A 55,620-nucleotide genomic window follows, 5' to 3' on the forward strand; every position below is an offset into this window, starting at 1 on the left:
AACCAAGGTCAGAAGAAGCGTGGATCATGGCGGCGGACTGGATAGTGAATTCGACTTGCTCATTGCGCCGTTCGTCAGGGCGTGAGCGAATTGTCTGACTACATATGGCGGTTTGCAACATTTAGTTACACGTCGAAATCGTTTGCTACACCGAAACTGACTGGCGCAATCGTTGGCGAAGAAAGGAATTTCTTCCGCTTTCAACTTCGTTCGTAAAATTGGACTACTAGTAACACTCGCTCGAGCCTTGGCTTTATTGCTCATAGGCATGGCACTTGCACGCTCCTTCCTGCGATGCGTTATACGCGAACGGTCGGGACATTCGGTAACTTCTACCCGATAGGGAGTTACCCGACTGATGCAAGAAAACGACAGAGTTACCTCCGCCGGTCGAGTTAGACCCCGGGCCGCTGACTTAGACCCCGGACCGTTCGCTGCCCGCATCGTGTAGACTACTGTACAAACATACAGTACGGGGTTGAACATGGGAGCGTTGGCCCTCGAAGACATTCATTCATCGATTTGGCGCGGCTCGCAACTGGCTTCTGCTCGCGTGAACGTCGTGCCGTGTGGGTCTGAGACGCTTGCCGCGGAGCTGCCGGGCGGCGGTTGGCCCAAGGGTGCCCTGACCGAACTGTTGGTGCAGCAACCCGGTGTCGGCGAAATGCGATTGCTGTTGCCGGCGCTCAAGGCCGTCGCGCAACGACGCATCGCTTTGCTGCAGCCGCCTCACCGGTTCCAGCCCGAAGCGGCGGCGTACTGGGGGCTGCCTGAGACGTCGATCAACGTCGTGCGCGCTCATAAGACCGCCGATGCGCTGTGGGCAGGAGAACAGATCCTTCGCGCGGGGACGTTCGGCGCGCTGATCTTCTGGCAGACGCATGTGCGACCGGAAGCGCTACGCCGCCTGCACCTCGCCGCGCAAACCAGTGAATCGCTGTTCTTCATGGTTCGGCCGCTGGCTGCGGCGAGCGACACCTCGCCTGCCCCGCTGCGCCTCGCCGTTCGCCCTGCGCGCGACAGCGTCTCGCTGCAGTTTGTGAAGCGGCGCGGTCCGGCACGTGATGAGCCGCTTGTCGTTGAACTGACCCATTCGCCCATCCTATTGAATCGCCATGCAAGTGTGGATCGGCGTGTATCTGCCGCACCTCAGCCGAGAAGTCTTCCAGCCGAACTGGTCGTCCACGAGTGAGACCGGCTCGGGGTTGGTCGTGCTCGACCACGAACGTGTCGTCGCGCTGGATCAAGCGGCGCACGAGGCGGGAGTTCGCATCGGCATGCGCAAAGGCGGCGTAATCACGCTCGCGCCCGACGCGCGCATTCACGACAAGGACAAACTCAAAGAGCAGCAGGCGGTCGCGGATGTCGCCACGGCCCTCATGCAGTTCAGCCCTCAGGTCGCGATCGCCGAGGAGCAGACGGCGTTGGTCGACGTGTCGGCGAGCTTGCGCCTTTTCGGTGGCGTGCGTGCGTTGCGACGTGCGATTCGCGCCTCGCTCGCGGCCTTCGGCTTCACGATCCGGATGAGCGTCGCGCCCACCGGCCAAAGCGCGTGGCTAATGGCGCGGTATCGCGGCGGCCACCGTCTCTCCATCCGCTCGCTGACGCGTCAATTGCCGCGCTTGCCAGCCCTGTTGGTGCTCGAAGCCCGGCGATACGCCGACTGGTTCGACGGTCTGGGATGCACGAGCGTCGCGGACCTGCGGCGCTTGCCACGCGCCGGTCTGAAGAAGCGCTGCGGCACCGCACTGCTGGATACGCTTGATCGAGCCGTCGGCGAAGCACCCGAACTCTACGAATGGGTGCAGACGCCCCCGTCGTTCAACGCACGTATCGAATTGCCGGATCGCGTCGAACATGCTGAGGCCGTGCTCTTCGTAGCTCGACGGCTGATCGTGCAATTGACCGGTTGGCTCGCTAGCAAGCAATTGGCACTTACGCGCTTCTCGATCGAACTCGAACATGAACGCGGGCGCGCGGCGTTGCCGCCAACGACGATTGAGGTGGCGCTCGCCGAGCCGACGTGGCATGAGGAACACCTGACGCGCTTGCTCAAAGAACGGCTTGGACGCGTCGAGTTGGCGGCCGCGGTCATCGCTGTGCGACTTGAAGTGAATGACGTTGAAGCCGCCGAGCCGCCGTCCGACACGCTATTCCCCGAGCCGGGCGGCAGCGCGGCCGACCACAACCGGCTGATGGAGTTGCTCGTCGCGCGTCTTGGCCATGAGAACGTCTTGCGCGCTGCGCCCGTGGCCGATCATCGGACCGAGATCGTCGCGAACTGGGTGCCGGTGACGAGCGACGTCAAAGGCTGTCCGCTGCCCGGCGATCAGCCGCGCCCTTCATGGCTGCTCGAGACGCCCATCCAGTTGATGACGCGCCAGCACCGGCCGTTCTACGGCAGCCCGCTGCGTACCGTATCGCCCGGTGAGCGGGTCGAAGCGGGATGGTGGGGCGGCGAACTCGTCACGCGCGATTACTTTGTCGCGGAAGCCGACGACCACACCTGCTACTGGATCTACCGCGAGCGCGTCGGCAGCCGCGCGGAAGAAGACCCTCGATGGTTCCTGCACGGTCTGTTCGGGTGACGCGATGGACGTGTACACCTCCATGCTGCCCGGCTATGCCGAGTTGCAGTGCTTCTCCAACTTCACGTTCCTGCGTGGCGCCTCGCACTCGGAAGAACTGATTCTGCGCGCCGAGCAGCTTGGCTATCTCGCGATCGCGATCACTGACGAGTGCTCGCTTGCCGGCATCGTCCGCGCGCATGTTGCCGCCAAGGAAGCAAATATCCGGCTCATCGTCGGCGCGCACTTTCAGTTGGTGAACGCGGACGGCACGCCTGCCCTCGCCTTCACGGCGCTTGCCATGAACCGCAATGGCTACGGGAACCTGTCGGAACTCATCACGCTTGCGCGCACGCGCACGTCGAAGGGCACCTACCTGCTGACGCCGAACGATCTCGCGCGGCCCGAAGCGCCGTATGAGCACCTGAAAGGCCTGCCCGACTGCCTCGTCATCCTCTCGCCGGAATACCCGGCAAAGGAGGAGCGACTAGATGCGCAGATGGAGTGGCTTGCGCGCACATTTGAGGGCCGCTGCTGGGCGGCGTTGACCTTGCACGCTCGCGCGATGGACGACATTCACCGCGGCATCGTCGAGTACGTCGCCGACCAGCATGACGTACCGGTGGTCGCCACGGGCGGCGTTACCATGCACGTGCGCTCGCGCAAGCCGTTGCAGGACACGCTCACGGCCGTGCGCCTGAACCGGTCGATTGCCGAGTGCGGCTTTGAACTAGCGCAGAACGCTGAGCAGCATTTACGCGCGCGATTGCGGCTCGCGAACCTCTATCCCGAGCGGGCGTTGGCCGAGACGCTGACGATTGCCAATCGCTGCGCCTTTTCGTTGGATGAACTGCGCTACGAATACCCCGACGAACTGATCCCGGAAGGCACGACACCGACCGCTTATCTGCGGCAGGAAACGTACATTGGCGCGCATCGCCGCTTCCCCCGAGGCGTCCCGCACAAGGTGCAGACGCAGATTGAGCACGAACTGGCGCTCATCGCAGAGCTTCGATATGAGCCGTACTTCCTGACCGTGTACGACCTTGTGCGCTTCGCCCGCAACGAGGGAATCCTCTGCCAGGGACGCGGATCAGCGGCCAACTCTGCGGTCTGCTACTGCCTGGGCGTGACCGAAGTCGACCCCGCACGCAGCTCGATGCTGTTCGAGCGCTTCATCTCCAAGGAACGCGGCGAGCCGCCCGATATCGACGTGGACTTCGAGCACCAGCGGCGTGAAGAGGTGATCCAGTACATCTACCGCAAGTACACGCGCACGCGGGCGGCGCTTGCGGCCGCCGTCACGACCTACCGTCCCAAGTCTGCATTGCGGGATTCGGGCAAGGCGTTGGGCGTTGATCCGATCATCGTCGACAAGGTCGCCAAGTCGCATCACTGGTTCGATTCCAGCGCGGACCTGCTCAATCGCTTCGTCGAGTCCGGACTCGACGCCTCGACGCCGATCATTCAGCAGTGGGCGAGCCTCGCGTCGCAATTGCTCAACTTCCCGCGTCACCTATCGCAGCACACGGGCGGCTTCGCCATTGCGCGCGGCAAGCTCTCGCGGCTCGTTCCCATCGAAAACGCCGCGATGGTCGATCGCAGCGTGATTCAGTGGGATAAGGACGACCTCGAAGCGCTTGGGCTTCTCAAGATCGACGTGCTCGCGCTCGGCATGCTGTCGGCAATCCGGCGCACGCTCGACCTGATTTCAAAGCAACGCGGCGAGCCATTCGAATTGCAGGACATTCCAGCAGAAGACGCGAAGACGTACGAGATGATCTGCCGCGCCGATACCATCGGCGTCTTTCAGATTGAGTCGCGTGCGCAGATGAGCATGTTGCCGCGCCTGCAGCCCCGACAGTTCTATGACCTCGTGATCGAGGTGGCGATCGTGCGACCGGGCCCGGTTCAAGGGGGGATGGTGCATCCGTACCTGCGCCGGCGGCAAGGACTGGAGGCCGTGTCATTCCCCTCGCCTGAGATGGAGACAGCGCTCGCTCGCACGCTCGGCGTGCCGATCTTTCAGGAACAGGTGATGCAGGTTGCGATGCTTGCCGCAGGCTTCACTGCCGGCGAAGCCGATCAGCTACGTCGCGCAATGGCCGCATGGAAGCGAAAAGGTGGACTGCAGCACTATTACGACCGCATCGTGAACGGCATGCTCGATCGTGGCTACGACCGCGAGTTCGCTGAATCGATTTTCGCGCAGATCCAGGGCTTCGGCGAATATGGCTTTCCGGAGAGCCACGCAGCGAGCTTCGCCCTGCTCGTCTATGCAAGCTGCTGGCTGAAGTGCCATGAACCGGCCGCATTTCTCTGCGCCATGCTCAACAGCCAGCCGATGGGTTTTTACTCGCCCTCGCAGCTGGTGCAAGACGCGAAGCGTCACAAGGTGCGCGTGCTGCCGATCGACGTCACCATCAGCAACTGGGATTCGTTTCTAGAAGGCGACGGCTCAATGGCGCCGGTGCGTCTGGGCATGTCGCTCATTCGCGGCATGCGGGACGATTCCGCTGCTCGCATTGAGGCTGCGCGAGCCGTACGTCCTTTCGAGTCGCTCAACGATCTTGCAAACCGAGCGCGCCTCGACCGCCGCGACCTGCAGTTGCTTGCGGACGCGAACGCCCTCTCCGCGCTATCTGGCAATCGGCGCGAAGCGCTCTGGCAGGCGGTGGCAGCCGTTCCCGACAAGGACCTCTTACGCGCGACAACGCGCGAGGAAGAACTGCCGGTCCTCGCGGCGCCGAACGAGGCGCAAGAGATCGTCAGCGACTATCGCTCGACGGGCCTTACCCTGAACAGACATCCGCTGGCGCTGCTGCGCGAACGACTCAGCGAGAGGAAGATCTTCGCGGCCTCGAAACTCGCGACCTATCCCAATGGTCGTCTTGCGAAGGCGTGCGGCATCGTCACCGTGCGTCAGCGGCCGGGGACAGCGAACGGAGTCTTATTCATCACGCTAGAAGACGAGACCGGCCAGATCAACGTGATCGTCTGGCCGTCGTTGGTCGAGAAGTTCAGGAAGGAAGCACTGGGAGCCTCGCTACTCGGCGTCTACGGAGTCTGGCAAAAGGAAGGCGAGGTAAAGCACCTTGTCGCAAATCGACTCGTCGACATGACCGCGCTCCTTGGCAACCTGGCCACGTCGAGCCGCAACTTTCACTAAACGGGCGACGGTTCACAGCAGGGATCATTCAACTACTGTGCTCCCAGATTTACAGACGACACTATGGGCATGCGCTACAGATGCCCCGTTGCGGCACTCCGTGACGACACCGCGCACTGGAGTCGCCGACAGAATCCCCGACAGTCGATTTTCGCTCACAGTCCTGGATAGGCCGCGACGACGTCGCGCACCGCATTAATCCGTGCAATGGCCCTCTGGTCAGCTTCCTTCACGGTCCACAACGTTGACTGCGTAAAAGTGTTGAAACGCGTTTGGCTACCATTCACTATATCGGACAAGGTGGTAGTCGAGACGAGCACGCCGTCGCACTTGCCGTCTAAAACGAAGCGCTGCAGGACCCTCTGGTGACGCTCAATGAAACTCATATTAAGTCGATCCAGGAAGCCTTCCGCTGTCACCGCGCTCTCGCTTTGCAGCAAGACGTCTTCCGGAATCAAATCGTCAATGTTGAGAGCGACTAACCCGCCCCCTTGATAGGTCGCGAGCTGCTTTGCGCCTTTGCGCATCTGCGCTTCGACGCCTTTCTCCGAATATATTTTCTTGCAGGCGATCGGATAATCTCCGAAGCCAAAGTTCGCGACGATGTCGGGGGGGGTCCAATAGTCTTGCTTGCACGCCCAAACGTCGAAGGAACGCGAGCAGGTTCAGTTCCCACAACGCATCCTTGCCTTGCGACGGCGGCCGCTTTGAAAGATCCATGTCGTTACCCGCGATGCGCCTGAGCGCTTCGTGGATTTCCGCCTCATCTTGAAGCAATAAAATTGCCTCAACGATGCGATTTGCGTGCGCAGTGTTCACCAGCCTCCGAATATCACCTGAGCTGACGCCGGCAGCCCAATCGCGCGCCAGCGATTCCGCATCGACAAACAAAACATTGAGCGCGCTGTCCCTGTGCAGGGAAATTCTTCGCCCAGCCAAGTATGCCTTGCAGGCCTGAACTCTAGCGGCAACGTCCGCATAAGTTGACTTTCGGTACGAGGGATCAGGCGGGTTAAAAGATAAATTGTCCATCGGGGCTTCTGTTGGTCTCGAACTCGCCATTGCGGGGCCGAAGGTTAAACCGTTGAGCGGCGGGTGCTCGGTGACTTTTACTGTCCGGACGGTTAGCGCAGCGTAGGTTTGCGGAAGCAGCGCGGCGAACGCTTCACTCAACGAGTACGCGACCTCGGCCACATCGCGTTCACGAACGATTACCCTCAATCCAGCGGTAAGTTCGGCTTCAAGTTCACGATCGTTGATTCGGAGTTCGATAGTAGCCATCGTCTCATCTCCTAATGCGTGCGTCGTTTCCTCACTCGTGGTCCCGAAGATCCGACAAGGATTCTTCGAGCACGTCCGCCGCATCGAGATGGAGCTGCACAACGGCCTCGATTAGCGGCTCGCCGTTGGGCATCTTGCGTGACTCAGCAGAATCGCGCAAAACGTTGATCGCTGCCCGCAGAGCAAGCGCTGGAGTCAAATTGGACATGGTTCGTTTTCCGTGTTCAATCGCTCAGCCAGTTCTCAAGCTTGACGCCCGGGTAACTGGCAAAGTCTTTTGTGTTGTTCGTGACCAGGGCAACGTCGAGCGCAACTGCATGTGCGGCGATCAGCTTATCTAGGTGGTCCTTCTTGCGCTCCCGAGTAGCCTCACGAATCGGGCCGTAGGCCACCGCCGCCGCAGCATCGAACGGAGCCACCGGAATGTCCTCGATCAACGTGGCGAGGGTGCGCCGCTCTTTCGCCGGATTTGCACAAACGGCGACACCGTATTCCAACTCTGCATACGTGATAGCTGACATGACCACGTCACCGACAAAGCACTCCGCGAAGCGTTTCGCCACCTGCTCGGGCTGGTTCTTCATCAGGTAGATGCACATATTGGTGTCGAGCATGAAGCGCGGCATTACAGGCCCTCGCGTTCTGCTTGTTCCTGGTCGCCTCGTCCCTCGGCCATAAAGTCGGGGCTGAATTTGGCGAATTTCTTCAATACACCGGCAAGCGGTCGGCGCGCCGGTCGGATGCGGATTTCATCGCCCACGCGTTCGATCTCAAGCTCAAGGTCGCTGCGCTCATAGGCGAGGTCAGCAGGAATGCGGACGGCCTGGGAATTGCCGTTCCTGAAAACTCGCGTCGTTTGCATTTCGCTCCTCGTCGCGTGTGTACAATGGATGTACTATAAGCGATCGACACTCAAATGTAAATACGCGTGTGTACGCGACTAGCCGGGCCGGACCAATGAGGCGCAGGCGTTTGCGACTATTCGCTCGACGGGCCTCAGACTGGCATCCTCTTGCGTTGCTGCGTGAACGGCTCAACGAGAAGAAGATCTTCGCGGCGTCGAAGCTCGCCTCCTATCCGAACGGTCGGCTTGCCAAAGGCATGCTCCGCTTCGTCGAACCCGGATCCCGGCGGCCAAAGCATCGTCACGATGAACCGCGCTAGGGTTCCGCGTAGTTTCGTCTCCGCTCGCGCGGAATCCCTTTCCGCCTCCTGCGCCAGCTCAAGAACGACGAGGATGCCGTCGGTAAGGGCCGTGAGCGTGTGCAGGGGGTTCGCCGCCGTCGCCGGTCCGAAGGAACTTGGCGTGTCGGCGAGACCGGGGACAACGGGCTCGAGGTCGCTCGGAGAAAGGCAGTCGCCCTCTTTCAGCGCGAACAGCGACTCGGGGAGGATCATCGGGTCAGCCGCCTGCACGGTGAACAGGACCGGACTGTCCGCTATTTTCATGACGCGCCGCTTGTGGCGCGCGTAGGCTTCCACTGCGCCAAGTCGGAGATACGTCGACCGTCGATGCGAGAAAGCCATAGAGTCGGATGCGCGGACCTCGGCGCGAAAAGTAGACGCGTCCAATTTTACCCACGCGAAGCTATGTCGATGGTTTCCGAACTCGTCGCAGAACTTTTAAGCCAACTTGGCTTTCTTAACTGCGTCGAGGCCGTCGGTAGCGTCGAACAGGGATCCGGAAATCTCCGCGATCAGTCTCGCCTGGCACTGCGGCGTAAGGCGCTCGCGGCGGCCAAACTGTTCCACTGCCGCCCGCAGGCTTTCGGCCGCGGTCCCACCGTCTATGGGATCGATCTTTCCGGCGTGAAAAACGGTGGCGATGCCATGACTGCGCAGAATGCGCGCAAAGTCTCCCAACTGTGAAGGGAGGTGCGACGCTGACTGCCAGGTCGCAAGCTCTTTCTCAAGACGCTCGATCTTCTCGGCCATCGCTTTGATTGACGCGGATTCGGCTAGGGCGCTCATATTCGTGTTGTTTGTGGATCATCAGCGGCGTCTATCTGGCAGCGGATCAAGTTGTTATCTTCGTTCAGGCTTTCCGGCTCTAAGTGCTGCGGCGCTCACGTATCCGATGCGTCACTTGCCATGCCAGAAACACGGCGGGTGCGGAGAAGAGAAGGATTTGCCCGATCAGAGAGGGGCCACATCATCCGAGCTATGACAGCCCCGCAAATAAGCAGCGCGACGAATGCCGTCATAAAAACCTCCGTCTGCATTTTTCCTCCGGGTTTCCCGTTGTTCGATCTTTTTCGGTCAGTTCAAGGCCGAGCCTTGTCCCGGCGCTCTCATCAGTACACGAACCGCTCTTAACGATGAGGCCGACAGCAGCAACAAGGACAAACCAAACGCCAGCATCGACCATGAAAAGACGGACCGCGAGGTTGCCGCCGAGTCAAGCATGCCTTGCGCCTCCAGCTTCCGTTCCCGGACATTTTCTACAGACGCCTTCGCCTCAGCGCTATCACCATGCATTACCTGATTAGTCGTTACTGCAATGAGCGTCGCCGCCAGCGTCGCATTCGAATTCGCAGAGAACGACGTTAAGGCCGTCGCTGCGCTAATACCGGTCGCGCCGACAGCCACCATCAACGCGATTGCGACAACTTTGTTTCCAACCATTTTCATCTACCTCACCAGTTTTTTGCTTTCACTCGGGGCCTGAACCGCGACTTCGACGTGCCAACGCCCCGCCAACCCTTCTATCGGTCGCTTGACGCCGGCCTTTAGCGGTTCTGCTCCGTTCAGCGGCCGCGCTCAACCTTGCGAACGATACATCGCCGGCCATCGTCAGTTACGGGCGAAAGGCGCTCGAAAAATCGTAGCTTTCGCCCGCTCAGGAACCGGCGTTCTGTTCACCATGCTCATGCTGATCCGGGCTGGCATACCGAATTCGCAATAGTCCGCAGCGCGACCCTGCGGTGGGCGGGACTCCACCGCCTTGACAAGCGGCTATCCGGACACCACTGGTTTGTCAAAGATCCGCGCGCTTGCGACCGGATCGGTGAAGAGAAGAAGCGATCAGAGCGCCGTGGAGGCGTCCACGAACTTAACGAGGCTCGATTTGAAAAGATTTTGTTATGTATTGCCGTCCGTCCGCGTCACTGCGTTGACCGCGCTGACCATCGCCGTACTCGCCTCGTGCGGCGGCGGTTCCTCCGACTCGAACAGCACGAGCAACCAAGCCGGCAGTGGTTCCACAAACGCGGGCGATCAGGCTGGCTCTCCGGCCGCGTCGCAGAAGGTGACGCTGCTCCCGCCCGCATCTGTGCTGCAGAATGTCTCGCCCACGGGGGACCCGATAGCGGACAGCATCGCGTTTATCAGCGCGGTACGCCACAACGTCGGTCTCAACCAACTCACCGTTGACCAGAAGCTGGTTACGTCGTCGCTGAACCACGCCAACTACTTGGTACTGAACCAGGCTACCGGGCATAACGAAACGCAAGGACTTCCAGGCTACACGGGGCAGTCGCCGTTTACTCGCTCAGATGCCGTGTTCGGTGAAGTTACGACAGCCGGAGACATTCGGGCTTTTTCGACATCGTTGACCGGCGTCACATCGCTATTCGACGCACCGTTCCACCGTTTTTTGATGCTTGAGGGCTATACATCGCTCGGTGTTGGCGCGTCGACCAGTGCAACGTGGGAAGCGGTCAACATTGACTTCGGCGGATATTCATCGGTCGTTGGCGATACGCAACTCGTCGCGTATCCGTACTCCAGTCAAACGGGTGTGCCGGTTAGGTGGTTCGCAGCCGAAAACCCGAATCCGTTTGCCAGTCAGCCGCAGTACCAGAACACCTACGTAGGCTATCCGGTGACGATTCGGGCGAAGCTAACGGGGCACCTGACCTCGGTAAGCATCAAAATCACTGGTAGCGGCGGCAACGACGTCCCGTGTTTCCAACCTACGCCGGACGGCAACACAGAGATAACGAACGGTGCCATGTGCGTCCCATACACCGCACTCAAGGGCAGCACAGCGTACTCGGTTCATGTGACCGGCGTGCTCAAAGCGCTGCATGGCGACACGCATCCTATCGACGTCACCTGGTCATTCACAACGGAAGCCGATGCGTCGGCCAAAGTCATGGGCAACGAGAAGCAGTTCCACGTCGTGCCTGAATGACGCGAAAAAGCAGGCCGCAACGGCAACCGAACTGAGTTGATCCCAAGAAAGAGCGGAGGCACCACCTCCGCTTTTTTGTCTGGGCCAGGAGGAGTGCTCTCCGCGGCTTTCCCTAAGGATTGAGACGTCACCTCCTTGACTTTGAGCGTGGCTCTCTAGCCTTGTTCATGACGCGACCGTTTCGCGTCGCTATCGTTACCCTAAGAGACGGATTCAAAAAGACTGCTCCGTCCGTCTGAAGATGTTCCAGCAGACGAGGGAGCAACCGAGTTTGAGAAATGCTTCGTGAATGTCGGCGCGATGTTCGAAGCGAATACGAAGACGACGGAAGTTGTGAAGCCACGCATGAGTACGTTCGACAACCCATCGGAATTTGCCCAGACCACTCCCGTGCTCTGTCCGGCGCTTGGCAATCACCGGGTTGATGCCGCGCTTGCGAAGCTTCTGGCGATGTGTCTCGGAGTCATAGCCACGGTCTGCGTAGATGACTTTGGGCTTCTGAAGAGGTCGGCCACGTACGCCGCGTATCGGTGGAATGGCGTCAACGAGTGGCAGCAATTGGGTGACGTCGTTGCGATTCGCGCCTGTCAGGATCGCGCTGACCGGAACGCCGTTGGCGTCTACCAGGATGTGGTGCTTGGAACCTGGTCGCGCGCGATCCGTGGGGTTCGGGCCAGTTTTTCGCCCGCCCCAACGGCTCGCACAGATGAAGAGTCGACGGCTGCTCGCGAGAAGTCCAATTCGCCTGCCTCGCGTAACTTCGCCAGCAGTAGTTCGTGCAATCGCTTCCACACACCCGCCTTCTGCCAGTCGCGCAACCGTCGCCAGCAGGTTGAACCCGAGCCAAATCCTAATTTTGTCGACAGGTCGCGCCAGCGAATACCGGTCTTGAGCACGAACAGGATGCCGTTCAGCGCAGCCCTGTTCGCAACCGGCAACCGTCCCGGATACTTCTTGCGCCGTGGTTTTGGCATCGGCAGCAATGGCTCGATCAGTGCCCACAGTTCGTCCTCAACAATCGGCGCGCCCATCCTTGGCTCCAGTTGTTCAGATGGCCAAAGGTTAACAGCTTGCCGAAAAGGTTAACAGCCCCCAGCGGTGTCTTTTTGATTCCGTCTCTAAGCGAGGTCTTACATGGAACCAAAGAAGAAAGAGCCCGTCGACGCGATCAAGTCGCTCATCGACGACATTCAAGCTGCATTCACCGCCGCATGGAAAGCGGTCCTCCTTTTAGGCGGTCTGATCCTGGTCGCCTACTGCTATTTCGAGAGCATCGTGCCCGAGGGCCTGTCGCTCGGCGATGCATTCTTCCTCGCGTCCGCCGCGTTCTCATTCACCTGCATCGCGCTGGTCGGCGTCGGCTTCGGTGCCTTTTCGACGTTGTGGGCGCTCAAGCTTCTCGTTGTCGCCAACAACTTCCGCCTCCAGCGGCGCGGGGAGCCGCCGGCGGCTTCGCTGCATCGCGCAGTCGATAACGGATCGATGGTTTTTATGTCGTTTCTCGTGGCGCTCCCCCTAGCCTATCTGCTTGTTTTTGTCAGAGACCAGTCCCCCGACGCCCGCATGCACGCGACGCTTATGTTCTTTGCTGCTGTCGGAGCAATCACCGCGATCATCGTGCTGATCGTTCCGGCCAAAGTGCAGCAGCGCGACATTCGTCTCACGGTGATCTTCTTGGCGATGGCCATTTTTGGCGCGCTCGTCGCTACCCGCCCCGCTCTCCTGAATTTGTCGATGGTCAACCTCGGCGTGCGCTCAGCGCCCGGCCAAGTTGTGATCTTTTCGGATGCTGAGCATACGCAGTTGGCTGCAATCGCGACGGCGAGCGGACTGAAGGTGCAGTTCTGCAAGCTTCCGACCACCGATAAGTGGGGTACGCGCGACGCGCGCGCCGTGTGGCATGGGGTCGGCGGAAGCTCGTACATACGGCTCTTCGACGAAACAAATGGGTCGCGCGACGTTCTCGTGCGGGCAAACCGCGCGGATGTGGAAGTGATCCGCGGAGAGCGGACCCGCTTCGACTGCCCTCCGCAGGTGGCCGCTTCTTCGGTCGGCAAGTCGTCATGACCCGCATCTACGCGACGCGGCGAAAGCGATACACCACTGAAGCATTGAAAGGCATGGGGTTCGTCAAGGACGGCGGACTGATGGTGAAGCGCGGGGCGATGCGTCGCGTCCGTGCGCAGGCATCAAGCCTCGACAGAGTGTGGTGGCGCGTCACCCCGCTCGAACGCCGCTGGCGTTAGCCCAGCAGTAAAACGGAAAAGACGCTCAAAAACGCGTGTCTTTCCAAATCTGATACGCGCCTCCGGCCGGTAGCCTTGTCTTCGCTCATGAAAGCGTCTGCGCGGTGACCGCGCAACCGCTGCTGGCTCAATCGGCCGTTGCGCCATAGACAGAAATTCACGACTACAACGAGGAACCATGAAGCTCACAATGATCGGCATCGCCGCCCTGTCCGTTTTCGCGCTGTCCGCTTGCTCACAGATGCAGCCGGGCGCGCAATCCGCCAAGACGGCGGCGACCGGTTCCGCTGCCGGCGAAGCGTCGCAGAACGCCAATGCAGGCCTGCAGCACTGCCCGGCGCCGCTCGGCACCGTAGCCATCGTCGAGGATACGGAAGCCCCGTGGTACGGCCTTCTCACTGGTCAATACCAGCTCGGATCGACGGTGCCTGTCCTGAAACTGCTCGTCCAGCAAAGCAACTGCTTCGTGATCGTCGATCGCGGCCGCGCGCTCGGCACGGCTATGGGCGAGCGCGCCCTGAACGCATCGGGCGAACTGCGCAAGACCTCCAAGATGCACAAAGGCCAGATGGTCGCGGCCGACTACACGATCAGCCCGAGCGTGACGTTCAGCAACCGCGACGCGGGCGGCGGCGCAGCGGGGCTCCTCGCATTCGTGCCCGTGGTAGGCGGTGTGCTCGCCGGTGCCGCTGGCACGATGAAGGCGCAGGAAGCGTCGACCATGCTGACGCTCGTCGACAACCGCTCCAGCGTGCAACTGGCGGCCGCCGAAGGTTCGGCGCGCAACGTCGACTTCGGCATGCTCTCCGGCGTGTTCGCCGGCGGCTTGGGCGGCGCAGGCGCTGCGGGCGGCGGTGCCTACGCACGGACCGCGCAGGGCAAGGTCGTCGTAGCCGCTTTCACCGACTCGCTCAATAACCTCGTTGGCGCAATTCGCCAATACCGCGCGCAGAACGTCAAGGGCGGCCTCGGCAACGGCGGCGCTCTGGTCGTCAACTAATCGAGCCAGGGGCGGGAGGCAGCATGGACTTCCGCTCTGTAAAGGATTCATCCAAGCGGCCGTTATAACGGTCTCGTCGACCATCTAGGAACCCAACATGCGCCTCTTTCTCGCCATCATCATCCCGTGGCTCCAGTTCTTCACGATCGGCCGTCCGATCGCCGGGATCATCTGTCTGCTGTTGCAGCTCTCGATCATTGGGTGGCTGCCGGCCGCTATTTGGTCCGTGTTCGCACTCGGTCAGTACAAGACGGATCGCAAGATCGAGCGCGCGCTCGCCAGCCGCGCCTAGTTCGATAGCCCGGATCACGCCGACGCCGCACCGGTCGGCGCAGACCACGTAACGCTGCATTAGCGAACCGCAACAGCACAACAACGATGAACAGAAAGTTAATTGCCCCCGCCGTCCTCGCGTGTTTCCTCGCGGCCTGCGGCTCCTCGAAGGAAGCCAGCAACTCGAACTTCGAAAAAGCGCTCAACAAGCACTACGCCAAAGAGTGCATTACCGTCGAGCCTGTCACTCTGTCTGGCGATGGCAACAAGTATCCGGTCACAATCGTTTTGCAAACGAAGGATTCGTACGGAGAGGCCAAGGCCGACGCGATGAACGCGCAGACCACCCGCTATTTCGACGGCTTGGTCGATGCGGGAGTGCTGGCTGTGAGCACAGGGACGAAACAGGAGAAGTCGTGGTTGGGCAACAGGGAATTTACTGCACCAACGAAGATTTATTCGCTGACCGGCGCCGGAAAAAAAGCGCTGGTTCAGCCCGATAGCCTCGCGCTGTGCATCGGCCACTATAAGGTGGATGACGTCACCCGGTTCTCCGAGCCAAGCAACGCGCTCGGTCATACCATTTCAGAAGTGGCCTTCACAGTCAGCCCCGTCGATGTACCCGACTGGGCGAAAGATGACAAGCTCACGAAGCTGTACCGGCTGGATCAAAGGCTCTCGGCCCACGCGAAGGCCAATCGCACCATGGTCCTAGCGAGCGACGGCTGGATCGATTCCGCCGATTTCAATAACTAAAGCCGCAGGCCGCCCTTGCCGACGCTGCCCAGGGCGGCCATCGCGCTCGCTCAGGCGACCGGACTTGCCGGCCCTGTCACTCGCCCCAGTCGCCGATGACGATCTCACCTTCCACGTCATTGGCGGCCGCCACCTGTCGGGCAACGAACATCAATTCATCGTCAGTCAAGGTGGAGTGCTCTTGCGTCGTCAGCAACACGCCGACGCCGTTCGAGCCCGCTTCCGGCCGAATGTATGCCGCTCGATAGGTAGCCATCGCGTTTGCTCCAAATATCCGCACTCGGCAACCCGGCCCGCTCAACCGCCGTCATCCGCAAGCAGGGACGCTTGAGCCAAATCAAGGTTAGGCGTTGCCTTTGGCTTGGCGGTCCGCGGAGGCAGTGGAAATGGCTCCGCGTGCATCGCCTCAGCCGGATAAAGCTGCAGGAACGAGCGCGCCGCGTCCGTGCTCTTGCACGAAAGCCAGTCCTCGTATTCCGTCGGCGGGACGATGACGACCGACCTTTTCTCCGCTCCGGGTCTGTGGAAACGCTTCATCAGCGGGTGATCGTCGGCGTTGACCGTCAACATCGTCATCGACAGGCTTGTTGAGCCGTCCGCGGGATCTTTCCATGCGCGCCATAGCCCTGCTATAGCAAGCGGAGCGCCATCGGCCATCCCGATGCGCCAGCGCACTGCCTTGCCGGTCTCGTAATCCGGCTCGTAGAACCTCCGACACGGAATCAAAGCGAGTTGCAGCTTGCTCCACGCAGTGCGAAAACTGGTCTTCTGCCCGACCGACTCGGACCGGGCGTTCATCGTATCGAACGCTTTGACGCCCTGCGGGATGAACTTGCGCGGGACCATGCCGAACGTCGCGGCGTCAGTCAAATACTCACCGTCGACCCGGCGGAAGATCGGCGCGGCATAGTCCTTGTAGATTTCCGGCTTGTAGTCGAAGTTCGGCACCGGGAACAGACTAAAGACGTCGAAGGCGTCTTTCGGATTAGACTCGTAGCTCGTGCACACTGGTTTTGCCCTCCGTTGCCGAAAATATACACGGAGGCGGATCGGCGCCCGCCTTCCCCGTTGTCACAACCTGGCATAAAGGCGTGGCACCCGTTTTGCGCAAAACGCCCGTTGGCCTTGCCGCGTGACTGGGATGCGCCGCCAAGAGCGGCATCGACTGTGGCCGGCCAGATAACCTACGCGAGAGGTTTCCTATGGCTGCCCGCTCGATCGCTTCAATGACGCTGAGTTTCGGTCTCGTCTCCGTGCCGGTGAAGGTCTACACGGCCACCGAGAGCAAGTCTGGCGTTGGCTTCAACCTGATGCACAAAGAGTGCGGCACCCGGCTCAAGCAGCAGTATGTCTGCCCCCACGACGGAAAAGTCGTCGAACGCGCCGACATGGTCAAGGGCTACGAGTTCGAGAAAGAGAAGTACGTGATCTTCGAGAAATCGGAACTGGAGGCGCTGGAAGCGAGCGCGAGCCACACGATCGACATTGTCTCGTTTGTGCCGACCGAGGCGATCGACCCGATCTACCTCGACAAGCCCTACTACCTCGCCCCGGACAAGCGCGGCGGCAAACCGTACCGGCTGCTGCAGGAAGCGATGAGGGACAGCGGCACGTGCGCCGTCGCCCGTTGGACGTGGAAAGGCAAGCAGCACATGGTGCAGGTACGCGCCGGCAACAACGGCCTGATTCTCCAGACGCTGCTCTACGCCGACGAGGTACGTTCGCAGGCAGATATCGGCATTGAAGAAACCGAGATCCAGCCCACGGAATTGCAGCTCGCCGAACAACTGATCGAGCAATATCGCGTCGAGAGCTACGACGCCGCCGCGTACAAGGACGAGGAGAAGGAACGCATCCTCGCTGAGATCGACAAGAAGATCGCGGGCAACAAGATCACCGCCGCGCCCGCCGTCGAACACCCCGGCGCGCAAGTCATCGACCTCGTGGAGGCACTGCGTGCGAGCTTGAAGAAGAAGCCGTCTGCCGAACAACCAGCCGCACCGCGGGCGGCACGCAAGAGCGCGCGCACCGCCGCGCCAGCGGAAGACGCGGTCGAAGCCGCGCCGGCGCCCAAGCGCCGTGCCGTGCGGCGTGCGGCCACTGAGGACCAACCGGCACCGGCGCGCAAGACTGGCACGAAACGGTGATATGCAAGACGACGGGTACAGCCTCCGCGATGTGCAACGCATGCTCGGTGTGTCGCGCAGCGTCGTTGAACGGTTGATCGCGGCGGGTTTTGTATTACCGCTAAGCGGCGAAAAACGCGAGCGGCGCTTCACCTTCCAGGACATCGTCATGCTCAGGACCGCGCATGCGCTCCGCGTGGCGGGTGTCTCCCCAATGAAAATCGTCCGCGCACTCGATCACCTCCAGAAGAGCTGGGGGCGTGAAGGATCGCTCACTGGCGTGCGCATTGCTGCTATCGGCGATCGCGTCGCCGTGCGGGACGAGGCAAGCCGCCAGTGGGATGCGGAGACCGGCCAACTGCTTCTGGATTTCGAGCCGGGACACGCAACCGGAAACGTCTCCTCCCTGCAAGCGCCGCGCGAGCAGCGGGCACGCGAAGAAGCCGTTGATCTGTTCCGGCAGGCGCGGGCCCTGGAGGACGATGACCTCGACGCCGCAGAAGCGGCCTATCGGAAAGCGCTAGAACGCGCGCCCGACTATACCGACGCATCGCTGAACCTCGGCGGCATCCTGATGGACAGCGAGCGGTTCGACGAGGCGATAGCGGTGTACCAAGACGCGCTGCGATACCGGACGAACGACCCGGTGCTGCTTTTCAACATTGGGGTGGCGCTCGAAGATTCCGGCCGGTTCCGTGAGGCACTGCAGTTCTATGAGCGTTGCATTGAACAGGACACGGACTTCGCGGATGCCCATTTCAACGCCGCGCGCATCCATGAAGAACTGGGCGAAGCGACTCTCGCGATTCGCCACTTCAACCAGTTCCGCAGACTGCAGAAGCTCTAGGAGACGCTGATGACGATCGAAGCCGTTTGGTTCCTGATCGTTGGGGCGTTGATGGTGCTGATGGCGCTCGGCCGCAAACTGGTTGAGCGGCTGCCGATGACCGGCGCAATGGTGTACCTCATCGTCGGCTTCCTCCTCGGTCCGGCGTGTGCCGGACTGTTGACGATCGACGTCGAGCGCGACGTGCGCCTGCTTCGTACGCTTACCGAAGCGGGACTTGTGGTGTCTTTATTCGCCATCGGGATGTACCTGCGCGTCGAGCTCTCCAGGCCGCTTTGGCGCCTGACTTTACGCCTCGCCGGGCCGGCCATGCTCATTACCATCGCGGTCATGTTCGCCGCCGCGCGGTGGGGTCTCGGGCTCGCCGCAGGCCCGGCGTTGCTGCTGGCGTCCGCGCTCGCGCTCACGGACCCAGTTTTGGCCAACGAATTGCGGGTCGAAGAAGCGGGCGACGATGAACCGCTGCGCTTCGCCCTATCATCGGAGGGCGGACTCAACGACGGTGCGGCCTCTCCGATGGTCTACATTGCTCTCGCACTCTGCGGAGTCAGCAGTCTAGGTAGCCAGAATCCGTGGACGTTCGCCCTTGCGATCGCGTGGGGAGTGGCCAGCGCACTCTTTTTCGGCTGGGCGTTGGGCACCGGTGTGGTCGTGCTGGTGACGAAATTGCGCACGAAGTACGACCATGCGCTGGGGCTCGAAGGCTTTCTTGCACTTGGGCTTGTTGCCTTAGCCTACGGTGCGACCCTGATCGTCGACGGCTACGCTTTCATCGCAGTCTTCGCCGCCGGCGTCGCGCTGCGGCGGCAGGAAATGAAGGCCACGGGTGACAAACCGCCAAGCGAGGTGTTGAAATCAGTCGAGCGCGGCGAGCGGGAGGAAGCCGCCAAAGATCCGGAACTGGCTCATGCGTATATCGCGGAGAACATGATGGGCTTCTCGGTCGAGATCGAACGTTTCGTCGAACTGGGCCTGATGGTCATCATCGGCAGCGTCGTCTCTGCGCACTGGCGGGAGCTAATTCATTGGTCCGTTGTCTGGCCGGTGCTTTTCCTGTTTATTGTGGCCCGGCCGCTCGGCAGCACCCTCTCTCTGATCGGCTCGTCAATGGACCGCCATCAGCGGCTTCTGTCTGGATGGTTGGGCCTGCGTGGCGTCGGCGCGTTCTACTACCTGCTTTTCTCCCTCGAACAGGCCGGCCACGACCGCGTTGGGCCGCTCCTGCCAATCCTGCTCGCGGCCATCGTCCTGTCGGTGTTCGTGCACGGCGCCAGTGCCACGCCCCTGCTCAATCGCTATCTCAGCCGAAAGTAATCGGGGCGGAACAATCTTTGCTCGTTCCACGCTATAAACAAAAGCGCGGAGGAACTCATGGCAGAACAGCACAAGCCCGGCGAGAAAGTTCAGACCTCGGGCATCCGTGCGGCTAGGCCGCCTCAGCAAAGAGACTCAATTGTATGCGGTCATGGCCTAACAGCCTGTCATGTTCCACGTCACTGATAGCGTTGGAGACAAGGTGAGAGTCCAACTCAGCAGGCGTGAGATTCAAGCGCTGCGCGAGCCGCGTGAAATACTGCCCGCGCTTGGCCATGTCCTGATACCGCTGCGCCATGCCGGTCGGCAACTTCACGATGCCTTCGTTCAGCCAGAAATGTGCTGATTCGATTGCGTCACGATGCTGCGTGTCCAACATGAAAGCAGTGTCATACGTGCACGTCACGAACGCACAGGCGGCTTCCGCGTCCACCTCAAACTGCGAGGCTTCTTCGAAATACACCGTCTGCTCGCCACCGGTCGTCCTCGCATACCGCCCTGGCCGACCCGGATGCCGGTACGGATTCCACTGCTCTGCATCGAACGAGCGCAACCCGACCGACGGTGCTTCCCGGTCGTACTGCCCGACCGGATACCAGCCGTGCAGGACGATGTCGGTCTTCGGCAAGCCGTCGAGCTTCGGAACTGGGTACCTTCTCCCAAGCACGTTCACGTCGTGCCAAACCGTAAGCGCCGGAAACGCATGCGGCGCGTAATGATGCATCGAGAGAAAAAAGTCGATCGCCACCAACTGCTGCGGCGTCACGAACTCGAACTGCGGCTCACACAGCGCCCGGTTTTCTTCCGTATCGGGAATTAAACCAGTCACCAGTGCCCCCGAGTGCGCTTCGGCGCGGTCGCGTTCGGCCGCGTCAATACTGCAGAGCTTTTTCAGAAGATCGACGCGCGTCAGGTAGCTGTACGTGTCTGCCTGGATGCGCGTGTAACCGGCGTCACTCAACGACCGGCCCACCAACTCGCGTCGCGACATGTCCCACTGGATCGCAAGCAGATAGTTGCGGAAGTCGTTCAGCGGTCGAAGATGCCCGTATTGCTCATCCTCGATCATGGCCTCCAGCGACTTGTCGCGATCACCGGCGACGCAACAGAAGGAGCACCCAAAACGCGAGCCGCACGCGGCGCGAGCACCCGATTCGCCTACCACGACACCGCACGTTCCACCGTTTCCTGCCCGGTAGATCTCGGACAGGCGGTGAATAGTGCTCGGTGCCAACGGCGAGGGAAACGTCATGCCTTCGTCCGCGGCCAGCAGCGCGAGCATCGTCCACACATCATCGGACGTCCATTCGCTCAACGGGCTGAGGGTCAGCGCCCCGGTTCTGCTTCGGACCGCAACCTCGGGGCTGTCGCGTCGCTCGGTCATTGCTACCGCCCGCGAGGTGCTTTCGTCCCTGCGCAGCCCCAGCACCGTTATAACTTCGCGGGCACCGTCATCTGCCGCCCGACGTTCAAGCAGTGTTCGAAGCCGACCTCCCGGGCGTACCTTCCACTCGTCCGCGCACGCCCTGGTCCGTCTACCGTCACGCACGCCATTCTCAGGTGTGCGTACCAACGTGCCGCGTCCGATCGTGGAGACGACGAACTGGCTTGCCAACGACGGCGTCGTGACGTGAACCTGTACGGGCAACACCGACGCTTCGATAAACAACTGCAGCTCGTCCAACACTGAGTGCAAGAAGTTTGCGATTGTCGGATTCTCGATCGTCGTGTCCGCCGACTGAACATGGTGGGTGATCGTCGTGCCGCCGGCACGGCGAATCGCCTCAAGCATCAACACCAGAGTACACGTGCTGTCCTTGCCGCCTGAATAAGCGCAGCTCAGGCTATGCCCAAGTTCGATGTATCGCTGCATGACGCCGATCGCAGCTTCCATCTTCGAAACAATTTCCTGTTCCATCTTTCTCGCTCCAATAATATAGGAGCGACCCATTCGGGATTCGCTCCCGAATGGGTTAATGGTTCAAATCAAATCGACAGGCGGCCGTCGCTCGTTGCGCCTCTTCTAGACCGTCGTGCGCTGCGGCAAACATGTCTGCTTGCCGTGTTGCTCGATCCAGCCGAGGAAGCGTCTTCGCGTACCGGCTCACGCTAGTACCGTCGAAGCTGTCGGCACCGGCGGCCGCGCAGATGCGGATGCGCCGCGCCGAGTTCACGCGACCAACGTGCAAGTAGCAGTGACGCCGCCGCGCGAGGGACCCCCACACGTGCGCCGTCTGCTCTTTCCACTCTGTCGAACCGCCAATGAAGATGCCGACAGCAGGCGACAGAAGCGAAGCGAGGTCGTCGACCTGCATACCGTTCTGAACTGCGATCAGCATCCGGCACGGCATCCCGCGAAGTCGTTCCAGCCACTTCAACGAGTAGTCGAGCGAGGCCATCCCGCCCATGACGATGTGCGGAAGGACAAGCCAATCGGCGCGTTCGCCGAGCCTTTCGACAGCGACGGAAAACGCGTGCTCATCGAAGGGCTGAGCTTGCTGGTAGGCGGTCCAAGCGCCGTTATCCAACGCATAGCGATGGAAGCCCTCGGTACGCAACTCGCCCTTGGCCGAGACCAACAAGCGCCAGTCGGCGCCCTTCAGTGCGGCCAAGTTGCGGCGGGTGCCCGTGCGGCTCGCGTAACCCACGATCGGCCGGCGGTGCATGGCGATCCGCTCTTCGATTTCCGGGTCATCGTCAGCAGATCCGTCGACCCGTAATACTCGGCGTACGACATGAACGCTTGCGCGTAGCCGGTCTTCTGGCCACTGGCGTATTGCTCCAACCACGGCGGCGTCATTGGCGCACCCCGTTTTGGGGTTGCACTCTGCCGCCGATCACCAAGAACACTTTCGTCTCGACGTTCCGGATCCAAGGGCGAACTTCGCCCGCGTGCGTCGCGGTGCCGGCGATGTAACCAATCGCCGCTTCGAGGTTGGCAAACTGCTCCGGTGATGCGCCCAGCTTCGCTGCTTCAAACATAAAAACACTCCCACAGAAAGAACGCGGAGCGACCCCAGCGGGTCGCTTGCCCGCAAGGGTTGAGAAAAGAAATTGAACAGCGTTTGTGCCGCTTACTCGATCAGCTTGACGCTCTGCCACCAGCGACCGCCCGAGGGGAGCTCTCTGACAAACGAGAGTGCCTCCGCCTCATCGCGTGTGAGCTCGATCACCCCGCCCTTCAAAAAGGCCGTCTGGAGATAGACGACATTCGCGAGGGCAAGCGGGCCGTGCTGCTCGGCGATGGCGGTTAGCGTTTCGACGGCATCCAGCAGTTCGGCATGAAACTGCTTCGCGTCAGCGGCCAGACGAAGCGAAACGTCGGCATCGCCGATCGCGCCCAACACGGCATCGCACTGGGCTTGCGGGTCGTCAGGCCCGTACTGCTCGGGCTTGATCCAGTTTCGGATCACCATGTCGTTAAGGACGTCGTCGACGAAATCAGTGCAGGAATAGGTCATGGAAGGCTCCAGTCAAAAGGTAAAAGAAGTAGAGCCGTTGTCAGATGCGACGCAAACGGCCGGTATCGAACGCAGCCGCACGACGCATGTACCGCGGACGCGGCGGCTGCGACTGAGCAGTAGCCGGTGCAGCTTGCTGCGCAGGCGGCTGGTGAGGCACCGCATTCGAGTGAGACGGACTGCCGGCTGCCGCGAGCAGCAGCATGAGAAGGTTTGCCATAGGGATAGCGCCGCAAGGCGCGAGAGAAGGGTCGGAAAGACGAGAAGCGCCCCTTGTGGGGGCGACTCCCCACAAGGGTTGACAACAAATCAGGCGGCAAGCGCCTGCACGTCGATGACTGCGTCGGCCTCTGCGACGAGGTCGGGCGTCTGCGAGATGAAAAACTCCCGCTGATACCCACCTTGGCGCAATACCTCGCGCTTCATGCGCATGAACTGCACTTTGCGCTCGGGATCGAGCGGGCCGTCTGACTCGTCGCTGAACAAGGTCTGATATGGCTGACCGGTGTTCTGCGCGAGATAGAGCGCGATGCCCCGCGTGAGGCACTCGTTGATCCAGACCTTTTGACCGCCGGACATGACGGAGACCGACTTGCTGCTGTCGGACTCGGCGTCGTGAACCAGGATCTCAAAACCCTCGCGCAATTCACCGCTTGCGAGCGTTCGCTGCGTGCGGATCTCAACCGTGAAACGCATGCCGTAGCACGCGAGCAATAGCTCGTTGACGGTATGCGTCAGCGCCGGGCCCGCGTCATCGATGGTCAACGCGATCACGCCGTCGTTGCCCAAGCCCTTAGCCAGCAGCTTCCAATGAGCAATTTCATCGGAGAGGCGATCGGCACGCGACTGCGTGGCCGAGAACTTCTCCAACTCCAGCGCCAGCGCTTCGGCTTCGGCCTGCAACACACTCTGCGCGCGGATCGATTGCTCGATCCGACCGTCCAATGCCGCGACGGTCTCCCGGTTTGCTGCGATGTCGCGGTCAAGCTTCGCAATCGCGGCTGTCACATCGACGGCGGCCAATCGCCCGACCTCCTCGGCAATGCGAGCAAGCTCCGCTTCCATACGCGTCTTCTCAGACTGGTACTTGGCGGTACGTGCGGCACTTTCCTCGGAGATCGTTCGCAACTCAGCTTGCGCCGCTTCAAGTCCCGACACGGCTGCATCCAGCAATGGCTTAGTGGCGGCAAGCTCTGCCGCCGCCTGCAAGGCACGGCGCAACTGCGCGGCCGCATCGGTGATGGCGAGCATCTCAACACGCTTCGCCGCCAACTCAGCCGGCACGAGCGCCAAGGCTTCGGCTTGCGCTTTCTTCTCGCGATACTCCGCGCGAAGATTCGCCACCGAAACACGCTGCACCTCCGCTTGCTCTTTCGCTTGAAAGCCTTGCGCGAGCAGCGGACATTGCGTGTGCATCGAATGACCGACACACGGTACCTGCTCCGCCACCGAAGCCTGTTTGCTCAACGTGTCGAAGTGCGCGGCCTTCGTCGTGCCTTGGCTCATCAAGCTCGTAAGCGTTGCATCGAGCGTCGTCAACGTCGCGCGTTTGACCTCCAAATCGGCAATGTCGCGCTGCAAAGGAGCAAACCTCGCTTCCTCACGCGCAATTGCCAACTCGGCCTCCTCGCGCTTCGCCGCCGCACCGAGGATCGCCTCGCGGCGAGCCAGCGTTGCTTGGTGCGTGGCCACGGTTCGACTCAACACGGAAACGCGCTGCTGACAACGAACCGCTGCTGCTTGCTCGTCGTCGGCCGCGCTTTTCAGAGCACGCCCCAACTCGTCGCGACGCACGCCCAGCTCTCGCAGGCGCGCCTCGGTCGTGGCCGATTCGCTCTGCTTGGCCGCGAGCGTCGCCCGCTCTTGAGTCAGCTTGCTCGCATGCTCAAGCGCGGCATCGCGTTGCTCACGAGCGGCACGCAAGGTGTTGCCCTGCGCGACGATCGCCTGCTCAGCGTCTGCTTTGCGTTGCCGCTTTCCGGCTAGCGCGCCAAGCTCAGACTGGATGCCCTCAAGCGACTTGCCGAGCACCTTCGCGACATCAGCGGCCTTCGCCGACAATGCCTTTAGGTGGTCGATGCCAAGGAGTTCAGCCAGCAGCGTCTTGATCTCGCCCGCAGCGTAGGACGCGAGCGGCCGCCGGTTCTGAGCCGAGAACACGCTCGTGAAGAACGTTTCCAGAGAACCGTTGATCGCCTCGACACAGCGGTTATACGACTCCGCCTTGCCGTCCGACACCGTCCCGTCAGGCAGCGACACCGGGCGCCACGTACCGTCGACGCCACGATAGGCAAGGTAGTACTCCGCCTTGCCTGCCTTGCCGGGCTTGCGAAAAGTGAAGGACGAGCGATAACGAATGCCGTCGTGCTCCCATTCGAGTTCCTTCAAGGCACTGGTGCCACAGATGTGGTCCCAGTACGAGAAGGCGTCGACCGACAGCTTCGACGCACGCGACGGCATGATCGGATACGGGTGCAAGTTGTCCATTATCGTTGTCTTGCCCGCCCCGTTAGGGCCGGTCAAGGCGATCAAACCATCCGGCAACGTCTCCAGATCCAGCGTGACGCTTTCGCGTTTCATGCCATCGCGCACGCCAACGAAGCCTTCCAGTGTCAGTTTCAGAGGCCGCATGACACGTCCTCCGATACGCTCACCGATGCAGACATCGCTGCCATCTGCGAATAGAACGCGTCGTCATCCTCGTTGGGAAACGGCTCGTTCATCACGACGGACGGCACAGACTGCACCGCTGCTTTGGGCGCTTGAAGCGTTCCGTCTAGTGCGGCCGCCACGTTGTCGCAGACTCTGCCGAACTCGCGACGCGCGTTCGTCAGAAGCTCGGACCAACCGCTATGCCCGGTGAGGCTGCGGATCTCTGCAGCAGACCACTGGCTTGCATAGCCTTCCTGGTAGGACCAGAGAAGGTGCTGCAGTTCAACGGTCGGCGTAACGGCGATCTCGCACGCGCCGGGGGTTGTGGCGACCAGCAACAGCGTCTGACCGAACTGCGCCAATACCGCGCCGCGGTGCTGACCGAACGGCTGATGCTGAATCGCAGCGGTAAAGCCGGCCAAATCGACCAACGACTTTTGAAGATCACGCGATGAGCAGTCGACCAACGCAAAGGTGCGAACCCAGTTCGGGCCAGCGGGGTAAAGACCAAACATGATGCACTCCGTTATGGTGGGCGGAATGCGGCCCCGGTAGGGATCGCTCCCCGCCAGGGTGAAAGAAGAGATGAACTGCTAGAGAAAGGTCCTGCCACTACTAGTCGATGCGTCAAAGACGCGGTGAAACCTCTGTTTCGATAGCGACGATCAAAATCGGCTATCGGAACACGGCTCGCGTGTCCAAGCGAAGGAGCCATACTGGCCTCCTCGCATGAGCGGCTACTTACGCCGCGAACAAATCATCGTTGAGCCACGAAAGCTGACTTGCCGAAGCCGACTCGACGATTTCCACCGTCGCATCGGGCATGGGCAGTGCATCGTCGCCAACATCGCTATCCCGAGCTACGTGTGCCGTCACCGGCGCAGGCTCGGATATGCTCGACAATGCGTCAGCGTCGGTCAGTCGCGCCAGCACGCCAGCGGCGATTGCCTCCGCGTCCCCGGTTTCCAACAACTGCAGCCGGTCAAGCAAGGGCGCCGGATCGACCTCGGCGTGCTCGCACCAACGCTCGAGCTTACGGTCAATCGACGTTTCGAGGCTGATGCCTTGGGCGCGTGACCGGACGACGGGAAGAATGCGAGCTTCGACCTTCAGCTCGGCCGCGTTGCCAAACAGCGCCGCGATGGCGTCGCGGTCCACTGACTGTTTGTGCTCTTCGTCGACCTGCCAACGAATTCGCACGAACTTGTCGGTCGCGTCGAGCGCGATTGCCGTCAGGCGTTCCATGTCGGGCGGTCCGTCAAAGTCGACGCAGATCGTCTGCCGAGACGGCGTCACGACCAGATCAGCTTGCGCGCTTCCCACCTCGACATTCCACATGAGGAAGCCCTTGTCGCCTTCCTCGCCGTAGTGGAATCGCCCGATCGAACCGGGATACGCCACAACGCGCCCCGCTCGCTCCCACTGCTGTGCTTTATGGATGTGCCCAAGCATGAACGCATCGCATTCGGCCTCGAACAGACTGCCAAGCGAAAACTCATGATCGAACCCCGCCATCGTTACGCCGTGCTCGGTCGTACAACCGTTGACCGTGCCGTGTGAAACCCCGACAGTCCGGATGCCTGCGGCACGAAGCTGCTGGTTGACGCCCCCTGCTGCGGCGAGACAGTCGCCCAGGACGGCTTCAAGACCCGTCCCGGCTTCCTTAGCACCAACAGCGACCGCCAGTGCCCCCTTATTGACCGTGGGCAGACACGTGAACACGACATCAGCGCCGATTGCCAGAACCTCGCGCAGCTCGTCGTCCGAGAACACCGGGCCGTCCGAGGGGTAGAACCGCCCCTCGTGGAGGCTTACCTGCTGCACGCGCTCCGCAACATAGATCTGATGCGTCGTTGCCATCAGTTCGAAGTTGCGCAGCGTGCCCGGAGGCTCATGGGAGAACGTGCCCTGCAGCATTAGGACCGGCATGCTGCCGCTCAGACCGTTGATGCGGCGTGCGAGGCGGTTCAACGACGGCGCGTGTGCGTCGAGACGATGGTCCGTCGCATCACCGGAGATGACTGCCACGTCGGCATGGGCCAGCACCGCATGGTCGATGCCGAAACCGAAGCATCGGTCCGACTCTTCGATGTTGCCCGGCGCGTAGTGCAGGTCGGAAAAATGTGCGATCTTCAAGGTCGCCTCCTATAAATGAAAAAGGCCACCCGAAGGTAGCCAGTATTTGCCGACGCACCGCTAGGGCGCGCTAAGAGAGGGATTACGTTGACAGCGTGTCGCGGACTTTCATCAGCGCCTTGCCCAGAAGGTTCTGGCCGCGCCACTTCGATTTGTCCGTGATGTCTGGATGGTGCTCACCAAGACCCACGCCCCATATCGTGTCGTAAGGACTTGCTTCGACAAGCTCGGTCGGCGCCGTCGCAAGCAACAGCGTTCGCAGACCCGGATGCTGCGCGAACTTCTCGCGGCATCCGACATAGACGATCGACTCGCGCTTCGCCTTCCACGTATCGAGGTCGAAGCCCCTGACCTTGCGGCCTAGCGCTTTTTGCTCTTTCGGGAGGTGTGTGGCGAGGACAGCTTGTGCAATGTCCTCGTCGCCGAACAGCTTCGCTTTGGACAACATCATGAACTGTTCCACCGACACAAAATCGACGTCATGGTAAGTAAAGCGGCACGGGTGCCAGTTACTAAAAGCGTCCTCCGCGCCGAAGAACAGCGTGAAGTTGCCGACTCTACGCATTGGAATCTCCTTCGCGTGAACAAGTAGATGGGCCGCCGAGGCGGACGGATTCGATGCGCAGGTACCGCGCGGTCGAAAACATTTGAGCAAGCGGTTCTTGCTGAAATGCTCTCATGCGCGAGCGTAGAAGAAAGGATGCCAGCCCCCGGAGGGGACTGGCCAAGATTAGACGTAAGCAGCTTGTGCAATCGCGTCCTGAATTTCGACGTCGAGCGAGGAGGGATCGTCGAGCGCGTTCTTGAGACGCGCATTCATCGCATCTACATCAGCGATGCGTTCGATCCAACCGCGACCGTACATCTGGTGCGCGTACTTGCGAAACCCGTTCTGTCGCTCCGGCTGACTTAGGCCCAGACGATGCAGCAGGTCAGACATGCGGTGGCGCTTGTCTTCCAGCGTCTCGTCGTGATCCGGCGCGTCGTCGTTGTGGCCATCGGCGCCGTCGATGCCCGATGATGCGCCATCGCTTATCCGTGCGTCTTCGGCCTGCTGCTCTGGCTGAAGGACCGGATCGCCGATCGACTGTACCGTTCCGTCCGACTCCAATAGCGCCACTGCACGACTGGCAGCATCGGGCGCCGGTTGAGCCTCGTCCGCGCCATCCAGTAGCGCGCCTAGGTCGATGTCGGCATCGAGCACCGTCAACATCTGCTTCTGACGCACGGCCTGGCCGTTGTCGTCAATCCGCGTGATGTCGAACTCTTTCTTCGAGAGCCAGAAGCGTGTGCCGGTGAGCCTGCCGCGCGCCAATGCCACGGTCTGCATCGCCGAGTACGCCTTCTGCAGCACGTAGATGGAGTTGGTCGGCAGTTCGATTAGACCGAGCCCCTTCACGTCGGGAACTGCAAACAAGAAGTTTGCGGTCAGGTTGCACTTGCGGTCCTGATACTGCGGACAGATGTGAGGATCACAGACGCCATCGGGAATGTCGTCGTCTTGCCGGTGAACGACCAGTCGCCCACCGAAGGATCGCCGCGCCCGTTGTGCGCGTGCGTTACGCTCGACCGGCGCGTACGTCTTGCAATATCGCTTGCCGTCGCGGTCGTACTCCGAGAAGTACTGTCGCCCGGTAGTCGTGTACGCGGCCATCTGATTTGGCACATTGCGCAGCCAGTCGTCGAACGCAAACATGATCGGGAAACGGTAGAGCCGCAACCCTTGCCCGCGATCCTCGCCATACAGCCGCAGGATTTCGTCGGCCGTGTCCGGATTGGAGAAGTCTGAGCGTCTGCAAACGAAGTAGTCGACGTTTCGCGGAATCAGCGCGTTGCGCAGCTTCAGCGAAGTTTCGAGCAGCTTGCCGATGGCTTCGAACGACTCGCCCGCTGCCACCATGTCGTTGTACAGCTTGACGGCTTTTTCGTTGGACTGGTGCGCCCGCGTGAGCACTTTGATGCCGGGTCGAATCTTGCCGATCGTGGGCGGGCGAATAGCTCGTTCTTCAACGAGGCTACGCGGCGCGTGATCGAACATCTGAACAACTGCATTCATGATGGTTTCCTTGCGAGAAAGAAGATGGAGTTTGTCCGCAGTGATTCGGCCTGAGATTGCATCTCTCGGGCTGCCGCACTGCCGCGACGCTCGCTGACATGGGAAATGAAGATGGAGCGCTCTGCGTCGCTGAACATCGCGACTCGAGCTACTTCGCACCGCTCACGCCAAACGGGGGACGTGGTGTCCGCCTGCTCGCGCTCGGTATTGATTTGATGCGTAATGGCCTCGGCGATACGTTGATTGAGGCGGTCGGGCAACAGCATGAACAGCACCTCCGTTGAGAAAGGTCCGTTGGGTCCTTTGCAGGACGCGAGGACGAAAAAAAAGCCCGCTCCCGTGAGGGAGCGAGCTTCGTGAAATCGATAGAGAGACCTGCTCGCCACGTCCCTTCCGGGGACGTGGCGAGCAGGGAGCGGCCGGCATAGCCGGTGGCGCTCGGTCAGAGAACGTAAAGTCGTTCTCGCGCAGCATGGTCACGCCGCGCAACAGCCCTTTTCGGAATTACTTCCGCCGCAGGAATCACGGATCAGCCAACTTCGATCGTTCTACCCAGATCAGGCTCTGGAGAGAGAACACCCGAAAACCCGGGTTCGAACGATGTACCGGCGCAAATGAATGCAGCACTGGGTACGAGTATCACGGCTGAGATTGGGGAGTGTGTAGCGAGCACACTCAGCACAAGGAAGATTTCCACACCGGTAGCTATCCGGTCGGCGCATGCCAACGCACGAGGCGGGCACGACTTGCAGAAAAAAGATGGACTCCGGGCTTGGAGTCGAGGTCGATGCGTCGGTGACGCGGGGAATGGAGTTGAGTATCCGCGTTAAAGGCGGACGCGTGCGCTCGAAAGCTAACGAAATTCATATAGCTTTCGCCCGCTTGACTCTTGCCTAATCAATGAAAATTCTATGTGAGAGAGAACACAGACATACCGAAAATCCCATGGCTGCAACCGACCTAGAAGCGCCTGACGAAGACCCTAAGCGAACCGCTACGCTCACCAACGAGAGCGCTGCGCAAAGCGGTCTTCGTCCGTTGAACCGACTGACCAACGACAGTCGTCTCGCACGCATCAACGGCGACACGCTGGCAAAAACGGAACTGCCCTACTACTCATTGTTCGCGCGTGAATTCCTCCGAGCCGACTTCAACTTCGCGGCCGCAAAGATGACCGTTGCGCGCGGCGGCAAGCTGATCGCCATTGAATCCGAATTTCGCACGGCCGAGGCGTTCATGAAGAAGGCGCTCGTATGGGCTAGCAAGTTTCCTGGTCGACGCGCACCGACTCCGCCGGAGATGGTCACGCTTGAAATCAAGCACGCTATGTCCGGCCGCCTCGTGCGGCTCCTCTCGATGTATGACCAGCTTTTCCTGAAGACGATGGAAGCGCTGATGCTGAGAACCATGACGCCTCAAGTGCGCCAATCCGCGCTTGAGGCTGCCGAGGCACGCATCAATCAAATCCCTTTCTTGTGCATGCCGGACAACGACCGCTTTGCGCCAGAGGTTGTGCTACTTCCGGACTCGGATCGAACTCACTGACATTCGACTTGAACGTCCCTGCGTTTCCGCCTGAACTCACGGCGGCGCTGGACTGCTCGCTCTAACAACGACGGGAGGACCCTGCATGGACTTACGCGAAATTCAACGACTGCATGCGCAGTTCGCACCTGACTCGATGACCATCGATCTGCCGCGACAGATTGCTGCTCTTCCGGCACCGGCCAACCTGACGGCAGACGCCAGGACACCGACGCTTAGAGTGCGGCTTCCTAGGACGGTGCCTGTCGCTCGCCGAAGCCTCATCGCAGTGGCTATTGCCGCTGTCGTGGCTATGGCGGGTATGGGAGCGGCGTCGTTGTACAAGTCTGTGGGCGCGCCCTCTGCGCATGCCTTGAAGACGGCTAATCAGCAGCAATCGGACCTGAGCGAACGGCCAGTAACGCAAGCACAGGCAGTTGCAGCAGCGACGCGCCCGATCGATGCAGAGCCGCCGCATCCGGTAGCGCTCGCTCCGTTGCTGACTGGAAAGGACATCGCTCCTGGTCCCTCGATCGGTCTGACTGCCGACCAATTCAAGAATTCGTTGGGTACGACGAGCGGCGCCGCAACGAGCGCGGCCGCGCCCAAGCCGACCCCTCTGGTTTCTAACGATGAGCAACGAGCGGCGGCATCACCTATTCATCAACCGCGTCGCGAGACGGAGCCGGCTAGCCAGGCTTCCACCAAGCCCGCGACCTCAGTGACGCCTGCGCAACCGGCGGCCCAGCCCGCCACTGAAGAACACGCGCAGCAACCGAACGCGTCCCCGACCCGTACGCACAGCTACCGCCACCGCTCTCACTCGCGCGATGAGCCGGTAAGCGACGGCGACACCGCGTCAGCAACAAATAAGAAGTCGGCACCTGCGAACCGCGCCGGCGCGAACGAAGTGCAAATGTTTTAAGGAATCGACACCATGAAAACCGAACTCAATATCACGCTTATCGCGCGCGGTTGCGCGATCACCGGCGACATGGTCGTGGATCACGGCATTTCGTGCTTTGGCCTGCTCGACGGCGGCATCATCTCAACCGAGGGTCTGCTACACATTGGCGAGGGCGGCCTCGTCAAAGGCATGGCACAAGGCGAGCATCTTCGCATCGACGGACGCGTCGATGGCGACGTCCATGCGCGCGGGTCGCTTGAGATCAACGGCCAGGTGTCTGGCAACATCTTCTATTGCGGCACCATCCGCCTCGGCCCGCGTGCGGCGCTTAATGGGACGCTCAAACGCGTTGCGCGAATGCTCACGATCGAAGCCGAGTCGGAGCAGGAGCAAGCGTCGATTGAGACTCAGCGCACAGCAGAAAGGCCCGCTGAGGAGCGCACGGAATCGAACGTAACCGACATTTCGCGGGCGATGGCGTAAGCCACTCAATGTGTTGTATGACTTGCCGATAACTGGCCAAGTTAGCCCTGCTTCATCCAACCGTGAAACCCACCGAACCCATCTTCGACTTCCTCACTGTAACGTGGGACGCGGCCGCGCAAGAGGCCGCTTTCGAAGGCCACTGCTTCTGCATGCTCGACACCGGACGACTCGTGAATAGCCACTCGATGCCCGTCGACACGCCTCATTGGAACCGACCGGCTTACCAGTCCGTCGCAAGCTATAAACGCGCTCTGCAACGCAAGCGCTCGTAACCTCGAGTCCGTCTGCACCGCCGCTGTGAACGAATGGCCCGCCTTATAGCAATGCTTGCGTAGGCTTACCTTTCGTAACTCAATGAGAGTCAAGTCGCCTATGGCGGACAGCAAGCGATCGCGATCGCCAAGCGGTGGCAGCCCGACTTCGTTCTGCTCGATATCTGGATGCCGGACACGTCAGGCCTTGGGAGTCGGCCGCGCCCGACAGTGCGGAGTGACCCACAATGACCATGTATGCGGTCTCGGGCTGCGCTCTGAGCAGTCGGGCAACGAACCTCTACGAATAGCGACGTCGGTTCTCCAGAGTTATCCGCACCGGCCCTGGCACGCAGTTACACAATCGTCGAAAAATCCACGTGACGGCGTCGACGACCTCGCGCAACAGTGGCGGAGGGACGCTCTCCGGAGAGCGTCCCACTGCGTGTGCGCATTTCGTTAGTGCCTTGAATCAAAACATAAAAAGGCTTGTTACAAAAGTTGCCGAATATTCACACCCCACTTTTCACAATACGCAATTCTATCGAGGGCCCGCTTTGCGCGCGTCAAGCTCCAGCACGCGTCGTTTGATTGGGCGTAATTCGCCAGCCAGCTTAGCTCTGCAGATGTGGAGTCACCCCGCGATAGCGGGTTGGTGAAGCTGCGCTTCAACGACAAATCGCGATTCGAAATTTTTCGACGTCCCCGAGACCATTAATGATTCGCGAGCACGCGTCATGGCGACATAGAACAGCCGCCGCTCTTCTGGCTCAGTCGACTTGGGATCAGGGACGATCGTCTCTTCGCTGCGGGCGATCCAGACGTGATCCCATTCCAGCCCTTTGGAGCTGTGCATTGTTGTGAGAATGAGAGCGCCCGGCGTCGGCTCGTTATTGTCTTGGCGCAGAAAGAGCAGCCGTTCAGCGAAACTGCCGGACAGGCGCGACAAAACATCGTTCGTCGCTTGAATCGCGCGGATCGCGGAATCCTTTTTCGCGTATTTCAACATCCACTCCGCGACGCCCGAGAGCGTCAGCGAGTAGAATTTACGATCGCACAGGCTTTGCCATTCGGCGAGCCGCTTCATGAACTCGCGATAGTTCGTCGCCACGTCCTCGGGCAGCCCGAGACCAACCAATTCCGCCCGCCCCTTCTGCGTCAGTTCCGCACCCATATCCGCGTGGAGTGCGCGTAGCTGCTGGGTGGTAAGCCCGAGGTGCGCCAAGACTGCATCGAGGCCGGTGCCTTTGATTCGCTCCACGATTTCGAGCAGATTGCACATCAGCGCGCCCTCCGGGCGGCTCAGGACAGACGCGCCCGATGCCCGGTAGTACTTGATGCCATGCGAGCGGCAGACTGCCTCAAGGGGGTCCAGTATGCGGTTAGTACGCGCCAGGATTGCGCACGACTGCCCTTTCGCCAGCAACGGCCCGAGCACCTCGACCGCCGCGGTTGCCTCCTCATACTCATCTGGATGGCGGGAAGTTTGCACACTACCGCCCGGGCCCTTCTCAGCGCGCAAAACCTTGGCGATCCGGTCGGCGTTGTTGCGAATCACGCGGTCGGCCGCGCCCAGGATTTCTGCGCGGCACCGGTAGTTGCTGCCCAAGACAACGGGCTTTGCGGCGAGCGACTGGATGAACGACTCCATGCCTCGGTACCCAAGTGCTTCGCGGAACGCATAGATGCTCTGGTCGTCGTCGCCCACGACCGTCACGACCGAGCCCGCGTTTGCATGTAGCTCGATCCACCGGTACTGCAGCGGGTCGGTATCCTGAAACTCGTCAACGAGCAGATAGGTGAACGCGTATGGGGCGATGGTGCCTTGCTCCATCCCCTCGACGGCGAGGCGCAGCATGTCCTGAAAGTCGATTTTGCCGTTACGCGCGAGCGCGTCCTGATAGGCGTGATAAAGCTCGCCGTCGGCAGTGTTCGGGTCGCACCGCCCGAAATTGGTTTTGATCTTCTCGATCGTTGGAATGACGTCTTCTGCCTTCCCGTCGCGGCCGAGTTCCTGCATCACGCGAATGAGCAAGCCGAGCCGGTCACCATCGGAGGCGATATCGAGCGCGCGCGCACCGGGGCGTTTTAGTTGCTTGAAGGCGAGCGAATGGAAGGTGCCCGCGATCAGGCGCTTCTTCACGGATTCGCCGGCGGCCGCCAGGATCCGCTCCCGCAGTTCGAGCGCGGCGTCCTTGGAGAAAGTGACGGCGCCAACCGTCGCGGCGCTGTCTTGTAGCAGCAGGGCTGCTTTTGTAGCGATCGTTTTCGTCTTACCCGCGCCCGGGCAGGCGATCGCCACGCAATGCTGGCGCAACTGGGCGACTTCCCGTTGCTGGGGATTGAGTTCGTCCAGCATCGCGCCTCCTTAGTTGCCGCGGACCGTCGTCATCAGCTTCAGGTGCGTCATGTACCCGCGAATGCCAAGCGGGTTGAAGCGCTTGAGGAAGTTGACGGCTTCATCGTCCACGTCGGACTGGTCGCGGATGCCGTTCCAGACCATGAAATCGAAGTGGTCCATCGCGCTGTCAAACTTCATGATGACGCCCAGCACGCGCATCGAAAAGCGCGAGTACGCCTCAACTTCGATGTCCATCGCGGGCATTGGGATCGTCGGCTCAAACACGAATTCCTTGTTCGCCCGAAGCTCCGCTTCCTTTTGCTGGCGGAAGCCTTCGGCCACGCGCAGTTGCTCGTCAACGTAGCTCTCGATGCCTCCGAGGAGCTTTTCGAGCGCGCTGTTGACCACTTCCTTGTCGTTTTCGCCGAACGTCGAGCGGCCGAAACGCTGCATGTTGATGCTCATGCGGTTGATGTACGGCCACCATTGTTCGAACAACGGCTTCAGGCGGGTGTGGTTTAGACGCACGCGGGCGGTCACGACTGCTGCGCCGGAAAGCTGGCGGTCAAGCAACTGACGACCTATTTCGCGGCGGCGCTTAATGATGGCGATACGCTCGGCGGCAGGCAGGTCGCGGAACAGCTTGCGCGTCTTCGCAACTTCCGCCCGCTTCATATCGGCGTCGTCGGTGGAGATCACGCCTTCCTTCTGAAGACGATCAGCGTCCGCCTCCATCTGCGTCAACTCGCGCTCAAGCTCGCCGTCGTCAGCGCCATCGGTGGTCAGCGACGCCTCGACCGTACCTTGTTCAAGTGCGCTAAGCGCGACCGTCTCTTCACTGCCGGGTTCCACAACCGTGCTCATTCGCCGTTTCTCCTGTCTGGACCGCATCGGTCCCGTTTCATCGTTGGGGATTAGGCAAGCAAAGCGCGTTGCCCATATTTAGCATTGTTGCGGCGGTGGCAGCGTGAAAAAGCTCGAAACGGTGGCTATTTGAAGCGCCTTTCGCCGAATTGTCGGCGCGCTCTAGGCAGGCAGCGGCAAGACGAAGGCGGAAAAAACAAAGGCAGCGCTATCCGGGTAGCGTTGCCTAAGAGAAATAGAGCAATTTTTCTGATGAATTGCTAATGCGCCTGGAGGACCTTTTCCCCTATCTCGACGACTGGAAGGACTCGGCAGCTTTCCACAGGAGACCTCCGAGGAGTGCAGCAACCGCGACCCAGTAGCCCACCAAGACAGGCAACGGAACCACCAGCACCGCGAACAGCGTTCCAGTGACAAGCAGCAGTCCATGGCCTGCCAGATGGAAAGACAATGGACTTACAAAGCCCGCAGCCGACGCTTTGATCTTGCGGCGCGCCGCACCGTCGATGAACATGCCGACGGCGAAAAGAAGTGTTCCAACGATCCACATCTTCATCACCATCGCACGGAAGAGCATGCGGTACACCAGTAACCAGAAGTTCTCGGTCCAGGTGTGGGCGAACGATGAGAATCCGCCGTCGTCCAAGCCGCCTACCTTTCCGGATGCATTCAGCGTGCGGTGGAGCAGCCCGCTATCGACAAATGCACGGTGGAACTCTTCGTTGGCGCTGCGCATGGCGCGATCGACCCGGTCCTGTCCCACCGACTCGACGAGAGAATGTGTTTCCGCTTCCGGCACCTCAAAGAGCTTGCGCTCCGGAATCGCCGGCATGACCGCGATGGATAGCACCGGCACGAGCAGAAACCAAACCTTGATATGCGAACCAAACCGGCTAGCCATGCAGCACCTTGACTAGCATGAGGGCGGGCACCGCGACGAGCGCCATCAGTCCGCCCCAAAACAGCGCCGGTCGGAATTCGGCGATCGTCGCCAATGCATAGCACCGGGCGCCCGCGCCGTAAGTGAATTCGTCCGGCACGGCCGCGTTCATGTCGCCGTCGAATGCAGCAGCAGTGTCGCGCGCGCGCTGGGCCGTGCGCGGCTCAACTCCCGACAGCTTCGCTATGATCGTAACGGTGAGCGACATCATATTCCTCGAAGTAACGGCGGAAAGCTTCCCCCTGAAGCACACGTGCGGCGAGCTGGAACGCCGCGGTGCGCTCAGTGATCTCGTCCGGGCAACGCTCATCGACCATTTCGAACTGGTACTCAGCGTGGCGCGCTTCGAACGCGGGAATCGCCTCGACCATCGGACACCACACCGACACCTTGTCGCCAAACCGAGCGACAAGCCGGCGGGCATACAGCGCTTTCGACGGCTCGAACAAGCCCTGCATGAAGGCGATGTGCTGGTCGCCCGTGCGCTTGGCACGCCGGAAACCCTCTAGCGCCGACTCGATCATCTCCGCAGCCAGCGGCCCCTTGTCTCCGATAAACCGCTCCCCGATGAAGTCGGCCACGCGCGAACACGCGAGCTCCAGCTCCGGTGCGACATTGAAGACCGCAACCAGCCTGTGCGAGAGCTTGTGATCGCGAATGATGTTTTTATATGCAGCGGACATAATCTTGTGTTTAGCCTTCGATGATAGGAATGCGACCCTGATACACGGCACCGCCAGAGATGCGCATGAAGTACTGCAGATTCGGCAAGCTGTGGAGGAGCTTGACGGGAATGAGCGGCACCTTCTCCAACTGGATTGAGCGGGACTGTGAGCCACTGAATTCAAGCGCGTGCGCCTCAGTCGTGGTATTGGTGCTGTTGGACACGTTCACCACGCGGATCGCAGTCTCCCCGACCTTGTCCGAGAACCACTTCGCTGTATCTGAGTCCTCTAATCTAAGCACCACCTGATTGTTGAGGTTACCCAAAACCTGCAGCATTTTCGCTGCGTTTCCAAGTTTCGCTTCGAGGTCGGCACGCGCCTGGAATGCGACGAACGCCTTGAACCCTGCCCCGCGTCCCTTGTTCAGGATTTGGATAACCTGCTCGTTGATGGCCTCGGCGATCTCGTCGATGATGAGCACGACGTCAGGCTTCTCTGCATAGAAGTTGTAGATGGCGCCGCAGACGGCCGCGACGTCCGACAATGCCATGGACGCGATTGCCTTCTGGACGATGTTGTTCGACAGAGAGTCGAGCCCCATGTACAAGACCGCCTTCTGCTTGATGATCTTGTCGATGTCCCATATCTCGCGCTCGTCCTCGAAGTCGTCCGCCTTTGGCGCGAGCATGAGGCCCGTTTCGCCTGTCGCGAGCATCTGTAGCAGCGGCAACGCGGACGCGATGATCTTCATGTAGTGCTCGCGGTCGTGGGTGTGCGTGGCGATCAACCCATCGATCGTCTCGTGCCCCCGGTCGTGAGCGGCAAAGCGGTCGAGATACAGCTTCACCATCCCGTCAATCAACGAGGCGTCGTTGCGGCGCTGCGCGTCTTTTACCGTCGCGGTTACGGTCAGTTCTTCCCAATCGGTCAGGCCGTTCTCAATAAAGAATCGTCGCAGCCCACGGTCGAGCAAATTGCCAATGCCTGACTGTGCGTATTTGAGAATCGATCGCAGGTTGGGCTTGTCGCCGACATACAGCTCACCTTTCACGGCGCGGTCGATGAAGAGAAACGCGAAGTCACGGAACTGACCTTCTTCCATCAACTGCGCGATGCGCGACGGGATTTCCGACGGCTGCGACCAGTTTTCGAGCGGGTTCAGGCGGATCGACTCATGCGGCTTCGCCTGATTGAAGTACAGGAACTTGCGCCCGGTGCGCGCGCATTCCTTCTCCACGCGCTTTTTCCACTCGTCATCGTTCTTGGGGTCGACGATGATCAGGACGTCCTTCGGGTTGTGAATCACTTGCGTGGAGATAACTTCGTAGGTGCGGGTCTTTCCCGCGCCAGTCGTGCCCGCCACCAGCGTGTGACCGCCCATCGCCTTATAGTGAAACGGCACCTCAACCTTCTTCTGCTCCATACCGTGGATCCAGGATGATCCCTGCGGCATGCGATCGCGGATGCTGTCGCGCGGACCGAATAGCCGCTCGATGCGCTCCTCCACGGTCCGGCCTATCTCGGTTTTTGACAGCCACTTCGGCAGCGACGGAATGTCGGTTACGGGCATCCGGAGGATTTCGTGGGCAATCTGTGTATGCTTCTGCGTCCACTCGTATCCGATGCCCAGGTACATCGAGTCCGCTCTTTTCCGCATCGAGTTCTGCGTGGCAAGAAGCTTTCCGATGCGAATCTTGCTCAGCCATTTCGTTGAAATGGCCATGCGAAAGCTCAGTGCCTTCCATATCTGGAGCGCACGAATCGACAGCAGGGCAACGCCGGCTAGCGCAAACGCCCAGCCGTAGGGCATCCCCGAGACCAAGATGCCAATGATGACGATGGGCCAGACGAGAAACGGTCGAAATTCGTAAATCGGACGGAAGTGATTGACGTAGTTCATGCCGCTGGTCGCTCCACGATGAGACGTCCGGCGCGCTCAACAATGCAGATGTCATTGCCGTGTGCGCGCATCAGGAGGCTGCGCTTCTTGAGTTGTTCGACAAGGGTATCGCTCGTGATGCCGTATCCGCCGACGAGCCGCTTCTTGACGGCGAGCCCCTTCTCTTCCCACGTCACTTCCGCCTTTCCGGTCGCCACGTCACCGGCGAGGGCTTTGAAAAACTCTTTCAGCATTGCAGCGCCGGGGCCGAGGAGTTCCGTCAATTCTTCGTCAGACGGCCCGACCCTGTTTGCATTGGACCTCGCTGAACGCGCTGCGGCAGGGTCGACCGGCGCCGGACGCGATGCAGGCGCGCTCGGGCCGGTCGAGGGCTCAGCCGCAGCCGCACCAGCGGCCTGTGCTTCGCTGCGCTCCAACGCATCGAGCAACGACTGAGAAAACTTCGGCGCGGAGGCGCTCGCCTCCTGCTGCGACGAGGCCGTTGCTCCAACAACGGCAGACTGCGGTTCCGGGGTCGTGGCCGACGCTACTGATGCGGTCGTTGCGGTCGACTGTCCCGGGTTCACGGAGGAATCAACACTAGCCGGGGCGGGCGTCGCGACGAACTGCGGCTCAAGCGCGAGCGCGACGTGCACGGCTGAGGGAACGTCATACTTCACCGGCGCGAACACGGCGCGTTGCGCCTTGCGCTCGAAGTCCACCGCAACGCCCATGGCCTGCCGCACTACCTTGTGGACGAGGGGTTCAAACCCCTGCGGGCTGCGCTCGGGATTTATCGCGTTGAAGAGGTCGTCCAGCACCGCTGTGTCGAACCCGGAGAGCAGCTCGGGCGAGATGACGGTCTGGGCAAACATGGCAGTGCGCATGCGCTCGTTCTTCAGTGGCGTCACACGCCGCTCAACGGCGAACTGACCGGTTCCGATCCACGTGCCGAACGCCCCGTGCGCCGCCGGATTCCACTTCGTACGGTCCGAGAGCCGCAGCATTTCGAAGTGACGAAACGGCTCGTCAAGCAACGAGCATGCGGCGGCCAGAAACACGGCAAAGTTGTATTGCGGCTCGAGACGGCGACGCTTGTCGGACGTGAGATCGGCCGCGAATTTCTGCCCGCCCGCGAGCCGCATGGCATAGAACGTTGATTCGATCGTCGCGCGAAATGCACCGCCCGGCTCGCAGTGCAACTCAGGCGTGAGCGGCATCGCAGAAAACCAGCTCGCACACCGACGCAGTACGGACAGCCACTTGCGCGCGAACTCGGTTTCCGTGCTTTCATTGGCGCACTGTCGAACCAGTTCGATGCGCTTTTGGTGCGTGGCGAAAAGGTCTTCGACCGGGATAGCTTCGTGAGCGTTCGTCATGGAATGAATTTGCTCGCCAACTTCATCGCCCCGGTTCCGGTTGCCGTTGCACCGCCGCCAAAGATCGTCGCGAGCTTCGGGATTTCGAAGGACAGGAGCAGCACGAACACTGCTAGGTCGAACACGTACGCCCCGTTGACTGTCGTCGACCCGCCCACCTGCGTCGCCTTCGCTACCGCTTCCGTGATTGACGCCCCTACAAGCTTGATCAGAACTGAGACCACGACCGTGTACATGCCCGCACTAATCATCCAGTCGAGCCACTTCTTGAAATAGTTTCGTGTGTACGAAGAGAAGCCGAGCGCGATCGCAATCGGGCCGAGCACGATACCGATGGCGGCCTGAATTTGGCCTATCGCCGTGTAGTAGACGAAGATGATGGAGGCGAGAACCATGAGCATTCCCGCGATGGCCAGTACGATCATATCGGTGAACAGCGCAGGAATGTCCCAGAGCTTTACCGTCTTTAGCTTGGCGGTCAGTGCGTCGATGATGGTCCCTGCAAGTGAGGCCATTTGCGAACCAACCGAGCCATTGTCCGAGGTGGCGATGTGTGCCGCCAACTGCTCGAACCATGTCCAGAAGCCAGCGGCTGATGTGGTGTAACCGAGATACAAGGCGACGAAAATGCCCAAAATCGCCACTTCCTCGAAAAGATCGACCCACGCTGCGATCGGATGGTGGGTCCCGGCGAACCGGACTCCTACCAAGACCAACGAGATGACGCCCAGGCCCCACGCAAATCTGTTCGCCTCGCTCATCACATTCGAACTGGCATCGACCGCGGTGCTGACGACGTTGCCGAGCAAGACGTGGATCTGCTGTGCCGCGCTGGTCGCCCCTTTGGCGAAATCACCTTTCTGACTGGCCAGTATTGCCGCAGAGCTTGTCGCCGCCGAAGCGGGCACGTCGACCGCTGCTTGCGCCATGGCCCGATTAGAGGTGATGGCGACGCAGCCCACCGCCGCGGCTAAGATTAGAAGCGTCCTAATGAAAGAAATGACGGAACACCGCATCATTGCCCAAGCACCTTCGACGAGCCAATCTGTGCGTCAAAGGCAGCACGCTCTCTATCCTGTTGCGCCTTGATTGCCGCCTGACTCGCGTTGTTCGCCTTCTGATCCGCGACTGTCGCCGAGTCTTTGACAGCGTCGTTGCGTTGCTTGGCCGCCATCATCGTCAGAAGGTCGCTGTTCTGACTGGAGATGATGTCCAGCATGTGCGTGGTCAACTGAGCGGTAGCCTGCATTGTCGGCGACATATTCAGTTGGTCCTGAATCTCCTGCCGACGCTTGGCGAGCGTGCTGACGTGCGAGATGACGTCGTTGCCCTGCTGGAAAAGCTGCTTCGCCGTCTTGTCGTTGTTCTGCAGTAGCGTGTTTTGGTCCGTGAACCACTGGTCAGCCGTTTTGCCCGATTGCGTAATCAGCGCCTGCACCTTGCTTGCGTACTCGGCGTTGTTCTGCAGGCCTCCGTACAAATCCTTCAAGGCGTCGGTGTACTTGCTCAGGCTCGAAATATCGCTCGTGATGCTTTTGAACTGTGCCAGCATCGCCGACGGATCGAGGTTGGTCGCCTGCTTGAGCTGGTTGAGCATCATCTGGTACTGATACACCAGGTTCGAATCCTGATAAACCTCACCCTTCACGGCGGCCGCGGCGGTCATCGTGTTCTGAATGAAGTTGGACGCATCGAACACCGGCATGTTCGCGTTGGCGTGTTGCACAAACCCGAGCGTGAGCACGCCGGTGGCTGCGATGCGGCGGAGCATTTTTTTCATCATGGCGGTACCTTGCTGATAGAACGTTAAGCGTTGACGAGTACGTCTCGCACGTACTCCTCCTGCCACTGTGGGCTGCCGGACTTGACGTGCTTGTCGAGAAGCGCTTGCGCACGGCCGTCCGAGCGGAGGTAGGCGAGCGCTTCTTTCGGGAACTGGGCCTGCAGCATCCGGCTTTGTTTAGCCGTCACCCACAGGTAGTCGCGATTGGGCACCGCATCCGAGATCATCTTGATCTGATGCGGCGTGAGGCCGAATACATCGCGATACAAGCCTTGGTTATTGATGGCGTCGCTGTTGGGCAGGTAAATGAGGTTGGGGATGTTCTCTTTCAAAATCTCAAAGTTCGGCACGCGCGCAAGCTGCCCGAGCGACTGCGTCGCCATCACCAGCGCGGCGTTGAGCTTTCGGATGGTCACCGCCCAAATTTCGAGGCGCGCGTAGAACTTCGGGTAGGTAAAGAAGAAGCCCGCCTCTTCAATTTCGATCACGGTGTAGCGCTTGCCGTCGAGGATCTGGGCGATCCGGTAGAACGCGTAGTCCATGAACAACGCGGCGGCCACCGGGAAGTTTTGGAACAAGTCGCCCATCTCGATCGACAGATCGTCGGAGATCGCGAAGCCGTCTTCGGCGTGATCGAAGAACTTGCCGTTCTTGTTGCCTTCAGTCCAAACCTGCAGTCGCTCGCGAAGATCCGCGGGCAGCAACGTGATCAAGCTCGACAGACGCCACTTCTCAGCCGGAAAGCCGAGCGCCAGCGTCTTGATCCGATCGTAGATTTCGGTCTGCTGCTGCGGCGTGCAAGTGTAGTCCTCGCCCTCGATGGCAAGCTGCACCCAGTCCGCGACATATGACCAGTGCTTTTCCTCGCCGATCAGCGAAAGCGGATTGACCGAGGTCGCGGCCTCAAATCTGCCGGTTGCATCGATGAATCGACCGCCGCCGAGCAGGGACGGGATACGGGTCGATCGGTCCTTGTCGAAGCGGATGCGGCGCGCGCCGTGACGGCCCGTCTGCGTCATCAGGTAGTTGAGAAACACAGACTTACCCGCGCCGATTGGACCGACGACGAGCGTATGGGCCTTGCCCCCCGGATGATGCAAGTCAAAATACTGGAGCGTGCGATGGCGGGTCGGCAGGCAGGTCAGCGGGCCGGTTTTCGTGCCGGACTGCTGCGTCAGCCATTCGTTGACCTTCGAACCCTCGCCCACACTGCAAAGTGGGGCGATGTCGGACACCGCGGGCGTCTCAACGAACTGCAGACGCCTTTGCTGGTCCCACCGGCCCGGCAGCGTTGCGCTCCACGAGGCGAAGAGGTTCGTCTTTTCGAGGATTACACCGAAGCCAGCATTGCCGATGACGCCGACCACCTGACGCGTTGCGTCCTCGCACTCCTCAGGAGTGCTCCCATAGACGACCACCGAAATGTTCGCGAAGCCGTACTGCTGGCCTTCGGCGTCGAGCTTCGCCAGCGCGTCGCCCGCTTCCTTCGCGAGAATCTCACGGCCTTCGTCGTTCTTTTGCTCTTCCTTCGTTGCCCACTGCTTGAGGATGGCGACGGGATTGAAGGCCGCGACCTTATAGAACCCTCGAATCTTCTTAATGTAGGCGCTTGCACGTGATGTGTCGAGGAATCGGAACATCACACAGACGTCCAGTTCCGCGTCCACCTGTGAGAGAACGTCGAGCGCCGCCTCCTGAAAGCCCATCCACTCCTTGATGCCGATGATGCGGGCGTACACCTTGCCGTGCGCCGATTCAAACATCAGCTCGGTCGCGCCGATTGTGACTTCTGTCTCGGTCAAATGCGTGTCCAGCATCGTGACCGGATAGCGCACGCGGCGCTTGGGCGTCGACGGATTCGCTCGCTGATGCAAGAACGACAGGACGTTCTGAAGCTGCAGCCGCTTCATCTTCAAGCGCGTAACGCCGCCGACGAATCCGTCGATCACCGACTCAAACCGCTTGATCTCGTTCTGGATCTTGGTCAGGTCGAACGCGAAGGCGCTGCGCGCGAGAATCGTGTCTTTTACCGCTTCGAACATCGCCACAGCCAGATTCTTGCCGCCGACCGTCATGTGATAGCCGATCTTGTCGAAGATCCGCGAAATGCCGGTCTCAGGCGTGAACGCCAGCGCGAGCGAGTGAGAGTTCTTGAAGTACTTGCCGCTGCCGATGATCGCTTGATTTATCGCGTCGACGCGCGCATCGGCTTCCGACGCGAACGTGCCGTCGATGCCTCCGCGCACGCGCCGGTGCGACATGCGCCACCACGCGGTGATGCGGTGATCGAAGTTGCGGCATGCGTGGTCGAGATTGTCGCGGGCGGCCGTGATGTCGCCGGGGTTGGGCGAGTCAGCGTCGATGCCTTCAAACTCGAACACGGTCAGCAGCGACCCGTCCTTGTTGAGCACCAGTTCGGGCGTAACCATCGTCGCCCAAGGCGCGATTTCCTGCACCGCGCGCTTGGTGAACATCATTTTCAGCATGGAAGGTCCTGATCAAACCCATATGGGCGCTTGAAGCGCGCGCTAAAACGGCTGCTCGGCCCCGGCTCATAGACGTCTGGGTAGCGGTTGTACACCAGCATCACGATTCGCCACCACGGGTCAGTCGAGCTTTTCCAGCGCAAGAACACATGCACCACGACGCCGACAAGGAGAAATCCCGGGGTCCAGCTCGTGTAGGTGAGCAGCGCCGTCATCGTCCCGTTGAAGATGGCGAGCCCCCGGTCTGCCCCGCCCATCTGGCGCGGCAATGAGAGGCCTCGACTAACCTTGTGCTGGCGCATATCAGCAGGCGTTGGCCATGTGGAAGTGGCTCTGCATGATCGGCACCGCGACCGACGCGATACCGAGGCCGACGAGCACCACCGAGAACGTCTTGGCGATATTGCTTTCCGAGTTCGCCACCGCGACGCCGCCGAGCGTGATCAGCACGATGCCGATGCCGTACAGGTACGGGCCGCTGATCAGGTTGCTGATCGTGCAGATGATGTCCGTCAGGCCCGTCAGGTTCGAAAAATCACCCGCGGCCATAGCGGCCACCGACACGACGCTCAGCAGCGCGCCGACCAGCATGGACTTGCCCGGACGCAGACGTTTTGCCACCGTCGCGGCTCTGTTGAGTACCTTCTTGCCCTTCATTTGATGCTCCCGTTAAAAAACGCGTTGTAGGTCGTAATCGTTGTTTTTGAATCCCCGGATTTCGAGGATTTCGGAGACATGCCGCATCTCGCCGGTGCGCTTGAAATGCACGACGTAGTTGAAGCAGTCAGCGATGTTTTTGCACATGTCTTCCAGCTCCCACCGCGATCCGGTCGGGATGCCGAGCATGGCGAGCGATTCGAGGCGGCTGAGTGCGGTGCGCCCGTTGTTCGCGTGAATGGACGCGAGGCCGCCATCGTGGCCGGTGTTGAGCGCCTGTAGTAGGTCGTACGCTTCGCCTCCGCGCACCTCACCAACGATGATGCGGTCGGGCCGAAAGCGCAGGCATAGCGCGACGAGCAGTTGCGTCGTCACGTTCGTGTCGGCGTTAGAGAGCAACCGCACGCGGTTGGGCACGTGCAGCTTCAGTTCCATCGTGTCCTCGATAGAGATCACCCGCTGGTCGGACGGGATCTGTTCGATCAGCGCGTTGAGGAACGTGGTCTTACCTGCTGACGTGCCGCCGGCGACGAGGACGTTTTTGCGTGATTGGACGAGCGCGACGAGCGCGCGCATGAGCGCCTCGTCTTCAATGCCTTCCTCGAAATGGATTGCTTCGGCGAATTCCGGCCGAGCATTCGCGGCCGAGAACGCGCCCATGCTCACGTAGTCCGCGAGCGTCAGCTTCGACTCGCGGTGCTTCCGGATGCTCAGCGCATGGCCGTCAATCGAGGTCGGGCTCATCACCGCCGCGATACGCAAGTTTTGGTGGCCCGCGTTGATGATGCCTTTGTCGCTTCCCGCTTTCGCTGACTTCTCGACGGAAGAGGCGAGCGAGTGGATCGCGCCTTCGAGCTGTTCAGGGCGCAGGTCGATGTTCTCGCGTGTCATCACGCCACGACGCTCCACCCAGACGTTGCGATAGTCGTTAATCATGATTTCCGCGAGGTCGGGCGAGTCCAGCAGCTCGCGCAGCGGCGAAAGCGCATGGAAGAACATGCGCACGGCTTCCGCTTCGAGGGGGCGCAGCTTCAGGAGTTGGTTGTCGGCAGACTCAGACATGCGATGCTTTGTGGGCTATCTAACATGTCGGCTATTGTTGGCGTTCGCAAACGCGCGCAGGCATCGAAAGAGGCGTCAAATTGAGCATCTTTCTTGGCCACTGCGGCAATATCCTCGGGACTGCAACCGAAAAGGCCGACCGATTCATTCGCTGAGGTCGGCGACCAACGCTCTCCGGAGAGCGTCCCACTGCGCTCAGTCATTTCCTTAAGTTGCTGAAATCACAAGGGAAAGTGCTTGTTACAAAAGTTGCCGGATATTCACACCCCCCTTAGTCGGCACACTTTTTATATTATGAAACGCCGCGGCTTACTGACTGGCGCTACCAGACCGGCTTGCTATATTGATCGTTTCCGCCCTCTCCGGAGTCGTCTCCGATGCGCGTCGGAAAACCAGTCAAGCCTCTTCCCCACCCCAATTGCGACTACTGCGGCACGACCGCGACGCTCGTGCACGCCGGTAACGACGCCTACCCTTACCGCGACGATCACGGTCCGCTGTGGCTTTGCGCGGCCTGCCAGGCGTGGGTCGGCGTTTTTCCGCGCAGCACCCGCCACGTACCGCTCGGCCGTCTCGCCGACGCCCGCCTGCGCGACCTCAAGGCGAAGCTCCATGCGGCGCTCGAACCGTTGGTTGCCGCGAAGGTCCGGCGCGATGGCTGCAATGTGTTTGAGGCGCGCGCCAAAGCAATGAAGTGGCTAGCCGGCGAGATCGGGGCGGATGCGGAGAAGTGCTCGATTCATACGCTCGACGCGGATCAATGCGAGCGCGCGATCGCTGTTGTTGAGCAATTCCAGCGCGCTCGCACCGCTAGCCCTTCAGAACCAGCGTGGGAAGATCGTTAACACGGGCAGTCAATCAAACGTTTGCTATGTCTCGCACCCTTCCCTTCCAGCGCTCTTCTCAGGCAGTCCGCGCGCGCCTTAACAAAGCGCAATTGCTCCCGATCCCGCGTGCCGTCGCCGATGACCTCGCGCTTCGTGCGCACCTGTCGTTGGAAGCCATCCGCGGCGCGTGCGACCACATAGCCCCCGCGCAGCACACCACCGAAGTCGTGTTGCTCGGCAAGTTCCTCAGTGAGGCGGGCCACGGCGAGTTTTCGCACGAATCGCTGCTGGCAGCCGACCGGGCGATGGCCGAGGTGTTCGAAGGCGGCCGGCAGACCGGAACGTGGGGGGTGTCGTCGGAGTCAGCCTTCGCGCTGCTGGCTGCGATCGTCAGCATGTACGACCGGCAACTGCATAGCGCGACGCTCGGCGCGCTGACCACGGCGAGCGACCGTTTGGAACGGTTCAAGGGCGGAGAGGCATACCAGCCGCTGCAGAAACGCCGGGCCTGAGCCTCGTGCATAGTCGAAAAAAAAGCCCGGCAAAATCGCCGGGCTTCGTCTTTCAGGGGAATGCCCGGCCAAAGCCGGGGACTAGCAGATCACCTCCATCGTTTCGCCAAACGGCGCTTTCCGAGCCCGTGTCAGAGGCGTGGTTGACGCCCACAACACCGGGTAATGCGGCGCGACCGTCGGGAAGCGCCCCACCATATCTGTCAGATAGACCAGAAAGGCGGGGTTCATACCGTCTTCCGCGACTCGATTGAACGGCTCGACGAACGCCGTCCCGCCACCACCACGCACAGGCTTGATCTCGGGCGAGTCGCCCCGCTCGAAGATCTGAACCTGCGTGACGCGGGTATCGCAATCCATCACGACCAAGCGCGCGGGCTTCAACGAGTGGAAAACCGCGAGGATCTCCGCGTCGAACTGCGCCTGCGTCTCGTCGAACACGGAACCGCTGGAGTCACGCACGAATACCGCATCGCCGATCGCCGGTGTGTGCAACGACGGCAGATAGAAGCCGAGATGCAGATACCGGCGATGTGGCGCCGCGAAGCTGTAGTCCGACGGCGACGACTGCTGCGCAAAGCGATGCAGCACCGATCGCCAGTCCACGACGGGCCGCACCGCTTCGCCCGCCATCGCCTGCAGATCACCAGGGAGCTTGCCGCGCATCGCGGCCGCTTTCGCGGCTTGCGTAACGGCAACCTTCCACTCCGCTTCCTTTACCGGCTTGTCCGGCCCCTTGTAGGGCCGCACTTCACCGAATGAACCAGGACGCGAAGGCTGATCGCCGGGCGACTGCCCCGGCGCGGCGCCGTTCTGGCCACCGGGCTTCGGAGCCTGCTTGCCGTTCGGCTGCTGCTGGTCTTGCGGACCTGGCTGCGGCTGCTGTTGCGGCTGCTGGTTCTGCGGCTGCTGGTTCGGCTGCGGAGGCTGTTGCTGCTTTTCCTTCGCCTCCTGCGTCAGCAAACCGTAGATCTCCTCGGCCGACTTGCCCGTATAGCGCGGATCGACTAGCGCGCCTTTCGGCAGAACCATGCCCGACGACAGTACGATCGGATTGATCGCGTAGTCACAGGCATCGTTCCATCGGTTGAGGTCTCGCGCGCCCTGGCGCCAGCAGTGACCATTGGCCACATGCAGCACTTCGTGCGCGACGACACCCCGGACTTCGAGGTCGCTGAGCGATTCCATGTACGTCGGGTTGTAGCCCAGCGTTTCGCCATCCACCCAGAACGTCTTGGCAGTCGGATCCTCGCGGACATTCAATCGGAGCGCGAGCGCTCCGAAGAATGGTTGCGAGAGGACAAGCTCGGTCCGTTGCCGGGCAAGGCGCGGATGGACCGCGCTACTGCCCAACACCACATCATTGCGGTCCATGACGCCCCCTTACGCGACGAGGCGCAGTTGGCTTGCATGCGCCGATTCGATTTCCATCGGCTCCGGCTGCATGCCCATGAACGCGGCCATCAGCCCTTCAATCTCCTGTGCCTTGCTGGCCACCTGAGAACGAAGCACGCGCGAGTCTTTCAACTCGGCCCCCGTGTGCACGGCCAGATGCGTCTTCGCCTGCTCGAGGATGTGAGTAAGCTGCGGGTCGTTCGCGAAGTTGAGCTTCGGTAGCAAGGCGCACAGTTCTCGCACGTTGTTGGCGACGTCCAGTCGGACGTTGCCCGTCGCGTACAGGCGATTAGCCATCTGTGAAACGGCTTCATACAGACGCCGCACCAAGTCCTCGTTCGCGGTCGCGATCGAGGCGAGAACGTGCTGGTCCAACTCGCTCTTGAGCGTGTTGAGCACGTTCGCCGGCAACTCGACGCCGAACTGGCTCGCGTCGGGAAACGGCAGAACCGCCATCTTTACGCCGAACTTGGTGGACAGTTCAGCGAGGGTCGGATAGTCCGCCTCGTTGAAAAGTCCGTTCAGTTCTTCGCGAGCCGCCTCCTTCAGGTTCAGGTAGTCGGTCAGGAACACGGACACTGCCAAGTCGAACTCGTCCTTCAACCAGCGCATCTTTTCGGCGAAGTCCATGTAGACCATCGTCGGCAGCAGCCGCACGCCCAACTGGTCGTACTTCAGCGTGTGGTCGTAGAAGTACGAGCGGATGCGGCCGGCGAGCGTCACAACTTCTGCGAAGCTCGGCGCGTGCTCGGGCAACAGGCGTTTGTTGAATCTGCCGATGCCTTTCGCGTGGTGCTTGCTCTCGACTTCCTGCGTCACCTTGCCGTCGAAACGGCGGGCGACCCAGGTCGAAATCGTGACGGAGCAGAGCATGACCTTCGATTGGATGGAAGTGATGTCCATGAGAGAACCTCGTAGAAATGGAATGGATGAAGCCAAGAAAAAGGCCCTGTGCGTCCGAAGACGCGACAGGGCCCAACATGGGTGATGCTGAGAAAACAGATGTGCGGGTGAAGCGTCTTACTCGCCGCGGATGATCTTGCCGATCTCTCCGCCTTGCGCGCCAATGAAGGCATACGAGTTCTGGATCTGCGGCGAGCGCTGGACAGCGTCTCGCACCAGCAGCGCCGCAAACTCGCGATGCCCTTCACCGATCAGACGCTCGGTGTAGCGCACGACGCGATCAAAGTTGTTTTCGTTCGCGCGTGCCGCAAGCGCTGCCGCGATCGCGTACAACGCCGCCGGCATCGTCGGGATCATCGCCGTGTCGGGCGCGAGAAGAATCGCGTCCGGATTCGGCAGTTCGCGGAAGATCTGGAGGAAGCCAACAAGCTCGGTCGCGGCACCCTCTCCCACCGAACCGGCGTAGGAGATGTGCTCCAGGTGCTTCGGCACGACATCCATCGTCTTTGCGACGAACCCCCAGCTACGCGGGCTCGGTGCGTTTTCGATATCGCGCGACGTCTTCTGCACGGACAGCAAGTCCGGCCGGAAGCGCAGGAACGCGATGAGCGCGGGCGGGATGTTTTCTCGCACGGCCCACTGCGTCCAGTCGTCGATCGTCGGTTCGAGTTCCACCACGGTGGCGAAACGCGAGATCACCGGATCGAGAATCCCGGAGACACCGGCGTTGTCGGTACGGCGGTTCGTGGCCGCGAGGAACGTGACCTGCGGTGGCAGGATGTGCTCGCCGACGCGCCGCGCGAGCAGCAACTGCATCTTTGCGGCTTGCACGGCGGGCGAGGCCTGCCCAAGGTCATCCAGGAACCAGATCAGCGGGCGTCTGGCCGTCATCGCGCGCTCCAGATCCCCGAACGGCAGGAACTTGGCGGTCGTGCCGTCGGGCGAAGGAAACGGCAACCCTTTCGAGTCGGTCGGATCCTCGACAACCGGGTGGCTGATGAGCAGTTCGTGATCAGTCGCATGCGCGGTCTGTTCGACGATGTCGCTCTTGCCGATGCCGGGGCGGCCAGTGATGAGCACCGGCAGACGCTTCGGCACGTACAGCGAGAGGAGTTCGGTGAGTTGAGCGGGCGTGACTTTCATGATGGCTTCCAGAGAGAAGCCCCATAAAGACTACGCCCGTAGGGACGTGGTCCCTTAGGGGCAGATATGAAAAAGCCGGCTCGTAGCCGGCTTGGTCGATGCGTCGGTGACGCGGGTGATAGATGCAGTGTAGGGGTCGGGCGGTCAGACAATCTGTGGAAAGGTCACTATTTCGCATCGTCTTAAGCTTTGGCGCTGGCGCAACCGACGAAAAAAAAACCGGCACGTAGCCGGGTTCGTCGAAGGTGAATTAGCTCGCGCGCTGTTCGAGCGCCACGCGCGCGTAGGCGAGCGTACCGTCGTTTGCACGAAGCGATACCTGCAACTGCCGCACAGGATCTGCGAGCGCGTAGCGCACGCTCGTCCCCTGCCGCAGGCTGACGATCTGCGAGAAGCCGTCGGCGATCGTGCGATCTACCCACTCCGCACCGGTCAGCACCGCGCCGTCTTCCGCACGAACGCGCGACATCTCAGCCGCTTCGCGAGCGCGAGCGACCTCGCGGGCGACGCGCCTCGCCTCACGTTGGGAAACCGACAACGCCTCCCATTCTGCTTGCTGCGCGGCGTCCATACCTGCCAGTTGAAAAATGCCCCGGCGCCGAGCCGCGGCGCGAACGCCGATGAGCTTGATCCCGAACACCTCGCGCACCGCTTGCTTGCTCGCGCGGTTCGCATCGTCGGGCCGGTCCAGGATACTGAGGAGATAGGACATGTCGGCCGTCTGCACTGCCTTCGCAAACTCGTTGGCGAAAGTGCGCGTGTGCCTGCCGTGATCGAGAATGGCCAGTTGCGAGTCCAGTTGGAAGCGGCGGGCGCTGATGCTGCCCGACTTCCGCGCCTTCTCGAGTTCCGCTAGCCGGTTATCACGCGCGCTGTCGGCGAGCGTGCGCCGCAGTACCTCCGCAAACTGGCAGGTCGGTAGGCCGACATCGACGGGCTTCAGGTACGCCTCAGGCAAAGGATGCGCTTCGAGAATGCCCTTCGCGTACAGCAGGTCGTCGACTTCGACCGTCGTTGGCGAGTTCGGCACGAGACCCATCAGCATCGAGAGCAGCGCGGCATTGTCAGAGGTGATCGCCTGCTTCGAATGGCGCATCACCGTTGCGAGCGGCACGAGCTTCGCAAGCGGCAACGCACCACGCAACTCGGGCACCGCGAGAAGCGGCTTGGCCCATTGCAAGTCGGAATCGAACTTCGACAACGAAGCGTAGTCATCGATGACCGCTTGCGGAACGGGCTTGCCCGCCGCGAGCGCGTAGGCGACGTGAACCTCGTGCCGACCATTGCTCTGCCGGCTGTCCAGAATCGGGCCCGCGTAGCGGAAGCCGAACCGGCGTTGCGACTCGTCTTGCAGCAGCTCGAACAGGTCCAGCCCGCGACGGCCGCTCTTGGCCGCGTCTTCGTTGGCCTGCGCCACCTGATCGGACGAGAACAAATACAGCGGCTCGCGCGCCAGATCAAAGGCCAGATAAAGCAGTTGCCAGTGCTCGCGCCGGATTTGCCACGCTTCGAGCGCGGCGAACGACGGTCTGAAGTAAGTCGCGTCGATCTCGTCGACGAGCGACAGGAAGAGGCTTGTCGCCGTCCCGGCCCGACGAACGGTCAGCTTGCCGTTATAGCGAGTAACGGATACGGAGTGGCTGACGAACGTGAGCGCGATCTCTGCCGCGTCGACTGCTGCGACGCTCGCGTCGTCTCGCAGGAAACGGAGCACTTCGAGCATCGTACGGAAGGAATGGGCGGAGCCTGAGAAGGAAAGCTGATACATGGTCGATTGCCTCGGAAAAATTGCGGGCAATCGCTCCCTGTCGGGTCGATGCCCGGCAAGGGTTAAGTGCGCCAAAACGGGCGCGGATAAGAGTTGAGAAGCTACTACGCCGCGTCGATTAGACGGGCGATCAGACGAGCGAGCGACCACGCGTGGTCAGTCGAAAACACCTTCGCGCGGAGCAACGGCATGATCGCGTAGGTGCGGTCGAGCGAGTCGCTAAGCTGCGGTCGGCTGATGAAGTCGACATGAATAAGCCAGCCCTCGCTGTTTCCGATGCACACGGAAACGGAGATTCGTTCGTATGACGACGGCTCGGGCCGCGGTCTGCTGTGGCGCGCTCCGTACATGGCTTCGTTAGCGTCGTCCTGCAGGTTCGCGTGACAAAGCCACTCCGGTTCGAGCTCCGTTCCGCGCATGAAGCGGCACAGATCCTGGAAGACCTGATCGACCGTCTTGCCGTCGGTGTCCAGCCGAGCGACCGACTTAATATCGATCGCACCATCGGCGGCAACACCTCTTCGCAGCGCATCCGTGTTTGCTATAGACATAACCAACTCCTGAAAATGAAAAGCGCGCCCGAAGGCGCGCCAGAAAAGGAAAACAGTAAAAAAAAACCGCACCTTGAAAGGTGCGGTTTCGTCTTTGGACTCAGCTTGCGCCGTGTCGAATCACTTGCCCCAATCGCGTTCGCGATCGGCTTTGCGGCCGTTGTTGGAGGTCCAGATGAAGAAAGCCGAAATGACAATCGACATCGCCAAAACGAAGATTCCTGTGGACATATTCATTCTCCTTCCATGCTCCAAATTCCTGCGTACCATAATAGCACTCCCGCGACAGCCAGAAATCCCGGCAGCACGAATGCGTCCCACCCCTGCCCAAGCGCGGCATGCCATGACGCGGCGGCACCGCCAATCGACGCCGCCGACAGCGTATGCAGATAGCGCCCGTTCTGCTGGCGCTGTTCTTTTGACGGCACGGCTATTGAGTGAAGGATTTTCCCGAAACCGGTGCCATGTTCTACGGGCATCGAGACCCTGTACTCCCCACTAGCAGCAGCTACCGGCAACACAAAGCCCTTGCACTGGAGACTAAACGATGGAGAACATTCCGACTGCTCCATCGTTTTCATGAGCCCCAGTACCCGCGGAGCCAAATAGACACGACCCGTGAGAGGGTCGAGGCTAACGCGGTCCACGATGGTCGTACCGGAGCTGTACTCGATTTTCACCTTCGCCAGTTTCATCGACGACCTCCGCACTTCAAGTCGATGCCACCGGCCAAACGCAGGCCCTCCAACATCGCTCGATAGCCCGCGAGCGTCTCGAGTTGCGTCAGGGCGACGTGGTTTTCGCCACCGCCCGTCAGGTCGGAGCGGCCGCGCCGGGTTCTGAAGCTCAGCGCGATGCCTGAACCTCCTTGACGCTCGAGCACGTCGACAAACAACGTCTCGGTGCGCAACGACACCCGTACTTCGGAATTGCCGCGGCGAGTATCGGTGACGATCTCGTGAGCATGCGCCGGAAGACGCAAGTCCTGCGCGACGCGTCGCAGAACGCGCGCCGCATGACGTTGCAGAGCCGCCTTCGCGCCGGCATTGGCACTACTGCGGTCCGCATAGAACACTCGGGGGAATTTCATGATTTGCCTCATTGCAGACGAGGCAGGTCCCTTGCGGGAAGCCTGCCCCGCAAGGGTTGGCGCGGTTTTCACCGCGCATTCAGAAGATGCGTACTGCGATGCCCGATTAGAGGAATCGCGCCTTGTAAGCGTCGAGCGCAGGCTTCAAGCGTTTGAAGCTCGCGTCGCCGTAACCGTCGCTGATCCGC

At 60.9% G+C, this 55,620-nt stretch carries 59 protein-coding genes (1 of these 59 only partly in view); 17 read left to right on the forward strand and 42 right to left on the reverse strand.

What is annotated here, in order from left to right; all coding sequences use genetic code 11:
• Positions 1 to 484 precede the first annotated feature (484 nt).
• From imuA to PQR08_RS24840, 3 genes are read left to right on the forward strand one after another with little or no spacing between them, the layout of a single operon-like run.
• Entirely contained in the window at positions 485 to 1,192 is a 708-nt protein-coding gene (gene imuA / locus PQR08_RS24830) for a translesion DNA synthesis-associated protein ImuA (RefSeq protein ID WP_408162590.1), read from the forward strand.
• Positions 1,116 to 2,588, forward strand: coding sequence for a Y-family DNA polymerase (locus PQR08_RS24835; RefSeq protein ID WP_408162592.1), 1,473 nt, complete (start codon positions 1,116 to 1,118; stop codon positions 2,586 to 2,588). Before imuA ends, PQR08_RS24835 begins: the two co-directional genes overlap by 77 nt.
• Positions 2,589 to 2,592: 4 nt before the next feature.
• A complete protein-coding gene (locus PQR08_RS24840; RefSeq protein WP_408162594.1) occupies positions 2,593 to 5,736 on the forward strand; it encodes an error-prone DNA polymerase in 3,144 nt (1,047 codons plus the stop codon).
• 155 nt (positions 5,737 to 5,891) lie between these two features.
• On the opposite strand, the gene PQR08_RS24845 is transcribed toward PQR08_RS24840, so the two are convergent.
• The 8 genes from PQR08_RS24845 to PQR08_RS24880 form a co-directional block, all read right to left on the reverse strand.
• The gene (locus PQR08_RS24845) at positions 5,892 to 6,176 is read right to left on the reverse strand and encodes a hypothetical protein (RefSeq protein WP_408162595.1); all 285 of its coding nucleotides are present in this window, start codon (positions 6,174 to 6,176) and stop codon (positions 5,892 to 5,894) included.
• Between the two features lie 22 nt (positions 6,177 to 6,198).
• Positions 6,199 to 7,017 carry a hypothetical protein gene (locus tag PQR08_RS24850; protein ID WP_408162597.1) on the reverse strand — a complete coding sequence of 273 codons (819 nt, stop codon included), beginning with the start codon at positions 7,015 to 7,017 and terminating at the stop codon, positions 6,199 to 6,201.
• 31 nt (positions 7,018 to 7,048) lie between these two features.
• Positions 7,049 to 7,225: a hypothetical protein gene (locus PQR08_RS24855; protein WP_408162599.1), complete on the reverse strand. Its 177-nt coding sequence runs from the start codon at positions 7,223 to 7,225 to the stop codon at positions 7,049 to 7,051.
• Between the two features lie 16 nt (positions 7,226 to 7,241).
• Positions 7,242 to 7,643: a type II toxin-antitoxin system VapC family toxin gene (locus tag PQR08_RS24860; RefSeq protein ID WP_239295523.1), complete on the reverse strand. Its 402-nt coding sequence runs from the start codon at positions 7,641 to 7,643 to the stop codon at positions 7,242 to 7,244.
• Complete coding sequence (vapB, locus tag PQR08_RS24865) at positions 7,643 to 7,879, reverse strand: type II toxin-antitoxin system VapB family antitoxin (protein WP_239295524.1); 237 nt, start codon at positions 7,877 to 7,879, stop codon at positions 7,643 to 7,645. The genes PQR08_RS24860 and vapB overlap by 1 nt, the downstream gene beginning before the upstream one ends.
• Before the next feature lie 134 nt (positions 7,880 to 8,013).
• The gene (locus PQR08_RS24870; protein WP_408162601.1) at positions 8,014 to 8,466 is read right to left on the reverse strand and encodes a hypothetical protein; all 453 of its coding nucleotides are present in this window, start codon (positions 8,464 to 8,466) and stop codon (positions 8,014 to 8,016) included.
• Between the two features lie 174 nt (positions 8,467 to 8,640).
• Complete coding sequence (locus PQR08_RS24875; protein WP_408162603.1) at positions 8,641 to 8,952, reverse strand: hypothetical protein; 312 nt, start codon at positions 8,950 to 8,952, stop codon at positions 8,641 to 8,643.
• Between the two features lie 324 nt (positions 8,953 to 9,276).
• Positions 9,277 to 9,648: a hypothetical protein gene (locus PQR08_RS24880; protein WP_408162605.1), complete on the reverse strand. Its 372-nt coding sequence runs from the start codon at positions 9,646 to 9,648 to the stop codon at positions 9,277 to 9,279.
• Positions 9,649 to 9,961: 313 nt separating this feature from the next.
• Here PQR08_RS24880 and PQR08_RS24885 point away from each other — a divergent pair, with 313 nt between their 5' ends.
• Positions 9,962 to 11,152 carry a CAP domain-containing protein gene (locus PQR08_RS24885; RefSeq protein WP_408162607.1) on the forward strand — a complete coding sequence of 397 codons (1,191 nt, stop codon included), beginning with the start codon at positions 9,962 to 9,964 and terminating at the stop codon, positions 11,150 to 11,152.
• 213 nt (positions 11,153 to 11,365) lie between these two features.
• Here PQR08_RS24885 and PQR08_RS24890 read toward each other — a convergent pair.
• Positions 11,366 to 12,183 (reverse strand): IS5 family transposase gene (locus PQR08_RS24890; RefSeq protein WP_408162609.1). Its coding sequence is split into 2 segments (ribosomal slippage): positions 11,366 to 11,835 and positions 11,835 to 12,183, totalling 819 coding nucleotides; the frame shifts between segments, so codons are not numbered across the junction.
• Positions 12,184 to 12,286: 103 nt separating this feature from the next.
• Here PQR08_RS24890 and PQR08_RS24895 point away from each other — a divergent pair.
• From PQR08_RS24895 to PQR08_RS24915, 5 genes are all read left to right on the forward strand, one after another.
• On the forward strand, positions 12,287 to 13,219 hold the full coding sequence (locus PQR08_RS24895; protein WP_408162611.1) for a hypothetical protein: 933 nt from the start codon (positions 12,287 to 12,289) through the stop codon (positions 13,217 to 13,219).
• The gene (locus tag PQR08_RS24900) at positions 13,216 to 13,398 is read left to right on the forward strand and encodes a hypothetical protein (protein ID WP_408162613.1); all 183 of its coding nucleotides are present in this window, start codon (positions 13,216 to 13,218) and stop codon (positions 13,396 to 13,398) included. Before PQR08_RS24895 ends, PQR08_RS24900 begins: the two co-directional genes overlap by 4 nt.
• A 190-nt stretch (positions 13,399 to 13,588) precedes the next feature.
• A complete protein-coding gene (locus PQR08_RS24905; RefSeq protein ID WP_408162615.1) occupies positions 13,589 to 14,398 on the forward strand; it encodes a CsgG/HfaB family protein in 810 nt (269 codons plus the stop codon).
• Positions 14,399 to 14,495: 97 nt separating this feature from the next.
• Positions 14,496 to 14,690, forward strand: coding sequence for a YqaE/Pmp3 family membrane protein (locus tag PQR08_RS24910; protein ID WP_244818592.1), 195 nt, complete (start codon positions 14,496 to 14,498; stop codon positions 14,688 to 14,690).
• An 86-nt stretch (positions 14,691 to 14,776) separates the two neighbouring features.
• A complete protein-coding gene (locus tag PQR08_RS24915) occupies positions 14,777 to 15,427 on the forward strand; it encodes an SEN1982 family lipoprotein (protein ID WP_408162617.1) in 651 nt (216 codons plus the stop codon).
• 76 nt (positions 15,428 to 15,503) lie between these two features.
• Here PQR08_RS24915 and PQR08_RS24920 read toward each other — a convergent pair whose 3' ends face one another.
• Positions 15,504 to 15,683: a hypothetical protein gene (locus tag PQR08_RS24920; RefSeq protein WP_250482421.1), complete on the reverse strand. Its 180-nt coding sequence runs from the start codon at positions 15,681 to 15,683 to the stop codon at positions 15,504 to 15,506.
• Positions 15,684 to 15,724: 41 nt separating this feature from the next.
• The gene (locus PQR08_RS24925; RefSeq protein ID WP_408162619.1) at positions 15,725 to 16,435 is read right to left on the reverse strand and encodes an SOS response-associated peptidase; all 711 of its coding nucleotides are present in this window, start codon (positions 16,433 to 16,435) and stop codon (positions 15,725 to 15,727) included.
• A 194-nt stretch (positions 16,436 to 16,629) separates the two neighbouring features.
• On the opposite strand from PQR08_RS24925, the gene ku reads away from it, so the two are divergent.
• From ku to PQR08_RS24940, 3 genes are read left to right on the forward strand one after another with little or no spacing between them, the layout of a single operon-like run.
• The gene (gene ku, locus PQR08_RS24930) at positions 16,630 to 17,574 is read left to right on the forward strand and encodes a non-homologous end joining protein Ku (protein ID WP_408162621.1); all 945 of its coding nucleotides are present in this window, start codon (positions 16,630 to 16,632) and stop codon (positions 17,572 to 17,574) included.
• 1 nt (position 17,575) lies between these two features.
• Positions 17,576 to 18,400: a tetratricopeptide repeat protein gene (locus tag PQR08_RS24935; protein ID WP_408162623.1), complete on the forward strand. Its 825-nt coding sequence runs from the start codon at positions 17,576 to 17,578 to the stop codon at positions 18,398 to 18,400.
• A gap of 9 nt (positions 18,401 to 18,409) precedes the next feature.
• Positions 18,410 to 19,714, forward strand: coding sequence for a cation:proton antiporter (locus PQR08_RS24940; RefSeq protein WP_408162625.1), 1,305 nt, complete (start codon positions 18,410 to 18,412; stop codon positions 19,712 to 19,714).
• A gap of 112 nt (positions 19,715 to 19,826) precedes the next feature.
• Here PQR08_RS24940 and PQR08_RS24945 read toward each other — a convergent pair whose 3' ends face one another.
• The 10 genes from PQR08_RS24945 to PQR08_RS24990 all read right to left on the reverse strand — a co-directional run bounded on the left by PQR08_RS24945 (position 19,827) and on the right by PQR08_RS24990 (position 30,282).
• On the reverse strand, positions 19,827 to 21,632 hold the full coding sequence (locus tag PQR08_RS24945) for a phosphoadenosine phosphosulfate reductase domain-containing protein (protein ID WP_408162627.1): 1,806 nt from the start codon (positions 21,630 to 21,632) through the stop codon (positions 19,827 to 19,829).
• A gap of 55 nt (positions 21,633 to 21,687) precedes the next feature.
• Positions 21,688 to 22,380 carry a hypothetical protein gene (locus tag PQR08_RS24950; RefSeq protein WP_408162628.1) on the reverse strand — a complete coding sequence of 231 codons (693 nt, stop codon included), beginning with the start codon at positions 22,378 to 22,380 and terminating at the stop codon, positions 21,688 to 21,690.
• Between the two features lie 130 nt (positions 22,381 to 22,510).
• On the reverse strand, positions 22,511 to 22,696 hold the full coding sequence (locus tag PQR08_RS24955; RefSeq protein WP_250487088.1) for a hypothetical protein: 186 nt from the start codon (positions 22,694 to 22,696) through the stop codon (positions 22,511 to 22,513).
• Positions 22,697 to 22,788: 92 nt separating this feature from the next.
• Positions 22,789 to 23,175, reverse strand: coding sequence for a hypothetical protein (locus tag PQR08_RS24960; RefSeq protein WP_408162630.1), 387 nt, complete (start codon positions 23,173 to 23,175; stop codon positions 22,789 to 22,791).
• A 309-nt stretch (positions 23,176 to 23,484) separates the two neighbouring features.
• Positions 23,485 to 25,806 (reverse strand): SMC family ATPase, encoded by a 2,322-nt coding sequence (locus PQR08_RS24965; RefSeq protein WP_408162632.1) that lies wholly within the window; start codon positions 25,804 to 25,806, stop codon positions 23,485 to 23,487.
• Positions 25,794 to 26,342, reverse strand: a complete 549-nt coding sequence (locus PQR08_RS24970; protein ID WP_250491177.1) for a hypothetical protein — start codon at positions 26,340 to 26,342, stop codon at positions 25,794 to 25,796. Before PQR08_RS24970 ends, PQR08_RS24965 begins: the two co-directional genes overlap by 13 nt.
• A gap of 226 nt (positions 26,343 to 26,568) precedes the next feature.
• A complete protein-coding gene (locus tag PQR08_RS24975) occupies positions 26,569 to 27,963 on the reverse strand; it encodes a metallophosphoesterase family protein (protein ID WP_408162634.1) in 1,395 nt (464 codons plus the stop codon).
• Between the two features lie 82 nt (positions 27,964 to 28,045).
• The gene (ybiA, locus tag PQR08_RS24980; RefSeq protein WP_408162636.1) at positions 28,046 to 28,618 is read right to left on the reverse strand and encodes a riboflavin biosynthesis intermediates N-glycosidase; all 573 of its coding nucleotides are present in this window, start codon (positions 28,616 to 28,618) and stop codon (positions 28,046 to 28,048) included.
• 75 nt (positions 28,619 to 28,693) lie between these two features.
• On the reverse strand, positions 28,694 to 30,019 hold the full coding sequence (locus PQR08_RS24985; protein ID WP_408162638.1) for a recombination directionality factor: 1,326 nt from the start codon (positions 30,017 to 30,019) through the stop codon (positions 28,694 to 28,696).
• Positions 30,016 to 30,282: a DUF7696 family protein gene (locus PQR08_RS24990; protein WP_408162743.1), complete on the reverse strand. Its 267-nt coding sequence runs from the start codon at positions 30,280 to 30,282 to the stop codon at positions 30,016 to 30,018. The genes PQR08_RS24985 and PQR08_RS24990 overlap by 4 nt, the downstream gene beginning before the upstream one ends.
• A 682-nt stretch (positions 30,283 to 30,964) precedes the next feature.
• Here PQR08_RS24990 and PQR08_RS24995 point away from each other — a divergent pair.
• The 3 genes from PQR08_RS24995 (at position 30,965) to PQR08_RS25005 (ending at position 32,933) form a co-directional block, all read left to right on the forward strand.
• Positions 30,965 to 31,564, forward strand: a complete 600-nt coding sequence (locus PQR08_RS24995; protein WP_408162640.1) for a DUF1845 domain-containing protein — start codon at positions 30,965 to 30,967, stop codon at positions 31,562 to 31,564.
• Between the two features lie 85 nt (positions 31,565 to 31,649).
• Entirely contained in the window at positions 31,650 to 32,468 is an 819-nt protein-coding gene (locus PQR08_RS25000) for a hypothetical protein (protein WP_408162641.1), read from the forward strand.
• Positions 32,469 to 32,480: 12 nt separating this feature from the next.
• The gene (locus tag PQR08_RS25005) at positions 32,481 to 32,933 is read left to right on the forward strand and encodes a bactofilin family protein (protein WP_408162643.1); all 453 of its coding nucleotides are present in this window, start codon (positions 32,481 to 32,483) and stop codon (positions 32,931 to 32,933) included.
• Between the two features lie 888 nt (positions 32,934 to 33,821).
• On the opposite strand, the gene PQR08_RS25010 is transcribed toward PQR08_RS25005, so the two are convergent.
• The 13 genes from PQR08_RS25010 to PQR08_RS25070 form a co-directional block, all read right to left on the reverse strand.
• Positions 33,822 to 35,546: an ATP-dependent helicase gene (locus PQR08_RS25010; RefSeq protein WP_408162644.1), complete on the reverse strand. Its 1,725-nt coding sequence runs from the start codon at positions 35,544 to 35,546 to the stop codon at positions 33,822 to 33,824.
• Between the two features lie 9 nt (positions 35,547 to 35,555).
• Positions 35,556 to 36,392, reverse strand: coding sequence for an ATPase (locus PQR08_RS25015; protein ID WP_408162646.1), 837 nt, complete (start codon positions 36,390 to 36,392; stop codon positions 35,556 to 35,558).
• 286 nt (positions 36,393 to 36,678) lie between these two features.
• Entirely contained in the window at positions 36,679 to 37,293 is a 615-nt protein-coding gene (locus tag PQR08_RS25020; protein WP_408162648.1) for an IncC plasmid conjugative DNA transfer DtrJ family protein, read from the reverse strand.
• Positions 37,286 to 37,543, reverse strand: a complete 258-nt coding sequence (locus PQR08_RS25025) for a hypothetical protein (RefSeq protein ID WP_408162650.1) — start codon at positions 37,541 to 37,543, stop codon at positions 37,286 to 37,288. Before PQR08_RS25025 ends, PQR08_RS25020 begins: the two co-directional genes overlap by 8 nt.
• A complete protein-coding gene (locus tag PQR08_RS25030) occupies positions 37,497 to 38,015 on the reverse strand; it encodes a hypothetical protein (protein WP_250491186.1) in 519 nt (172 codons plus the stop codon). Before PQR08_RS25030 ends, PQR08_RS25025 begins: the two co-directional genes overlap by 47 nt.
• Positions 38,016 to 38,025: 10 nt before the next feature.
• A complete protein-coding gene (traD, locus tag PQR08_RS25035) occupies positions 38,026 to 39,897 on the reverse strand; it encodes a conjugative transfer system coupling protein TraD (protein ID WP_408162652.1) in 1,872 nt (623 codons plus the stop codon).
• Positions 39,894 to 41,255, reverse strand: a complete 1,362-nt coding sequence (locus tag PQR08_RS25040) for a TraI domain-containing protein (protein WP_250491188.1) — start codon at positions 41,253 to 41,255, stop codon at positions 39,894 to 39,896. Before PQR08_RS25040 ends, traD begins: the two co-directional genes overlap by 4 nt.
• Positions 41,252 to 42,184, reverse strand: a complete 933-nt coding sequence (locus PQR08_RS25045) for a type IV secretion system protein (RefSeq protein WP_408162654.1) — start codon at positions 42,182 to 42,184, stop codon at positions 41,252 to 41,254. The genes PQR08_RS25040 and PQR08_RS25045 overlap by 4 nt, the downstream gene beginning before the upstream one ends.
• Before the next feature lie 86 nt (positions 42,185 to 42,270).
• Positions 42,271 to 43,038 carry a type VI secretion protein gene (locus tag PQR08_RS25050; protein WP_408162655.1) on the reverse strand — a complete coding sequence of 256 codons (768 nt, stop codon included), beginning with the start codon at positions 43,036 to 43,038 and terminating at the stop codon, positions 42,271 to 42,273.
• A 23-nt stretch (positions 43,039 to 43,061) separates the two neighbouring features.
• Entirely contained in the window at positions 43,062 to 45,524 is a 2,463-nt protein-coding gene (locus tag PQR08_RS25055) for a VirB4 family type IV secretion system protein (protein ID WP_408162657.1), read from the reverse strand.
• Entirely contained in the window at positions 45,518 to 45,781 is a 264-nt protein-coding gene (locus PQR08_RS25060; RefSeq protein ID WP_053572942.1) for a conjugal transfer protein, read from the reverse strand. The genes PQR08_RS25055 and PQR08_RS25060 overlap by 7 nt, the downstream gene beginning before the upstream one ends.
• A 46-nt stretch (positions 45,782 to 45,827) precedes the next feature.
• Positions 45,828 to 46,181 (reverse strand): hypothetical protein, encoded by a 354-nt coding sequence (locus PQR08_RS25065; RefSeq protein WP_035967777.1) that lies wholly within the window; start codon positions 46,179 to 46,181, stop codon positions 45,828 to 45,830.
• 12 nt (positions 46,182 to 46,193) lie between these two features.
• Entirely contained in the window at positions 46,194 to 47,243 is a 1,050-nt protein-coding gene (locus tag PQR08_RS25070) for a TadA family conjugal transfer-associated ATPase (protein WP_408162659.1), read from the reverse strand.
• A gap of 377 nt (positions 47,244 to 47,620) precedes the next feature.
• Here PQR08_RS25070 and PQR08_RS25075 point away from each other — a divergent pair, with 377 nt between their 5' ends.
• Together PQR08_RS25075 and PQR08_RS25080 are read left to right on the forward strand one after the other, a co-directional pair.
• The gene (locus PQR08_RS25075) at positions 47,621 to 48,088 is read left to right on the forward strand and encodes a zinc-finger-containing protein (protein ID WP_408162661.1); all 468 of its coding nucleotides are present in this window, start codon (positions 47,621 to 47,623) and stop codon (positions 48,086 to 48,088) included.
• A gap of 26 nt (positions 48,089 to 48,114) precedes the next feature.
• Positions 48,115 to 48,582: a hypothetical protein gene (locus PQR08_RS25080; RefSeq protein WP_408162662.1), complete on the forward strand. Its 468-nt coding sequence runs from the start codon at positions 48,115 to 48,117 to the stop codon at positions 48,580 to 48,582.
• An 81-nt stretch (positions 48,583 to 48,663) separates the two neighbouring features.
• On the opposite strand, the gene PQR08_RS25085 is transcribed toward PQR08_RS25080, so the two are convergent.
• The 8 genes from PQR08_RS25085 to PQR08_RS25120 all read right to left on the reverse strand — a co-directional run.
• Positions 48,664 to 49,956 (reverse strand): vWA domain-containing protein, encoded by a 1,293-nt coding sequence (locus PQR08_RS25085; RefSeq protein WP_408162664.1) that lies wholly within the window; start codon positions 49,954 to 49,956, stop codon positions 48,664 to 48,666.
• A gap of 9 nt (positions 49,957 to 49,965) precedes the next feature.
• Positions 49,966 to 50,880 carry a hypothetical protein gene (locus PQR08_RS25090; RefSeq protein ID WP_408162666.1) on the reverse strand — a complete coding sequence of 305 codons (915 nt, stop codon included), beginning with the start codon at positions 50,878 to 50,880 and terminating at the stop codon, positions 49,966 to 49,968.
• Between the two features lie 117 nt (positions 50,881 to 50,997).
• Entirely contained in the window at positions 50,998 to 52,023 is a 1,026-nt protein-coding gene (locus PQR08_RS25095; RefSeq protein WP_408162668.1) for an ATP-binding protein, read from the reverse strand.
• Between the two features lie 250 nt (positions 52,024 to 52,273).
• Entirely contained in the window at positions 52,274 to 53,791 is a 1,518-nt protein-coding gene (locus PQR08_RS25100) for a hypothetical protein (RefSeq protein WP_408162670.1), read from the reverse strand.
• A 104-nt stretch (positions 53,792 to 53,895) separates the two neighbouring features.
• Complete coding sequence (locus PQR08_RS25105) at positions 53,896 to 54,414, reverse strand: hypothetical protein (protein WP_408162672.1); 519 nt, start codon at positions 54,412 to 54,414, stop codon at positions 53,896 to 53,898.
• A 161-nt stretch (positions 54,415 to 54,575) separates the two neighbouring features.
• Positions 54,576 to 55,037 (reverse strand): hypothetical protein, encoded by a 462-nt coding sequence (locus PQR08_RS25110; RefSeq protein ID WP_408162674.1) that lies wholly within the window; start codon positions 55,035 to 55,037, stop codon positions 54,576 to 54,578.
• Positions 55,034 to 55,432: a hypothetical protein gene (locus PQR08_RS25115; protein ID WP_408162676.1), complete on the reverse strand. Its 399-nt coding sequence runs from the start codon at positions 55,430 to 55,432 to the stop codon at positions 55,034 to 55,036. The genes PQR08_RS25110 and PQR08_RS25115 overlap by 4 nt, the downstream gene beginning before the upstream one ends.
• Before the next feature lie 106 nt (positions 55,433 to 55,538).
• Positions 55,539 to 55,620, reverse strand: the 3' end of a protein-coding gene (locus PQR08_RS25120) for a hypothetical protein (RefSeq protein ID WP_250487120.1). Its footprint extends 203 nt past the window's final position; 82 of the gene's 285 nt are visible here — the last part of the coding sequence; the start codon falls outside the window, past its right edge; its stop codon occupies positions 55,539 to 55,541.

The sequence above is a fragment of the Caballeronia jiangsuensis genome (assembly GCF_046030135.1).
GTDB classification, from domain to species: Bacteria; Pseudomonadota; Gammaproteobacteria; order Burkholderiales; family Burkholderiaceae; genus Caballeronia; species Caballeronia jiangsuensis.

Excerpts from the sequence above, each read along its gene's own strand:
- PQR08_RS25025 (WP_408162650.1), bottom strand. The coding sequence starts at position 37,543 with ATGATGTCGCTCACCGTTACGATCATAGCGAAGCTGTCGGGAGTTGAG.
- PQR08_RS24910 (WP_244818592.1), top strand. The coding sequence starts at position 14,496 with ATGCGCCTCTTTCTCGCCATCATCATCCCGTGGCTCCAGTTCTTCACG.
- PQR08_RS24835 (WP_408162592.1), top strand. The coding sequence starts at position 1,116 with ATGCAAGTGTGGATCGGCGTGTATCTGCCGCACCTCAGCCGAGAAGTC.
- PQR08_RS25040 (WP_250491188.1), bottom strand. The coding sequence starts at position 41,255 with ATGACGAACGCTCACGAAGCTATCCCGGTCGAAGACCTTTTCGCCACG.
- PQR08_RS24855 (WP_408162599.1), bottom strand. The coding sequence starts at position 7,225 with ATGTCCAATTTGACTCCAGCGCTTGCTCTGCGGGCAGCGATCAACGTT.
- PQR08_RS25080 (WP_408162662.1), top strand. The coding sequence starts at position 48,115 with ATGTCTCGCACCCTTCCCTTCCAGCGCTCTTCTCAGGCAGTCCGCGCG.
- imuA (WP_408162590.1), top strand. The coding sequence starts at position 485 with ATGGGAGCGTTGGCCCTCGAAGACATTCATTCATCGATTTGGCGCGGC.
- PQR08_RS24950 (WP_408162628.1), bottom strand. The coding sequence starts at position 22,380 with ATGCACCGCCGGCCGATCGTGGGTTACGCGAGCCGCACGGGCACCCGC.
- PQR08_RS25065 (WP_035967777.1), bottom strand. The coding sequence starts at position 46,181 with ATGAAGGGCAAGAAGGTACTCAACAGAGCCGCGACGGTGGCAAAACGT.
- PQR08_RS25050 (WP_408162655.1), bottom strand. The coding sequence starts at position 43,038 with ATGATGAAAAAAATGCTCCGCCGCATCGCAGCCACCGGCGTGCTCACG.
- PQR08_RS24905 (WP_408162615.1), top strand. The coding sequence starts at position 13,589 with ATGATCGGCATCGCCGCCCTGTCCGTTTTCGCGCTGTCCGCTTGCTCA.
- PQR08_RS24840 (WP_408162594.1), top strand. The coding sequence starts at position 2,593 with ATGGACGTGTACACCTCCATGCTGCCCGGCTATGCCGAGTTGCAGTGC.
- PQR08_RS24860 (WP_239295523.1), bottom strand. The coding sequence starts at position 7,643 with ATGCCGCGCTTCATGCTCGACACCAATATGTGCATCTACCTGATGAAG.
- vapB (WP_239295524.1), bottom strand. The coding sequence starts at position 7,879 with ATGCAAACGACGCGAGTTTTCAGGAACGGCAATTCCCAGGCCGTCCGC.
- PQR08_RS24880 (WP_408162605.1), bottom strand. The coding sequence starts at position 9,648 with ATGAAAATGGTTGGAAACAAAGTTGTCGCAATCGCGTTGATGGTGGCT.
- PQR08_RS25115 (WP_408162676.1), bottom strand. The coding sequence starts at position 55,432 with ATGAAATTCCCCCGAGTGTTCTATGCGGACCGCAGTAGTGCCAATGCC.
- PQR08_RS25055 (WP_408162657.1), bottom strand. The coding sequence starts at position 45,524 with ATGCTGAAAATGATGTTCACCAAGCGCGCGGTGCAGGAAATCGCGCCT.
- PQR08_RS24965 (WP_408162632.1), bottom strand. The coding sequence starts at position 25,806 with ATGCGGCCTCTGAAACTGACACTGGAAGGCTTCGTTGGCGTGCGCGAT.
- PQR08_RS25045 (WP_408162654.1), bottom strand. The coding sequence starts at position 42,184 with ATGGCGCAAGCAGCGGTCGACGTGCCCGCTTCGGCGGCGACAAGCTCT.
- PQR08_RS25010 (WP_408162644.1), bottom strand. The coding sequence starts at position 35,546 with ATGCTGGACGAACTCAATCCCCAGCAACGGGAAGTCGCCCAGTTGCGC.
- PQR08_RS25015 (WP_408162646.1), bottom strand. The coding sequence starts at position 36,392 with ATGAGCACGGTTGTGGAACCCGGCAGTGAAGAGACGGTCGCGCTTAGC.
- PQR08_RS25020 (WP_408162648.1), bottom strand. The coding sequence starts at position 37,293 with ATGGCTAGCCGGTTTGGTTCGCATATCAAGGTTTGGTTTCTGCTCGTG.
- PQR08_RS25110 (WP_408162674.1), bottom strand. The coding sequence starts at position 55,037 with ATGAAACTGGCGAAGGTGAAAATCGAGTACAGCTCCGGTACGACCATC.
- PQR08_RS24895 (WP_408162611.1), top strand. The coding sequence starts at position 12,287 with ATGGAACCAAAGAAGAAAGAGCCCGTCGACGCGATCAAGTCGCTCATC.
- PQR08_RS24935 (WP_408162623.1), top strand. The coding sequence starts at position 17,576 with ATGCAAGACGACGGGTACAGCCTCCGCGATGTGCAACGCATGCTCGGT.
- PQR08_RS24915 (WP_408162617.1), top strand. The coding sequence starts at position 14,777 with ATGAACAGAAAGTTAATTGCCCCCGCCGTCCTCGCGTGTTTCCTCGCG.
- PQR08_RS25090 (WP_408162666.1), bottom strand. The coding sequence starts at position 50,880 with ATGGACATCACTTCCATCCAATCGAAGGTCATGCTCTGCTCCGTCACG.
- PQR08_RS24985 (WP_408162638.1), bottom strand. The coding sequence starts at position 30,019 with ATGAATGCAGTTGTTCAGATGTTCGATCACGCGCCGCGTAGCCTCGTT.
- PQR08_RS25085 (WP_408162664.1), bottom strand. The coding sequence starts at position 49,956 with ATGGACCGCAATGATGTGGTGTTGGGCAGTAGCGCGGTCCATCCGCGC.
- PQR08_RS25070 (WP_408162659.1), bottom strand. The coding sequence starts at position 47,243 with ATGTCTGAGTCTGCCGACAACCAACTCCTGAAGCTGCGCCCCCTCGAA.
- PQR08_RS24960 (WP_408162630.1), bottom strand. The coding sequence starts at position 23,175 with ATGACCTATTCCTGCACTGATTTCGTCGACGACGTCCTTAACGACATG.
- PQR08_RS24850 (WP_408162597.1), bottom strand. The coding sequence starts at position 7,017 with ATGGCTACTATCGAACTCCGAATCAACGATCGTGAACTTGAAGCCGAA.
- PQR08_RS25000 (WP_408162641.1), top strand. The coding sequence starts at position 31,650 with ATGGACTTACGCGAAATTCAACGACTGCATGCGCAGTTCGCACCTGAC.
- PQR08_RS24970 (WP_250491177.1), bottom strand. The coding sequence starts at position 26,342 with ATGTTTGGTCTTTACCCCGCTGGCCCGAACTGGGTTCGCACCTTTGCG.
- PQR08_RS24995 (WP_408162640.1), top strand. The coding sequence starts at position 30,965 with ATGGCTGCAACCGACCTAGAAGCGCCTGACGAAGACCCTAAGCGAACC.
- PQR08_RS24920 (WP_250482421.1), bottom strand. The coding sequence starts at position 15,683 with ATGGCTACCTATCGAGCGGCATACATTCGGCCGGAAGCGGGCTCGAAC.
- ku (WP_408162621.1), top strand. The coding sequence starts at position 16,630 with ATGGCTGCCCGCTCGATCGCTTCAATGACGCTGAGTTTCGGTCTCGTC.
- PQR08_RS25095 (WP_408162668.1), bottom strand. The coding sequence starts at position 52,023 with ATGAAAGTCACGCCCGCTCAACTCACCGAACTCCTCTCGCTGTACGTG.
- PQR08_RS25030 (WP_250491186.1), bottom strand. The coding sequence starts at position 38,015 with ATGTCCGCTGCATATAAAAACATCATTCGCGATCACAAGCTCTCGCAC.
- PQR08_RS24955 (WP_250487088.1), bottom strand. The coding sequence starts at position 22,696 with ATGTTTGAAGCAGCGAAGCTGGGCGCATCACCGGAGCAGTTTGCCAAC.
- PQR08_RS24945 (WP_408162627.1), bottom strand. The coding sequence starts at position 21,632 with ATGGAACAGGAAATTGTTTCGAAGATGGAAGCTGCGATCGGCGTCATG.
- PQR08_RS25005 (WP_408162643.1), top strand. The coding sequence starts at position 32,481 with ATGAAAACCGAACTCAATATCACGCTTATCGCGCGCGGTTGCGCGATC.
- PQR08_RS25075 (WP_408162661.1), top strand. The coding sequence starts at position 47,621 with ATGCGCGTCGGAAAACCAGTCAAGCCTCTTCCCCACCCCAATTGCGAC.
- PQR08_RS24875 (WP_408162603.1), bottom strand. The coding sequence starts at position 8,952 with ATGGCCGAGAAGATCGAGCGTCTTGAGAAAGAGCTTGCGACCTGGCAG.
- PQR08_RS24900 (WP_408162613.1), top strand. The coding sequence starts at position 13,216 with ATGACCCGCATCTACGCGACGCGGCGAAAGCGATACACCACTGAAGCA.
- PQR08_RS25100 (WP_408162670.1), bottom strand. The coding sequence starts at position 53,791 with ATGTATCAGCTTTCCTTCTCAGGCTCCGCCCATTCCTTCCGTACGATG.
- traD (WP_408162652.1), bottom strand. The coding sequence starts at position 39,897 with ATGAACTACGTCAATCACTTCCGTCCGATTTACGAATTTCGACCGTTT.
- PQR08_RS25060 (WP_053572942.1), bottom strand. The coding sequence starts at position 45,781 with ATGGGCGGGGCAGACCGGGGGCTCGCCATCTTCAACGGGACGATGACG.
- PQR08_RS24870 (WP_408162601.1), bottom strand. The coding sequence starts at position 8,466 with ATGAAAATAGCGGACAGTCCGGTCCTGTTCACCGTGCAGGCGGCTGAC.
- PQR08_RS24940 (WP_408162625.1), top strand. The coding sequence starts at position 18,410 with ATGACGATCGAAGCCGTTTGGTTCCTGATCGTTGGGGCGTTGATGGTG.